44 protein-coding genes, 4 tRNA genes and 3 pseudogenes are annotated in these 54,119 nt (G+C 70.3%); 13 read left to right on the plus strand and 38 right to left on the minus strand.

Going from position 1 to position 54,119, the window contains the following annotated elements:
- The 6 genes and pseudogenes from M503_RS16115 to M503_RS17410 form a co-directional block, all read right to left on the minus strand.
- A pseudogene (locus M503_RS16115) lies at window positions 1–282 on the minus strand (DDE-type integrase/transposase/recombinase); the annotation flags it as partial.
- 66 nt (window positions 283–348) lie between these two features.
- Window positions 349–729 carry a hypothetical protein gene (locus tag M503_RS16120; RefSeq protein ID WP_197017208.1) on the minus strand — a complete coding sequence of 127 codons (381 nt, stop codon included), beginning with the start codon at window positions 727–729 and terminating at the stop codon, window positions 349–351.
- Window positions 730–738: 9 nt separating this feature from the next.
- On the minus strand, window positions 739–3,921 hold the full coding sequence (locus M503_RS0109395) for an efflux RND transporter permease subunit (RefSeq protein ID WP_028920706.1): 3,183 nt from the start codon (window positions 3,919–3,921) through the stop codon (window positions 739–741).
- Window positions 3,922–3,930: 9 nt separating this feature from the next.
- Window positions 3,931–4,899 (minus strand): efflux RND transporter periplasmic adaptor subunit, encoded by a 969-nt coding sequence (locus tag M503_RS0109400; protein WP_028920707.1) that lies wholly within the window; start codon window positions 4,897–4,899, stop codon window positions 3,931–3,933.
- The gene (locus M503_RS0109405) at window positions 4,896–6,173 is read right to left on the minus strand and encodes a TolC family protein (protein WP_028920708.1); all 1,278 of its coding nucleotides are present in this window, start codon (window positions 6,171–6,173) and stop codon (window positions 4,896–4,898) included. Before M503_RS0109405 ends, M503_RS0109400 begins: the two co-directional genes overlap by 4 nt.
- Before the next feature lie 57 nt (window positions 6,174–6,230).
- Window positions 6,231–6,590 carry a hypothetical protein gene (locus tag M503_RS17410; RefSeq protein WP_028920709.1) on the minus strand — a complete coding sequence of 120 codons (360 nt, stop codon included), beginning with the start codon at window positions 6,588–6,590 and terminating at the stop codon, window positions 6,231–6,233.
- A 440-nt stretch (window positions 6,591–7,030) separates the two neighbouring features.
- On the opposite strand from M503_RS17410, the gene M503_RS0109410 reads away from it, so the two are divergent.
- Window positions 7,031–7,429 carry a heavy metal-responsive transcriptional regulator gene (locus M503_RS0109410; RefSeq protein WP_028920710.1) on the plus strand — a complete coding sequence of 133 codons (399 nt, stop codon included), beginning with the start codon at window positions 7,031–7,033 and terminating at the stop codon, window positions 7,427–7,429.
- A 146-nt stretch (window positions 7,430–7,575) separates the two neighbouring features.
- Window positions 7,576–9,840, plus strand: a complete 2,265-nt coding sequence (locus M503_RS0109415; protein WP_037061020.1) for a heavy metal translocating P-type ATPase — start codon at window positions 7,576–7,578, stop codon at window positions 9,838–9,840.
- A gap of 140 nt (window positions 9,841–9,980) precedes the next feature.
- Here the strand turns inward: M503_RS0109415 and M503_RS0109420 are convergent.
- The 6 genes from M503_RS0109420 to M503_RS0109445 all read right to left on the minus strand — a co-directional run bounded on the left by M503_RS0109420 (window position 9,981) and on the right by M503_RS0109445 (window position 12,009).
- Window positions 9,981–10,056 (minus strand) — tRNA-Glu (locus M503_RS0109420).
- 36 nt (window positions 10,057–10,092) lie between these two features.
- Window positions 10,093–10,168 (minus strand) — tRNA-Ala (locus M503_RS0109425).
- 425 nt (window positions 10,169–10,593) lie between these two features.
- A tRNA-Glu gene (locus M503_RS0109430) sits at window positions 10,594–10,669 on the minus strand.
- 37 nt (window positions 10,670–10,706) lie between these two features.
- Window positions 10,707–10,782 (minus strand) — tRNA-Ala (locus M503_RS0109435).
- A gap of 66 nt (window positions 10,783–10,848) precedes the next feature.
- A complete protein-coding gene (locus M503_RS0109440; protein ID WP_028920407.1) occupies window positions 10,849–11,610 on the minus strand; it encodes a sulfurtransferase in 762 nt (253 codons plus the stop codon).
- Window positions 11,611–11,655: 45 nt separating this feature from the next.
- Window positions 11,656–12,009, minus strand: coding sequence for a DUF6164 family protein (locus M503_RS0109445; protein WP_028920406.1), 354 nt, complete (start codon window positions 12,007–12,009; stop codon window positions 11,656–11,658).
- A 74-nt stretch (window positions 12,010–12,083) separates the two neighbouring features.
- Here M503_RS0109445 and M503_RS0109450 point away from each other — a divergent pair, with 74 nt between their 5' ends.
- A complete protein-coding gene (locus tag M503_RS0109450) occupies window positions 12,084–12,524 on the plus strand; it encodes an FKBP-type peptidyl-prolyl cis-trans isomerase (protein ID WP_024867913.1) in 441 nt (146 codons plus the stop codon).
- 7 nt (window positions 12,525–12,531) lie between these two features.
- Complete coding sequence (locus tag M503_RS0109455; RefSeq protein WP_028920405.1) at window positions 12,532–13,776, plus strand: TIGR03862 family flavoprotein; 1,245 nt, start codon at window positions 12,532–12,534, stop codon at window positions 13,774–13,776.
- A 15-nt stretch (window positions 13,777–13,791) separates the two neighbouring features.
- Here M503_RS0109455 and M503_RS0109460 read toward each other — a convergent pair whose 3' ends face one another.
- The 4 genes from M503_RS0109460 to M503_RS0109475 all read right to left on the minus strand — a co-directional run bounded on the left by M503_RS0109460 (window position 13,792) and on the right by M503_RS0109475 (window position 21,272).
- The gene (locus M503_RS0109460; protein ID WP_028920404.1) at window positions 13,792–14,709 is read right to left on the minus strand and encodes a 5'-nucleotidase; all 918 of its coding nucleotides are present in this window, start codon (window positions 14,707–14,709) and stop codon (window positions 13,792–13,794) included.
- 54 nt (window positions 14,710–14,763) lie between these two features.
- Window positions 14,764–15,162, minus strand: a complete 399-nt coding sequence (locus M503_RS0109465; RefSeq protein WP_231472349.1) for a hypothetical protein — start codon at window positions 15,160–15,162, stop codon at window positions 14,764–14,766.
- A gap of 180 nt (window positions 15,163–15,342) precedes the next feature.
- Window positions 15,343–16,113, minus strand: a complete 771-nt coding sequence (locus M503_RS0109470; protein ID WP_024867916.1) for an NAD kinase — start codon at window positions 16,111–16,113, stop codon at window positions 15,343–15,345.
- A 152-nt stretch (window positions 16,114–16,265) separates the two neighbouring features.
- A complete protein-coding gene (locus M503_RS0109475) occupies window positions 16,266–21,272 on the minus strand; it encodes an NAD-glutamate dehydrogenase (RefSeq protein WP_028920402.1) in 5,007 nt (1,668 codons plus the stop codon).
- 127 nt (window positions 21,273–21,399) lie between these two features.
- On the opposite strand from M503_RS0109475, the gene M503_RS0109480 reads away from it, so the two are divergent.
- Genes M503_RS0109480 through M503_RS0109490 form a run of 3 tightly spaced genes read left to right on the plus strand, consistent with a single transcriptional unit; the run spans window position 21,400 to window position 26,414 of the window.
- Window positions 21,400–22,032, plus strand: a complete 633-nt coding sequence (locus M503_RS0109480; protein ID WP_028920401.1) for a TetR/AcrR family transcriptional regulator — start codon at window positions 21,400–21,402, stop codon at window positions 22,030–22,032.
- Window positions 22,033–22,052: 20 nt separating this feature from the next.
- Entirely contained in the window at window positions 22,053–23,255 is a 1,203-nt protein-coding gene (locus tag M503_RS16125) for an efflux RND transporter periplasmic adaptor subunit (RefSeq protein ID WP_024867919.1), read from the plus strand.
- A gap of 12 nt (window positions 23,256–23,267) precedes the next feature.
- Window positions 23,268–26,414, plus strand: a complete 3,147-nt coding sequence (locus M503_RS0109490) for a multidrug efflux RND transporter permease subunit (protein WP_028920400.1) — start codon at window positions 23,268–23,270, stop codon at window positions 26,412–26,414.
- Window positions 26,415–26,866: 452 nt separating this feature from the next.
- On the opposite strand, the gene M503_RS0109495 is transcribed toward M503_RS0109490, so the two are convergent.
- On the minus strand, window positions 26,867–27,478 hold the full coding sequence (locus M503_RS0109495) for a superoxide dismutase (RefSeq protein ID WP_024867921.1): 612 nt from the start codon (window positions 27,476–27,478) through the stop codon (window positions 26,867–26,869).
- Between the two features lie 243 nt (window positions 27,479–27,721).
- On the opposite strand from M503_RS0109495, the gene M503_RS0109500 reads away from it, so the two are divergent.
- Window positions 27,722–28,153, plus strand: coding sequence for a ribonuclease domain-containing protein (locus M503_RS0109500; protein WP_028920399.1), 432 nt, complete (start codon window positions 27,722–27,724; stop codon window positions 28,151–28,153).
- Window positions 28,150–28,593, plus strand: a complete 444-nt coding sequence (locus tag M503_RS0109505; protein ID WP_028920398.1) for a barstar family protein — start codon at window positions 28,150–28,152, stop codon at window positions 28,591–28,593. Before M503_RS0109500 ends, M503_RS0109505 begins: the two co-directional genes overlap by 4 nt.
- On the opposite strand, the gene M503_RS0109510 is transcribed toward M503_RS0109505, so the two are convergent.
- The gene (locus M503_RS0109510) at window positions 28,569–29,108 is read right to left on the minus strand and encodes an SRPBCC family protein (protein ID WP_037061024.1); all 540 of its coding nucleotides are present in this window, start codon (window positions 29,106–29,108) and stop codon (window positions 28,569–28,571) included. The genes M503_RS0109505 and M503_RS0109510 overlap by 25 nt on opposite strands.
- A 64-nt stretch (window positions 29,109–29,172) precedes the next feature.
- Window positions 29,173–31,059, minus strand: coding sequence for an ATP-binding cassette domain-containing protein (locus M503_RS0109515; protein WP_028920396.1), 1,887 nt, complete (start codon window positions 31,057–31,059; stop codon window positions 29,173–29,175).
- Between the two features lie 60 nt (window positions 31,060–31,119).
- Here M503_RS0109515 and dbpA point away from each other — a divergent pair, with 60 nt between their 5' ends.
- Window positions 31,120–32,496: an ATP-dependent RNA helicase DbpA gene (gene dbpA / locus M503_RS0109520; RefSeq protein WP_028920395.1), complete on the plus strand. Its 1,377-nt coding sequence runs from the start codon at window positions 31,120–31,122 to the stop codon at window positions 32,494–32,496.
- A 64-nt stretch (window positions 32,497–32,560) separates the two neighbouring features.
- Here dbpA and M503_RS0109525 read toward each other — a convergent pair whose 3' ends face one another.
- From M503_RS0109525 to ppsR, 7 genes are all read right to left on the minus strand, one after another.
- The gene (locus M503_RS0109525; RefSeq protein ID WP_028920394.1) at window positions 32,561–33,091 is read right to left on the minus strand and encodes an adenine phosphoribosyltransferase; all 531 of its coding nucleotides are present in this window, start codon (window positions 33,089–33,091) and stop codon (window positions 32,561–32,563) included.
- A 59-nt stretch (window positions 33,092–33,150) separates the two neighbouring features.
- A complete protein-coding gene (locus M503_RS0109530; protein ID WP_028920393.1) occupies window positions 33,151–34,704 on the minus strand; it encodes a protein adenylyltransferase SelO in 1,554 nt (517 codons plus the stop codon).
- A gap of 115 nt (window positions 34,705–34,819) precedes the next feature.
- The gene (locus M503_RS0109535; RefSeq protein ID WP_028920392.1) at window positions 34,820–35,506 is read right to left on the minus strand and encodes a glutathione S-transferase family protein; all 687 of its coding nucleotides are present in this window, start codon (window positions 35,504–35,506) and stop codon (window positions 34,820–34,822) included.
- 121 nt (window positions 35,507–35,627) lie between these two features.
- A complete protein-coding gene (locus tag M503_RS0109540) occupies window positions 35,628–35,837 on the minus strand; it encodes a cold-shock protein (RefSeq protein ID WP_024867930.1) in 210 nt (69 codons plus the stop codon).
- Between the two features lie 215 nt (window positions 35,838–36,052).
- Window positions 36,053–37,051, minus strand: coding sequence for an LLM class flavin-dependent oxidoreductase (locus M503_RS0109545; RefSeq protein ID WP_028920391.1), 999 nt, complete (start codon window positions 37,049–37,051; stop codon window positions 36,053–36,055).
- A gap of 13 nt (window positions 37,052–37,064) precedes the next feature.
- Entirely contained in the window at window positions 37,065–37,577 is a 513-nt protein-coding gene (locus M503_RS0109550) for a DUF1249 domain-containing protein (protein WP_024867932.1), read from the minus strand.
- 99 nt (window positions 37,578–37,676) lie between these two features.
- Window positions 37,677–38,498: a posphoenolpyruvate synthetase regulatory kinase/phosphorylase PpsR gene (gene ppsR / locus M503_RS0109555; protein WP_028920390.1), complete on the minus strand. Its 822-nt coding sequence runs from the start codon at window positions 38,496–38,498 to the stop codon at window positions 37,677–37,679.
- Between the two features lie 146 nt (window positions 38,499–38,644).
- On the opposite strand from ppsR, the gene ppsA reads away from it, so the two are divergent.
- Window positions 38,645–41,017, plus strand: a complete 2,373-nt coding sequence (ppsA, locus tag M503_RS0109560) for a phosphoenolpyruvate synthase (protein WP_028920389.1) — start codon at window positions 38,645–38,647, stop codon at window positions 41,015–41,017.
- Window positions 41,018–41,344: 327 nt separating this feature from the next.
- Here ppsA and orn read toward each other — a convergent pair whose 3' ends face one another.
- Window positions 41,345–41,905, minus strand: a complete 561-nt coding sequence (orn, locus tag M503_RS0109565) for an oligoribonuclease (protein WP_037061027.1) — start codon at window positions 41,903–41,905, stop codon at window positions 41,345–41,347.
- 124 nt (window positions 41,906–42,029) lie between these two features.
- Between orn and M503_RS0109570 the strand changes: the two genes are divergently transcribed.
- Window positions 42,030–42,494 carry a DUF2721 domain-containing protein gene (locus tag M503_RS0109570; protein WP_028920387.1) on the plus strand — a complete coding sequence of 155 codons (465 nt, stop codon included), beginning with the start codon at window positions 42,030–42,032 and terminating at the stop codon, window positions 42,492–42,494.
- Window positions 42,495–42,587: 93 nt separating this feature from the next.
- Here M503_RS0109570 and tadA read toward each other — a convergent pair whose 3' ends face one another.
- The 9 genes and pseudogenes from tadA to folD all read right to left on the minus strand — a co-directional run bounded on the left by tadA (window position 42,588) and on the right by folD (window position 50,261).
- Window positions 42,588–43,097, minus strand: a complete 510-nt coding sequence (gene tadA / locus M503_RS17755) for a tRNA adenosine(34) deaminase TadA (RefSeq protein WP_269319400.1) — start codon at window positions 43,095–43,097, stop codon at window positions 42,588–42,590.
- A gap of 78 nt (window positions 43,098–43,175) precedes the next feature.
- Window positions 43,176–43,613, minus strand: a pseudogene (locus tag M503_RS17760) (N-acetyltransferase family protein); the annotation flags it as partial.
- Window positions 43,613–44,740, minus strand: a complete 1,128-nt coding sequence (locus M503_RS0109580) for an aldo/keto reductase (protein ID WP_430536858.1) — start codon at window positions 44,738–44,740, stop codon at window positions 43,613–43,615. The gene M503_RS0109580 and the pseudogene M503_RS17760, both read right to left, overlap by 1 nt.
- A gap of 11 nt (window positions 44,741–44,751) precedes the next feature.
- Window positions 44,752–45,012, minus strand: a complete 261-nt coding sequence (locus tag M503_RS17765; RefSeq protein WP_028920384.1) for a hypothetical protein — start codon at window positions 45,010–45,012, stop codon at window positions 44,752–44,754.
- A gap of 119 nt (window positions 45,013–45,131) precedes the next feature.
- A pseudogene (locus M503_RS17775) lies at window positions 45,132–45,553 on the minus strand (SDR family NAD(P)-dependent oxidoreductase); the annotation flags it as partial.
- 209 nt (window positions 45,554–45,762) lie between these two features.
- Entirely contained in the window at window positions 45,763–45,927 is a 165-nt protein-coding gene (locus M503_RS17615; RefSeq protein WP_197017209.1) for a hypothetical protein, read from the minus strand.
- Between the two features lie 5 nt (window positions 45,928–45,932).
- The gene (gene guaA / locus M503_RS0109600) at window positions 45,933–47,501 is read right to left on the minus strand and encodes a glutamine-hydrolyzing GMP synthase (protein ID WP_024867944.1); all 1,569 of its coding nucleotides are present in this window, start codon (window positions 47,499–47,501) and stop codon (window positions 45,933–45,935) included.
- Window positions 47,502–47,647: 146 nt separating this feature from the next.
- Window positions 47,648–49,108, minus strand: coding sequence for an IMP dehydrogenase (gene guaB / locus M503_RS0109605; protein ID WP_028920383.1), 1,461 nt, complete (start codon window positions 49,106–49,108; stop codon window positions 47,648–47,650).
- Between the two features lie 289 nt (window positions 49,109–49,397).
- Window positions 49,398–50,261 carry a bifunctional methylenetetrahydrofolate dehydrogenase/methenyltetrahydrofolate cyclohydrolase FolD gene (folD, locus tag M503_RS0109610; protein WP_051414484.1) on the minus strand — a complete coding sequence of 288 codons (864 nt, stop codon included), beginning with the start codon at window positions 50,259–50,261 and terminating at the stop codon, window positions 49,398–49,400.
- A 71-nt stretch (window positions 50,262–50,332) separates the two neighbouring features.
- Here folD and M503_RS0109615 point away from each other — a divergent pair, with 71 nt between their 5' ends.
- Window positions 50,333–50,629: a DUF1244 domain-containing protein gene (locus M503_RS0109615; protein WP_028920381.1), complete on the plus strand. Its 297-nt coding sequence runs from the start codon at window positions 50,333–50,335 to the stop codon at window positions 50,627–50,629.
- Window positions 50,630–50,754: 125 nt separating this feature from the next.
- On the opposite strand, the gene M503_RS0109620 is transcribed toward M503_RS0109615, so the two are convergent.
- A complete protein-coding gene (locus M503_RS0109620) occupies window positions 50,755–52,602 on the minus strand; it encodes a monovalent cation:proton antiporter-2 (CPA2) family protein (RefSeq protein WP_028920380.1) in 1,848 nt (615 codons plus the stop codon).
- A gap of 73 nt (window positions 52,603–52,675) precedes the next feature.
- Complete coding sequence (gene moeB / locus M503_RS0109625; protein ID WP_028920379.1) at window positions 52,676–53,815, minus strand: molybdopterin-synthase adenylyltransferase MoeB; 1,140 nt, start codon at window positions 53,813–53,815, stop codon at window positions 52,676–52,678.
- Between the last annotated feature and the right edge of the window lie 304 nt (window positions 53,816–54,119).

The raw sequence follows: 54,119 nt of genomic DNA on the forward strand, positions 1-54,119 counted from the left end.
CACGCTGCCCACCGATGGTTCGATGCCGGCCTCAAGAAGGCGGTCGGTGTAGCGAATGGAAAGATATTGACTGCCCCTGTCGGAATGGTGGATCAGCGCCTTCTCCGTGGGCCGGCGCGCCCAGACCGCCTGCTCAAGCGCGTCGAGCACGAACTGGGTCTGCTGCGACGAACTGGCCCGCCAGCCGACGATCCGGCGGGCGAACACATCGATCACGAAGGCCACGTACACGAAGCCCTGCCAGGTCGGCACGTAGGTGAAATCGCTCACCCACAGGGCATTGCCCCCCCCTGCGTCAGACTAGTTGTCGCCCCGATAGACTTCCCATTGGGGGCGAGGATCAGAGCATTACCCGTTTGCCACCAGGTTCAGCAGTGCCGCGCCACCCATGGCCTCGAAGATGGGCGTGGCCGGATGCATGAGCCGCCATGCGATCTGCGCCGCCACGGCCAGCGCCGCGCACAGGATGAGCAGGCCCTTGACCACCGAGACGCGCGCCTTGGCCCGTGTGCTGGCGCCGACCACGGCGAGGCTGAGCGCATACGTCAGGGCATCGCCGAAGTTGTCCAGCCCGCCCGATAGCAACGACGACGAGCCGCTGTACCACGCCGCTCCGACCATCATCGCGAACGTCAGGAAGTTGATCGCCATGACCGTGGTCAGCACCCGGCGCTGCCGGGCCTGCAATACCCGAACCTCGACCGCCTTGCCGCAACACTGCTCGCCCATCGTCTCCTCCTAACCGCGGGACAGGGTAGCCGCGGACTCGGCATCGCGGTGCAGCCAGCGGTACAACGCAGGCAACACCAGCAGCGTCAGCAGGGTTGACGACACGATGCCGCCGATCACTACCGTGGCCAGTGGCCGCTGCACTTCCGAGCCCGCGCCTACATTCAGCGCCATCGGTACGAAGCCCAGCGAGGCCACCAGCGCCGTCATCAGCACCGGGCGCAGGCGGCCCAGCGCGCCGTCGAGGATGGCTTCGTCCAGTGGATCGCCCTGTTCGCGCAGCCTGCGGATGAAGCTGATCATCACCAGGCCATTGAGCACCGCCACGCCCGACAGCGCGATGAAGCCCACACCCGCCGAAATCGACAGCGGGATGCCGCGCAGCCACAGCGCCAGCACGCCGCCGGTCAGTGCCAGCGGCACGCCGCTGAATACGATGGCCGCGTCCTTCGCCGAACCGAACGCCATGAACAGCAGGCCGAAGATCAGCACCAGCGTCGCCGGCACCACGACCGACAGGCGTCGGCTGGCCGAGATCAACTGCTCGAAGGTGCCGCCGTAGTCGATCCAGTAGCCTTCCGGCAGCTTCACCTCGCGCGCGACGGCTTCCCGCACATCGGCCACGAAGCCGCCGAGGTCGCGCCCGCGCACGTTGGCGCTGACCACGACGCGGCGCTTGCCATTCTCGCGGTTGATCTGGTTCGGGCCCAGCCGCGACTCGATCTTCGCCACCTCGCGCAGCGGCACCGTGCGCGGCGCGCCGGTTCGCCAGGTCGCCGCGCCGGCGGCTTCGTCGGCCTCGCCGTCCTCGCCCAGGGCGATCGGCAGTTCGGCGAGCATGGCGACGTCCTCGCGCAGCGCCTCGGGCAGGCGCACGACGATGTCGAAGCGGCGGTCGCCGTCGAACAGCTGGCCCGCCTCGCGGCCGCCGATCGCGATCGCCACCGTGTCCTGCAGTTCGCCCGGGTTGAGGCCGTAGTTGGCCAGTGCGGTGCGGTCGGGTTCGACCGTGAGCAGCCGCAGGCCGGCGACCTGCTCGGCCTTGACGTCGGCGGCGCCCGCCACCTTCGTCATCGCCGCCTGCACCTGCGTGGCGGTGCGCACGAGTTGGTCGAGGTCGTCGCCGTAGATCTTCACCGCGACGTCGGCGCGTACGCCGGAGATCAGTTCGTTGGTGCGCATCTGGATCGGCTGGGTGACCTCGTAGTTGTTGCCCGGCACCTTGGCGATGACCGCGTTGATTTCCTCCAGCAGCCTGGCCTTGGGTTTGCCGGGATCGGGCCAGTCCTTGCGTTCCTTCAGCATCACGAAGGTGTCGGCGATCGACGGCGGCATGGGGTCGTTGGCGACTTCGGCCGTGCCGATCCGCGCGAACACGCGCTGCACTTCCGGCAACCGCTTGAGCGCGCTCTCCAGCGTGACTTGCATCCGCACCGACTGGCTCAGGCTGGTGCCGGGCACGCGCAGCGCCTGCACCACCACGTCGCCCTCGTCCAGGTTGGGCACGAACTCGCTGCCCAGCCGCGTCGCCAGCAGGCCGCACAGCACGGTCAGCAGCGCCGCCGCGGCGACCACCGGCACGCGCAGCCGCATCGCCGCGCGCAGCAGTGGCTCGTAGCCGCGCCTGGCCCACGTCACCACGCGGTTCTCCTTCTCGTCGACCTTGCCGCCGAGGAACACCGCGACGGCGGCCGGGACGAAGGTCAGCGAGAGCAGCATTGCGCCGCTCAGCGCCAGCACCACGGTGATCGCCATCGGGTGGAACATCTTTCCCTCGATCCCGCCCAGCGCGAAGATCGGCAGGTACACGGCGGTGATGATGCCCACGCCGAACAGGCTGGGCCGGATCACCTCGGCGGTGGCGCTGGCGGTCGCCTCGAAGCGTTCCTCGCGCGTGAGCGTGCGGCCGAGCGCATGCTGCAGTTCGCCGAAGCGGCGCAGGCAGTTCTCGATGATGATCACCGCGCCATCGACGATCAGGCCAAAGTCGAGCGCGCCCAGGCTCATCAGGTTGCCCGACACGCCGCCGCGCACCATCCCGGTGAGCGTGAACAGCATTGCCAGCGGGATCACCGCGGCAGTGATCAGCGCCGCGCGGAAGTTCCCCAGCAGCAGGAACAGCACCACGATCACCAGCAGCGCGCCTTCGACCAGGTTCTTCGCGACGGTGTGGATGGTGCGGTCGACCAGCGCGGTGCGGTCGTAGACCGGGGTGGCGACGACGCCTTCGGGCAGGCTAGCATTGGCCTCCTTCAGTTTCGCCAGCGCCGCCTGCGAGACTTGGCGGCTGTTGGCGCCGACCAGCATCACCACCGTGCCGACCACGGCCTCGTGACCGTCCTGCGTCGCCGCGCCGCTGCGCAGTTCCCGGCCTTCGCCCACCTGCGCCACGTCGCGCACCCGGATCGGCACGCCGCCGCGGCGGTCGAGCACGATCAGGCCGAGCTGCTGCGCATCGCTGACCTGGCCGGGCACGCGCACCAGCAACTGCTCGCCGTTGCGCTCGATGTAGCCGGCGCCGACGTTGCGGTTGTTGGCCTCCACCGCCGCGACCACGTCCTGCAGGGTGAAGCCCAGCGCACGCAGCTTCACCGGGTCGGGCGTGATGTGGATCTGCCGCTTGTAGCCGCCGATCGCGTTCACCTCGGTCACGCCGGGCACGTTGCGCAACTGCGGGCGGATCACCCAGTCGTGCAGCGTGCGCAGGTCGGTCGGCGTGTAGCGGCTGCCGTCGGCCTTGCGCGCGTCCGGCGCGGCATCGACCGTGTACATGAAGATCTCGCCCATGCCGGTGGCGATGGGACCCATCGCCGGCTCCAGCCCTTCGGGCAACTGCGCGCGTGCTTCCTGCAGGCGTTCGGCGACCTGCTGGCGGGCGAAGAAGATGTCGGTGCCGTCCTTGAACGCCACCGTCACCTGCGACAGGCCGTAGCGCGAGATCGAGCGCGTGTAGTCTAGGCCGGGCAGGCCGGCGAGCGCGGTCTCGATGGGAAAGGTCACCCGCTGCTCGGACTCCAGCGGCGAGTAGCCGGGCGTCACGGTGTTGACCTGCACCTGCACGTTGGTGATGTCGGGCGTGGCATCGATCGAAAGCCGGGTGAAGCTCCACGCGCCGATCCCGACCAGGGCCAGGGTCAGCAGCAGCATCATCCAGCGATGGCGGATGGAGAAGGCGATGATGTTCTCGAGCATGGCCGGGCCTCAGTGCTCGTGCTCGGCGGCGGACTTTCCGATGTCCGCCTTGACCAGGAAGCTTTGCTCGACCACCACCTGCTCGCCGGCGCGCAGGCCCGCCGTCACCTCGACGTGCCGCGCGTCGCGGCGGTCGAGCGTGACCGGGCGTTCCTCGTAGCGGTCGCCTGCGCGCACGTAGACCACGTCGCGGTTGCCTTCGTCGGTCTGCAGCGCACTCAGCGGCACGACCAGCGCGGCCTCGCTGTGGGCGACCGCGATCCGCGCGCGCACCGCCGAGCCCGGCCGCCACAGGCCGTCGTCGTTGGCGATGGTGGCGCGGGCGACCGTGCTCTGGCTGGCGGTCGCGGTGCTGGGCAGCACGCGTTCCAGGCGCGTCTGCGCGTTCGCGCCGTCGCTCAGCCGCGTCACCGTCACCGGCACGCCGGCGGTGATGTGCTGCGCGTCGAAGCCGAACACGTGCAGGTCCACCCACAGCGAGGACAGGTCGGCCACCTCGAACAGCGGCATGCCTTCGCCCGCGACCGCGCCCACTGCGGCGTTGCGCTCCAGCACCACGCCGGCGATCGGCGAGGTTACCGTGTAGTTGGTCAGGCTGAGGTTGCTTTCGATCACCGCGAGCGCCTGGCCCGCGACGACACGGTCGCCGACGTTGGCGGCAAGGCGGCGAATCGGCCCGGGGAAGCGCGCCGTCACTTTCGCGATGCGCCCTTCCACCGGCGTCAGCAGGCCCTGCACCTCGTGCTCGTCGGCGATGACGCCGGGACCGGCAGGCGCGACGCGGATGCCGGAGGCCTCCGCGATGGCGGCCTCGATCACGGTGCCGGCTTCCGCCTCGTCGCCGTGCCCAGTGTCGTGGCCGGATTCGGCGTGCCCGCCGGCGCTTTCTTCGTGGCTTGGCTCGGTTCCGGCGTTGCCGCCGCAGGCGGCCAGCGGGAGCGCCAGTACGAACAGGAAAATCAGATGACGGGCTTTCACGGGGAACTTCCTTGCGTGGAAGCGCCCGAACCGGCAATGAAAGACCGGCCGGTGAGCCGCTGGATTTCGATGAGGGCGCGTTGGGCGTCGAGCGCGGCGTCGAGTTGCTGCCGGTGTGCGGCGGTGTGCTCGGATTGCAGTTGAGCCCATTCGAGGTAGCTGATCGCGCCGCCACGGTAGGCGCGTTCGGCGGCGGACTCGGCCTTGGCGAGCCGGGGTAGGACGTCGTCGCGCAGGCGCTGGACTTCCAGTTGCGCCAGGCGGTAGCGGCCATGCGCTTCGACCAGCGTCGAATACAGCGAAATATCCCGGGCCTCGCGCTCGATCCCCAGCATGGCCAGCTCCGCCTCGGCCTCGCGGATCGCGGGCTTGGCACGGCGCGCTGCGCCCAGCGGCATCGACAGGCTGCCGACCAACGCGGTGTCGCCGCTGGCTTCGAGCCGGCGTACGCCGAGCTGCCAGTCGAGGTCCGGCTTCGATTCGGAGCGCGCCAGTTGCAATCGCGCTTCGCGGATGCGCTGCTCGCCGGCGAACCGGGCGAGTTCGGGTGTGGCGTCGAGCAGCGAGGCCAGGGCTTCAACGTCGTCGATGTCCGGCAACGCGGTCGGGTCGGTCTCCGCGACGTCGAACGTCGGCGAACGCTCGCCCCACAATGCCGCCAAGTGGTGGCGTGCGGCGCGTTCGTCCTGTTCGCCGCGTGCGCGTTCAAGTTCGGCGCGTGCGAGCGCTGCCTGTGCGGTCAGCAACACCGACTCGGGGGAAGCGCCGGCCTGCAGACGCTGGCGCGCGGCGGCGACGGTGCGTTGGCGCTGGGCGATATCGGTGTCGGCGATGGCGCGGCGTTGGCGCGCTGCCGCCACCGCGAGGTAGCGACGCGCGACTTCGGCCAGCAGGTCGAGGCGGGTCGTTTCGCGTTCGACCGCCAGTGCGTCGATCCGGCTCTGCGCCAGCGTGCGACGTGCATCGAGCTTGCCGCCGCGTTCGATGACCGATGCGAGCGTCAGGGTCAGCTCGGCGGCGTCGAGGCCACGGGTCTGGCCGTTGCCGAAGGCGTTCTCGACCTGCACGCCCGCGACCAGCGGCGGACGCAGGGCCGCCGCGTCGAGCCCGGCGGACAGTCCCTCGCGACGGACGCCGTACAGGCGCAGCTCGGGGTGGGTATCGGCGACGCGCGCGAAGGCGTCGTCCAGGGTCAATCTCTGCGGCGCCTGCGCCGATGCGGAACCGCACCAGGCAAGCGCCAGGGCGACGAACGCCGCCGGGCGCAACCACATGGGGAAATCTCCGAAGAACGAAAGACGGTCGAATGCCGGCAGCGCCGGCGCGAAGCGTCAGACGTAGATCGGAGGACGGGAACTCACCGGGTAGGCCGCCGGTTCGAGTCGACCACGCGGTTCGGGAAGCGCTTGCGGCGGCATCGGCACATAGGCGGCGAGGCGTGCCATTGTCGGCGCGACCAGCGGCGCGGGCGCACAGCATTCGCCGCAGGCCGCGTTGGCGCAGCAATCGCCGCCCGCGTCTTGGGTCGCGGAATCCGTGGAGACTTCCTGCTCGGCCGCGACGATCCTGCGGGAATCCTCGATGTCGCAAGCGACGATCGCCAGCGGGCGCGCCAGTAGGCTGACCACGAGCGCCAGTAACGCGAAAGCGCGCAGTAAGCGTGGCAGGGGATAGCGGCCGCGGGTGGACATGCGCCTAGGGTAGTCGCAGGAAAAGGGGTTACACAATTTCCCTATGCCTCGACCCCACGGTAGCTGGGCCGAGAATGTCCGGCATGGATCGCGAAGGTGTCTGATCATGTAGCCGAGTGGCGCCTGGAGATCTTGATATCGGAGGCCATGGCTCGCTCCCCTCTGGCACCGGCCCGGGCGGGCGGGCGCCCATGCTGCGTACGCGGCCCGTTAAGTGCGAATGAAGGGTGCGGCCGCCATCTGCGGCTGGTTGGGCACGCACCTCCCACCGGTGTCAGCGGCAGGAATTCAGGGTCGGGGCGCGACCCGCAAGAAATTAGTCGAATAAAAACAAATTGTTAAAGTAACTACTTCAAGTTGATGCAGTGGATGCTCAGACCCTTGACTCTTGACCAAGGTCCAGGGATCACAATGGGCACCCCATCCTCCCAGGGTGCGCCATGAACATCGGCCAGCTTGCCCGGCAGACCCAGGTCGCCATCGACACCATCCGCTATTACGAGCGCGAGCAGGTGCTCCCGCCTCCGCGTCGCTCTGCCAACGGCTACCGCGAGTACGGCCCCGACGACGTGCGCCGGCTGCACTTCATCCGCCGCGCCAAGGAGCTGGGCTTCGGTCTGGACGAGATCCGTGGCCTGCTCGCGCTCAGCGACAACCGCAGCGGCGACATGGCGGCGGTCCGCGCCACCGCGCGCGAGAAGCTGCAGCTGATCGAACAGCGCATCGAGGAACTGCAGCGGGTCCGCGACGCGCTGCAGGAACTGGTCGCGGCCTGCCCCGGGCACGGCGCGCTGAGCGAATGCCCGATCATGTCCGCCCTGGCCGGAGAGCGCGGATGAACGGCCACGACGCGTCACCCTCCCCTGCCCGCAGCGGCTGCTGCCACCACGGCGCTTCGAAGGCCCACGAAACCGTCACGCCGGCATCTGCGGCGACGCCGGCTGCCCCGCATGCAGGGCGCCGCGAGATCGACCCGGTCTGCGGCATGAGCGTGGACCCGGAGCGCACCCCGCACCACGCCGAGCACGGCGGTCGCACCTGGTACTTCTGCGCGGCGCGCTGCCGCGAACGCTTCCTGGCCGATCCGGCGCGCTACACCGGCGAAAAGCCGGCCCCTGCGCCGGAACCGGCGCCGGCGGGCACGCTCTACACCTGCCCGATGGATCCGGAGATCGTGCGCGAGGGCCCCGGCACCTGCCCCATCTGTGGCATGGCGCTGGAACCGATGATGCCCTCGCTCGACGAAGGCGAGAACCCGGAACGCACCGACTTCCGCCGCCGTTTCATCGTCTCGCTGCCGCTGACCGCGGCGACCATGCTGCTGGCGATGTGGGGCCACCAGTTGCTGCCCGGCGTCGGCGCCGCGACGCGAAGCTGGATCGAGCTGGTCCTGGCCACGCCGGTGGTGCTGTGGTGCGGCTGGCCGTTCCTGCAGCGCTGGGCCACCTCGCTGGCCACGCGCAACCCGAACATGTGGACGCTGATCGGCACCGGCGTGCTGGCCGCGTACGGCTACAGCATCGCCGCCACATTGTTCCCGGGCTGGTTCCCGGCCGCGTTCCACGAACACGGCCGCGCCGGCGTCTACTTCGAGGCCGCCGCGACCATCGTCACCCTCACCCTGCTCGGCCAGCTGCTGGAACTGGGCGCACGCTCGCGCACTTCCTCGGCGCTGCGCTCGCTGCTGCAACTCGCGCCGGCCACCGCGCGTCGCCTGCGCGACGACGGCGACGAGGAAGACGTTCCGGTCGACCAGGTGCAACCGGGCGACCGCCTGCGCGTGCGCCCGGGCGAGAAGGTGCCGGTCGACGCGGTGGTGCTGGAAGGCCGCTCGCATGTCGACGAATCCATGCTCAGCGGCGAACCGATGCCGGTGGCCAAGGCGCCGGGCGATGCCGTGGTCGCCGCCACCCTCAATGGCAACGGCGCGCTGGTTGTGCGCGCGACGCGCGTCGGCGCGGATACGGTGCTCGCGCGCATCGTGCAGCTGGTGGCGCAAGCACAGCGTTCGCGCGCGCCGATGCAGAAGCTGGCCGACCGCGTGGCGCGCTGGTTCGTGCTGGGCGTGGTCGTCGTGGCCGTGGCCAGCCTGCTGGCCTGGGGCCTGTTCGGACCTGACCCGGCCTGGAGCCGCGCCATCCTCAGCGCCGTCTCGGTGCTGATCATCGCCTGCCCCTGCGCGCTGGGCCTGGCCACGCCGATGTCGGTGATGGTCGCCACTGGGCGTGCGGCGCGGATGGGCGTGCTGTTCCGCGATGCCGAGGCGCTGGAGCGCCTGCAGCAGGTGGACACGGTAGTGGTCGACAAGACCGGCACGCTCACGGAAGGGCGCCCGGCGTTCCGCGAACTCGTCGCCCTCGAGCCGCATACCGGAGAGCGCGTGCTGCAGCTGGCCGCCAGCCTTGAGGCCGGCAGCGAGCATCCGCTGGCGCTCGCCATCGTCGCCGAGGCACGGCGCCGCGGCATCGCCCTGCTGCCGGTGCAGGAATTCGAGGCGGATACCGGCGCCGGCGTGCGCGGCCGCGTCGACGGCGCGGGTCTGCTGCTGGGCTCCGCCGCGCTGATGCGCGACGCGGGCGTGGACGTGCAGGCCCTGCTGGCCCGCGCCGAAATCCTGCGCGGCGAAGGCGCCAGCGTCGTGTTCCTGGCCATCGACGGCGCGCCGGCAGGCCTGCTCGCGGTCGCCGACACGATCAAGGACACCACCGCCGCGGCGATCGGGCGCCTCCATGCGGCCGGCCTGCGCGTCATCGTCGCCAGCGGCGACGGCGAGGCCACGGTGCGCTGGACCGCCGCGCGACTGGGCATCGACGAGGCGCATGGCGAGATGACTCCGGCCGCCAAGGTCGAACTGGTCTCGCGCCTGCAGCGCGAAGGCCGGCGCGTGGCGATGGCCGGCGACGGCATCAATGACGCGCCCGCGCTGGCTGCGGCGGACGTGGGCATCGCCATGGGCACCGGCACCGACGTGGCCATGTCAAGCGCGCAGGTGACCCTGGTCCGCGGCGACCTGCGCGGCATCGCCGACGCCATCGGCGTATCGCGCGCCTCCGTGCGCAACATGCGCCAGAACCTCGGCTTCGCCCTGCTCTACAACGCGCTCGGCGTGCCGGTCGCGGCGGGCGTGCTGTACCCGTTCACCGGCATGGTGATGTCGCCGATGCTGGCGGCGCTGGCGATGAGCCTCAGCTCGGTCTCGGTGGTCGGCAACGCGTTGCGCCTGCGTTTCGGCAGGACTTCGCAGGATTGAGGGCTTCCCGACCGGTCGCGTTGGCCACGCCGGGGGGCGTGGCCGCGCACCACATGCGCGTGCGATGCATGGGGTGGCTACGGATGCAGCACACGCAGAAACACCAGGGGCCGCCTTGCGGCAGCCCCTGGTGGTGCAGATGGCGTCCCCACGGGGATTCGAACCCCGGTCGCTACCGTGAAAGGGTAGTGTCCTAGGCCTCTAGACGATGGGGACTTGATCGGTCTCAACCCGCGTCGGGAGACGAGGAGTTGGTGGAGCCAGCCGGGATCGAACCGGCGACCTCTTGCATGCCATGCAAGCGCTCTCCCAGCTGAGCTATGGCCCCACGAAGCTGAGGAGCGAGATTGTATAGGAAGCCGGGGCCAGGAAAACAGGGGGTAAGCGCGATGTTTTCTTTTTTCACACCACCGCTCTATCCCCGGCGAAGAATCGCATCCGTCATCCAGTCCGGATGAATGGCAGCAACGGCAGCCCAGCAGGATGATGGCCGGATGGTCCGGATCAGGAACCGCGCAAGTCGCGGGCGTGGCATCGCCCCACGCGTGAAGCGTCGCCATTCGGCAGGCATCATGCGTGACACGAGTGCAGACACGGCAGGCATTCCATCGGGTGCCGGTCGCGGGACCGGGCAAGGCCCGACTCCGGCGCGCGCATCGCCCGCGAGACCGGTCGAAGCGGGCGATGCGCGCGCCGCTCCGCCAGGCGCAGAAACACCAAGGGCCGCCTTGCGGCAGCCCTTGGTGGTGTAGATGGCGTCCCCACGGGGATTCGAACCCCGGTCGCTACCGTGAAAGGGTAATGTCCTAGGCCTCTAGACGATGGGGACTTGGAACTGGCGCAACCCGCGTCGGATGACGAAGAGTTGGTGGAGCCAGCCGGGATCGAACCGGCGACCTCTTGCATGCCATGCAAGCGCTCTCCCAGCTGAGCTATGGCCCCACGAAGCTGAGGAGCGAAATTGTATTCAGGCTTTCCGCCCCGCGCAAGCCTTCCGTGGAAGATTTTTCAGGAAGCGGCCCCGGCGTCCGGCGCCTCGGCCAGCGGACGCAGGGCCGGGTCCAGCGCCACCCGCTCGTCGAACACGAAGCAGCGGCCCTCGTAGCCGAGCCCGCCGACCTGCTCGAAGTAGCCCAGGATCCCGCCATCCAGCTGCAGTACGTTGTCCATGCCGTCCTGGCGCATCCACAGCGCCGCCTTCTCGCAGCGGATGCCGCCGGTGCAGAAGCTGACCACGGTAGCGTCGCGCAGCGCCTCGCGGTGCGGCTCCAAGGCGGCGGGCAGCTCGGTGAAGCGGGAGATCGGCAGGGTCAGCGCGCCTGCGAAGGTGCCGTACTCCACTTCCTGGGCGTTGCGGGTGTCGAGCAGCACCACCGGCCTGCCCTGGTCGTCGCGGCCGCCCTGCCCCAGCCAGCGGGCCAGGGTTGGCGGGTCCACTGCCGGCGCGCGTTCGCCGGTGGCCAGCGGCGTGGCCTGCGGGCGGCGGAAGCTGATGATCTCCGGCTTCACCTTGACCCGCAGCCGGCCGAACGGGGCACGGCTGCTGTGGCTGTACTTGGCCTGCAGGCCTTCCACACCGGGCAGCCCGGCGAGCATCTCCATGAATCCGCGCAGGGGCGCTTCCTCGCCGGCGAGGAATAGATTGAGGCCCTCCGGGGCGACCAGGATCGAGCCCTTGAGGTCGGCTGCGGCGGCGGCCTCGCGCAGGGTGCGGGCCAGCTCCGCCGGATCGTCCACGGCGAAGAAGTGGTAAGCGGTAACGTTCAGCATCCGCCTATTGTAGGCGGCCGCCTCCACCGCCGGCCCCGGACCGGTTCAGCGCAGCAGCAGCCAGGGCAGCGCCAGCATCAGCGCGATGATGGCGATCATCGCCAGCAGGCGCGGCAGGACGTAGCCGGGGCGTTCGCACAGCAGGTCGAGGAAGCCGGGCTGGCCGTGTTCGCGCAGTTCCTCGCGGACCCGCTCGCGGCGCGCCTGCTGGTACTCGTCGAGCAGGCGCCGCGCCTCCGCATGGGCCGCCGCGTCGCGCAGCCACAGGCCGCCGGCGGAGATTCCCCAGGGACCGGGCCGGGTCTCGTACCAGTCCACGCCGTGCCGGGTCAGCAGGGCGCGGACCTCGTCGGCCTCGTCCTCGGGCACGTTGCGCAGGGGGAATAGAAGCTTCGCCATGCGCGCATGATACGGCGGGCGGCCCGGCCGCATCGGTTACCCTTGCCGCCCCGACTTCCCTGCCCTGTCCGCCAATGCGCCGCCTGACCGTCCTGCTGCTCTCGTCCCTCCTGTTCCTGGCCGGTTGCGCGGGCGAGCCGGGGATCCCGCCTGGCGGCAGCGTCGCCGGACTGCAGCGGATCGACGACCAGGTCGGCGACGGCGCGACCGCCACCAGCGGCAGCGACGTCACCGTGCACTACACCGGCTGGCTCTACGACGAAAACGCCCCGGACCAGCGCGGCCGCAAGTTCGACAGCTCCCGCGACCGCGGCGAACCGTTCACCTTCCTGCTCGGCGCCGGCCAGGTGATCCGCGGCTGGGACGACGGCGTGGCCGGCATGCGCGTCGGCGGCAAGCGCACCCTGCTCATCCCTTCCGATTACGGCTACGGCCGCCGCGGCGCCGGCCGGGTGATCCCGCCGAACGCCTCGCTGGTGTTCGAGGTCGAGCTGCTGGACGTCAAGCCGCACTGATCCGGCCATGTCGTCTCCCGCAAGCGAACTGCCTGGCCTGGCCGTCATCGGCGGCGGCCCCGCCGGCCTGATGGCCGCCGAAACCGCGCGTGCCGCCGGCATCGAAGTTGATCTGTTCGAGGCCAAGGGCTCGGTCGGTCGCAAGTTCCTGATCGCCGGCAAGGGCGGCCTCAACCTGACCCACGCCGAGCCCATGCCCGGCTTCGCCCGGCGCTATGGCGCGCGCGAAGTCGAAGTGACCGCATGGCTGCGCGACTTCGGTGCGGACGAACTGCGCGAATGGGCGCGCGGCCTCGGCGTGGACACCTACGTCGGCACCTCCGACCGCGTATTCCCGCTGGACCGCAAGGCCGCCCCGCTGTTGCGCGGGTGGGTGCGCCGGCTCAAGGACCAGGGCGTGCGCTTCCACGTGCAGCACCGCTGGCTGGGCTGGGATGACGACGGCGCGCTGCGCTTCGACACAGCGGAAGGCGAACGCGGCTTCCGCGCCGGCGTGACCGTGCTGGCCCTGGGTGGCGGCAGCTGGCCGCAGCTCGGTTCCGATGGCGCCTGGGTGCCGGCGCTGCAAGCGCAGGGCGTGGACGTGGCGCCACTGGTGCCGTCCAACTGCGGTTTCGACGTCGGCTGGAGCGAACATTTCGCCAGCCGCCACGCCGGCGCGCCGATCAAGCCGGTCATCGCCCGCTGGCACGATGCCGATGGCCACGAGCACGCGCTGCAGGGCGAATGCGTGGCTACCGCCACGGGCATCGAAGGCAGCCTGGTCTACGCGCTGTCGGTGCCGCTGCGCGAGGCCATCGCCCGCGAAGGCCCGGCCACGCTGTGGCTGGACCTGGTGCCCGGTCGCGACCTGGCACGCCTGCATCGCGAGCTGGCGAAGCCGCGCAACGGCCGCAGCCTCAGCGAACACCTGCGCCGCCAGGCCGGCGTGGACGGGGTCAAGGCGGCGCTGCTGCGCGAAGTCCTGGAGCCGGCGGCCCTCGCCGACGTGGCGCGCTTGGCAGCCACGCTCAAGCGCCTGCCGCTGCGCCTGCTGCGCCCGCGGCCGATGGACGAGGCGATCAGCACCGGCGGTGGCGTGCGCCTGGAAGCGCTGGATGCGGACCTGATGGCGAAGGCCCGCCCGGGTGTGTTCTGCGCCGGCGAGATGCTGGACTGGGAAGCGCCGACCGGCGGTTACCTGCTCACCGCCTGCTTCGCCAGCGGCCTGCGTGCCGGACGCGCCGCGGCGCGCTGGCTGCAGGCCGGCTGAGGCGCGGGCGACTGCTCAGTCCGGGTTGGCCACGCCGTGCGGCACGTGGCCGGCGGCGACGTGCAGGCGGGCGCTGTCGATGTTGTGCGTGGAGTCGTCGAAGAAGATGTCGGCCCCGAACGCGGCCAGGAACGGCCCCTTGTCGCGTCCACCCAGGAACAGCGCCTCGTCCAGGCGCACGCCCCATTCACGCAGCGTGCGGATCACCCGCTCGTGCGCCGGCGCCGAGCGCGCGGTGACCAGGGCGGTGCGGATCGGCGCGTCCTCGCCCGGCGGGAACGCCGCCTGCAGCTCGTGCAGCGCCGAGAGGAAGCCGCGGAACGGGCCGCCGGACAGCGGTTCGCGTGCGCGCTCGCGCTCGTGCGCGCCGAACGCCTCCACGCCCTGTTCGCGCGAGATGCGCTCGCTCTCGTCGCTGAAGATCACCGCGTCGCCGTCGAAGGCGATGCGCAGCTGGTCGCGTGGCGCGTCCACCGCGCGCGCCGGCAGGATGGTCGCCGCGGCAACCCCGTGCTGCAGCGAGCGGCGCACCGATTCGGGATTGGCCGAGAGGAACAGGTCGGTCTTGAACGGCGCCACGTAGGGCCAGGTCGGCTCGCCGGAGGTGAAGACCGCACGGACGATGTGCAGGCCGTGGTGCTGGATCGAATTGAAGATGCGCAGCCCGGTGTCGGCCGAGTTGCGCGACAGCAGGATCACCTCGACCCGCGGCACGTCCGGCGGCAGCCGCCGGTTCAACGCGAGCAGCTTGCGCACCACCGGGAAGGCGACGCCCGGGTCGAGGACCTGGTCCTCGAGCTGGCGCTGGTACTCGGCATAGGCTTCCAGTCCCTCGCGCTCGAACAGCGCGTGGCTTTCCTCCAGGTCGAACAGCGCCCGCGAGGTGACCGCGATGGTGAGCAGGCGTGGGGCGTTGTCGTCGGGTCGGGCCATGCGCTGATTATCGTGCATGCGCGGCGACGGTGCTCGCCTGTCGACCGGCTCCCGTTACTGCGTCACCGCCACCCGCACCGGCGCGCCGCGCTGGCTGTCGCGCGTGACCGCGCGCACCTCCAGGACCAGGCGCATCGGGCGCTGCTGCTGCGGCGGCAAGTCCTCCCAGGTGAACTGGTGCTCGGCCTTGCGTCCGCTGACCGGCGAGGCCACCACGCCCTCGGGGATCAATCCCTCCGGAGCCTGGCCGTCCACCACGCGGTACTCGAAACCGATCTCGTCCAGGTCGTAGCCGGTACCGCGCGGCCACTTGATCTGCACCGACAGGAAGCCCAGCGCATCGCAGCTGGCGCCGCCACCGGCGCCGCGGATGACGCTGGTGGCCTCGATCTCCGGCGGCGGGATGGATGGATTGTCCATCAGCGACGGATGGACCACCGGAAACGGCGTCATGTTGCTGGTGAACAAGCACGCCGCGAAAGCCTGCGCCGGCAAGACGCAGAGCAGGAACAACAAGCGCAACTTCACGGGACCCCTCCCCTTCCGTTGTCTCGACCCCAGGTTGTACGCCGGCCGGGAAACCCAGGTTTCAGCCGGCCCCGGACGCGGCAAAACCGCTTCCGGGCGCGCACTTCATACCACGAACTGCTCGCTGAGGATACGTTCTTCGAGGTTGTGTTCCGGATCGAACAACAGCGTCACAGTCCGGTCGGTCGATTCGCGGATCACCACTTCGACCACGTCGCGCGTCTCGTGCGAATCGGCGGTGACGCTGACCGGGCGCTTGTATGGATCCAGCACCTCGAAGCGGACTTCGGTGTCGGCCTTGAGGATCGCGCCGCGCCAGCGCCGCGGGCGGAACGCGGCGATCGGGGTGAGCGCGATGGTGTGCGAACCCAGCGGAAGGATCGGGCCGTGCGCGGAGAAGTTGTACGCGGTGCTGCCCGCGGGCGTGGCGACCATGACGCCGTCGCAGATCAGCTCGTCCAGACGGGCCTGGCCGTTGAGATGGATGCGGATGTGCGCCGCCTGCCGGGTCTGCCGCAGCAGCGAGACCTCGTTGTAGGCCAGCGAACCGACGCTGCTGCCGGATTCGGTCTGGGCCAGCATTTCCAGCGGGCGCAGCTTGGCCGGCTCGGCCTGGGCGAGGCGCTCGAGCAGGTCGTCCGGGTGGAAGTGGTTCATCAGGAAGCCCACGGTGCCGAGCTTCATCCCGTACACCGGCTTGCCCAGTCCGCCATGGCGGTGGAGGGTCTGCAGCATGAAGCCGTCGCCGCCCAGCGAGCAGATCACGTCGGCCTCTTCCGGCGCATGCTGGCCATGGCGCGCGACCATCGTCGCCAGCGCCTCCTGGGCGTTGGGCGCGGTGCTGGCCAGGAAGGCGATGCGGGGGCTGACGCTCATCGGGGTCTCCATGCGCGGTACTGCATCCGGCACGCGAGCATAACCCCAGCGGGCCCCGCGCTGCCCGGGGGCGGCGGGGCCGGTCATCGCCGCGGTGGCGGCGATGGCGGGCATGACACGGGGCGCCGGTGCTCCGGCGCCCCGCCAAGGGCTCAGCCGCGCGCGGCCAGCTGGCCCAGCTTCTGCACGGCCACCGACAGGGTCGGATAGTCGAGCGTCTTCTGCGCCGACAGCTCCGACAGCATGCCCAGGGTGAAGCGCAGGGCCGCATCGTCGCGCTCCAGCCAGTGGCGGACCTTGGCGTCGGCATCCGCGCCCGGCAGCGCGATCGCCTGGCCGGCGAGCGCGCGGTGGTGCGCGGCCAGCTCGTCGCGCATCACGCCGCGGGCGACCGCGTGCCAGCGGCCATCCACCGCCAGCGCGTCGATCTGCTCGAACAGCCACGGCAGGCCCAGCGCGTCGCCCAGGCGGAAGTGCACGCGCGAGACGTCCACCGGCTTGAGCTTGCGCGAGCGGGCCAGCTCGATGATGTCGAACGCCGGCTCCAGGTACGGCAGCTCGGACAGCTGCTGGGCCAGCTTCGGCGGCATGCCCTTGTCGCGCCACTCGCGCAGCGAGGCCTCGTAGGCCGGGCGCTGCGAGTCGGGCAGCACGCCGGACGCCTCGCGGATGTCGTTGAACGGGTCGTGGTAGCGCTCCACCGCCTCGGTGATGCTCGGCATCGGGCCGGGCCGGTTGAGCAGCCAGCGCACGAACGAGCGCTGCAGGCTCCAGATCACCTGCAGGGCGTCGATCTGCGAGGCCTCCGGCAGCTTGCCGTCCAGCGCGTCGATCTGGGTCCACAGGTCGCGCGCGCCCAGCACTTCGCGGCTGATGGTGTAGGCCTTGGCCACCTCGGCCGGGCTGCGGCCGGTGTCCTCCTGCATGCGCAGCAGGAAGGTCGCGCCCATCCGGTTGATGGTCTGGTTGGTCACCGCGGTGGCGATGATCTCGCGCTTCAGGCGGTGCTTCTCCATCTGCGGCGCGTACTTCCTCTGCAGCGGCACCGGGAAGTAGCGCTGCAGTTCCTTGGACAGGTACGGGTCCTCGGGGATGTCCGAGTCCAGCAGCTGCTGGAACGCGACCAGCTTGGAGTACGACAGCAGCACCGCCAGCTCCGGACGGGTCAGGCCCTGGCCGCGCGCCTTGCGCGCCGACAGCTCCGCGTCCGAAGGCAGGAACTCGATCTGGCGGTCGAGCAGGCCCTGCGCCTCGAGGGTGCGGATGAAGTGCTGCTTGGAGCCCAGGCGCTTGACGCTCATCCGCTCCATCAGGCTCAGCGCCTGGTTCTGGCGGTAGTTGTCGAACAGCACCAGGCGGGCGACCTCGTCGGTCATCGAGGCCAGCAGCTTGTTGCGCGCCGGCACGGTCAGCTTCTTCTGCGCGACGACCTCGTTGAGCAGGATCTTGATGTTCACCTCGTGGTCGGAGGTGTCGACGCCGGCGGAGTTGTCGATGAAGTCGGTGTTGAGCAGCACGCCGGCCTGCGCGGCCTCGATGCGGCCGAGCTGGGTCATGCCCAGGTTGCCGCCCTCGCCCACGATCCGGCAGCGCAGCTGGCCGCCGTTGACGCGCAGCGCGTTGTTGGCGCGGTCGCCGACATCGGAGTTCTGCTCGCTGGAGGCCTTGACGTAGGTGCCGATGCCGCCGTTCCACAGCAGGTCGACCGGCGCCTTGAGGATGGCGCTCATCAGCTCGTTCGGGGACAGCGACTTGACGCCCTCCTCCAGGCCCAGCGCGGCGCGGACCTGCGGGGTGATCTCGATCGCCTTGGCGCTGCGCGGATAGATGCCGCCGCCCTTGCTGATGAGCTTGGTGTCGTAGTCGGCCCAGCTGGAACGCGGCAGCTTGAACAGGCGCTCGCGCTCGGCGAAGGAGGTCGCCGCATCCGGATCCGGGTCCAGGAAGATGTGGCGGTGGTCGAACGCGGCGACCAGGCGGATGTGCTTCGACAGCAGCATGCCGTTGCCGAATACGTCGCCGGACATGTCGCCGATGCCGACGCAGGTGAAGTCCTCGCTCTGGCAGTCGCGGCCCAGGGCGCGGAAGTGGCGCTTGACCGACTCCCACGCGCCGCGGGCGGTAATGCCCATGCCCTTGTGGTCGTAGCCGACCGAACCACCGGAGGCGAACGCATCACCCAGCCAGAATCCGTGGGCGATCGCCAGGCCGTTGGCGATGTCGGAGAAGGTCGCGGTGCCCTTGTCGGCGGCGACCACCAGGTACGGGTCGTCCTGGTCGTGGCGGACCACGTCGCGCGGCGGCACGATCCTGCCGCCGACGATGTTGTCGGTGATGTCCAGCAGGCCCTGGATGAACAGCTTGTAGCAGGCGACGCCCTCGGCCAGCACCGCGTCGCGGTCGCCGGAGGCCGGCGGCTGCTTGACGAAGAAGCCGCCCTTCGCGCCGACCGGCACGATCACGGTGTTCTTCACCATCTGCGCCTTGACCAGGCCCAGCACCTCGGTGCGGAAGTCCTCGCGGCGGTCGGACCAGCGCAGGCCGCCGCGGGCCACCGGGCCGAAGCGCAGGTGCACGCCTTCCACGCGCGGGCCGTAGACGAAGATCTCGCGGTACGGGCGCGGCTTGGGCAGGTCCGGGACCTGCGCCGAATCGAACTTGAAGCTGATCGTCGGCGGCGGGTTGCCGTCTGCGCCGGTCTGGAAGTAGCTGGTGCGCAGGGTGGCGTCGATCGCGCCGATGAAGCCGCGCAGGATGCGGTCGTCGTCGAGGCTGGAGACGCGGTCGAGCAGCTTCAGCAGCGCGCCGCGGGTGGCTGCTTCCTGGGTGGCGCGGTCGCCGCTGCGGGCGTCGACCACTTCCTGCAGGACCTTGACCACCGACTCGTCGCCGCCGGCGAGCACGCGCAGCTGGTCCGCCAGGCGCTGCTGCCCGGCGAGGATCTGGGCGCGGGTCTCGCGGCCGGTGGCCGGGTGGAAACGGGCTTCGAACAGCTCGACCAGCAGGCGCGCCAGCAGCGGGTAGCGGCCGAGGGTTTCCTCGACGTAGTTCTGCGAGAACGGCACGCCGGTCTGCAGCAGGTACTTCCAGTAGCCGCGCAGCAGAGCGACCTGGCGCCACTCCAGGCTGGCCGAGAGGACCAGGCGGTTGAGGCCGTCGTTCTCGGCGCGGCCGGACCAGATCGCGGCGAACGCCTCTTCGAACGCGTGCGCCAGCGCGGCGACGTCGGCGCCGCCGGCCGGACGCTCGACCTCGAAGTCCTGGATGTACAGCGGTTGCTCGCCGCCTTCGGGCAGGTTGGCCTGCAGGCGGTAGGGGTGCTCGGAGATGACCTTCAGGCCCATGTTCTCCATGAGCGGCAGCACGTCCGACAGCGGGATGTCGTCGTGCTGGCGGTACAGCTTCAGGCGCAGGCTGGGCACGCCGTCGCGGGTGACGGTGTGCAGGCTCAGGCGCAGGTCGTCCGGGCCGGCCAGCGCGGCCAGCTGCTCGACGTCGTGCGCGGCGCGCTCGGGCGAGATGTCCTCGATGTAGCCGGCCGGCAGGGCGCGGCCGTAGACGTCGGCCAGGCGCAGGCCCTCGGCCTCGCCGTGGCGGCCGATCAGCAGCTCGCGCAGGTCGTCGCGCCAGTTGCGCAGCAGGTGCGCCAGGCGCTGCTCCAGCTCGCTGGTGTCCAGCTCGGCGGCGGCGCCGCCGCGCGGACGCACGATCAGGTGCAGCTGGGCCAGCGGCGACTCGCCCAGGACCACGCTGGAGTCGACCTGCTCGCCGTGCAGCGCGTCCTTCAGCAGCGCCTCGATGCGCAGGCGCACGTCGGTGTTGAAGCGCTCGCGCGGGATGTAGACCAGCGCCGAGAAGAAGCGGCCGTAGCGGTCGCGGCGCAGGAACAGGCGGCTGCGCACCCGCTCCTGCAGGCCGAGCACGCCGGTCGCGGTGCGGTACAGCTCGTCCTCGGTGGACTGGAACAGCTCCTCGCGCGGCAGCGTCTCGAGGATGTGGCGCAGCGCCTTGCCGCTGTGGCTGGCCGGCGACAGGCCGCTGCGGCGCATGACGTGTTCGTAGCGCTCGCGCACCAGCGGGATCTCCCACGGGCGGCGATTGTAGGCGCTGGAGGTGTACAGGCCGAGGAAGCGCTGCTCGCCGGTGATGTTGCCGTTGGCGTCGAACTCGAGGACGCCGATGTAGTCCATGTAGCCCTTGCGGTGGATCCGCGAGCGGGCGCTGGTCTTGGTCAGGATCAGCGCCTCGGTGACGCCGGACTGGTTCAGGCCGTGCGCGGCCAGGCCCTTGACCGGACGCGGCGTGCCGTTGTCCTTGCCGCGCATCAGGCCCAGGCCGGTGCCCTCGACCGGCGCCAGTACCGCTTCGCCACCCTTCTTGACCACCTTGTATTCGCGGTAGCCGAACAGGATGAAGTGGTCGGCAGCGGCCCAGCGGAGGAACTCCTGCGCCTCGCGGCGGCCGGTGTCGTCCACCGGCATGCGGCGGGTGGCCAGGTCATCGGCCAGTACCTGCATGCGGTCGCGCATCACGCCCCAGTCGGCGACCACGGCGCGGACCTCGGCCAGCACGTCGGCGATCTGCTGCTCGATGCGGCGCATCGCTTCGGCCGGCTGGCGGTCGATCTCCAGCAGCATCAGCGACTCGGGCTTGCCCTCCCCCACCGCCAGGAGCTTGCCGGAGGCGTCGCGGCTGATCCGCACCAGCGGATGGCCGAGTACATGCACGCCCACGCCCATCTCGGCCAAGGCCATGCTCACCGAGTCGACCAGGAACGGCATGTCGTCGTTGACGATCTGCAGCACGGTGTACGGCGACTCCCAGCCGTTGTCCTTCAGCGAAGGATTGAACACGCGCACGTTGGCGGTGCCCGGACGACGGCGGCGGGCGAACTCCAGCATGTCCAGGCCCATCGCGGCCCAGACCTGCGCCGGGTGCTGCGGATACTCGTCCTCTTCAAGGCGGCGGTAGAACTCGCCCAGGAACTCCTGCAGCTCGGCCTGCGCCGTGGCCGGCACCTGCTTGCGCGCCGCGGCGAACACCGGTTCCAGGGAGAAGCGGCCAGCTGCCGGAGCAGCGGCGGGAGTGCTGGCCTGCTTCCTGGGGCGGGCCGGCGCCTTCTGCGTGGTCCGTTTGGCACCGGAGGAGGACGATTTCATGGAATTGCAGCTCCGCGAAAGTTTGAATACGCGAATTGTATGCCGTCCTCTGCGAAGAGCCTTGCTGCACCACGGAAGAAATTGGTTCTTCCTTAATAATGAACTGGACGGTATAGTCCAGTCCTCCATGGATTCCACCACCCTCCCCGCTCCGCGCCAGGCCCCTGACGCCCGCCACCGGCGGGTGCACGACGCCGTGCGCGACCTGGTCCGCGAACAGGGCGTGCAGATCAGCATGGACGCGGTCGCCGCGCGCGCCGGCTGCTCCAAGCAGACGCTCTACGCGCGCTACGGATCCAAGCAGGCGCTGCTGCTGCAGGTGCTCGCCGACGACAGCCGCATGGACAGCCGCCTGGCCGGGCAGCCGGATGCGGCGAACCTGCGCCCGGCGCTGGTCGAGTTCGCCCGCGACCACCTCGCCCGGCTGTCCAGCCCCGGCACGATCGGCGTGGCCCGCCTGGTCACCAGCCAGGCCGTGCAGTTCCCCGACGAGGTCCGCTCGCTCTACACCATCTGGATCCAGGCCCTGCAGGACCGGGTCGCCGCCTGGCTGCAGCAGGCCATGCGCCGCGGGCTGTTGCGGCATGACGATCCGCACTGCGCGGCCGAGCTGCTGCTTGGCATGATCACCGGCCTGGATTTCGACCGGCAGCGCTTCCTCGTCCCGCACCGCGATACCGGGGCGTCGCAGGCCCACTGGGCCGAATTCGCCGTCGACAGTTTCCTGCGCGCCTTCGCGCCTCCCGTTTCCCGCAACTGAACATTCCCCCCGGAGTTCCCATGCGCCTCCACCGCCCCCTCCTCCTGGCCTGCAGCCTGCTCGCCCTGACCGCCTGCGGCGGCAAGGAACAGGCCGGCGCGCCGCCTCCGCCGGAAGTCGGCGTGATCGAGGCGAAGCCGCAGACCGTGCCGCTGACCCGCGACCTGGTCGGCCGCCTGTCGCCGTACCGCAGCGCCGACGTGCGCGCCCGCGTGGCCGGCGTGCTGCAGCGCCGGGTCTACCAGGAAGGCAGCGACGTGCGCGAAGGCCAGGTCCTGTTCGAGATCGACCCGGCCCCGCTGCAGGCCAAGCTGGGCGTGGCCCGCGGCCAGCTGGCCCAGGCCGAGGCCAGCTACGCCAACGCCCGCTCCAGCGCCGAGCGCGCGCGCCAGCTGGCACCGCAGAAGTTCGTCTCGCAGAACGACCTGGACAACGCCATCTCCGCCGAGCGCACCGCCGCCGCGGCGGTCGAGAGCGCGCGCGCCGCCGTGCGCACCGCCGAGATCGACCTGGGCTACGCCAAGGTGACCGCGCCGATTTCCGGCCGCGCCGGCAAGCAGCAGGTCACCGAGGGCGCCCTGGTCGGCCAGGGCGAGGCGACCCTGCTGACCACGGTCGACCAGCTCGACCCGCTGTACGCGAACTTCTCGATCAACTCCAACGAGCTGGCGCAGCTGCGCGCGGCGGCAAACGTGTCGCTGGCCGGCACCGGCAACACCCCGGTGCAGGTGGTGCTGGCCAATGGCGAGGTCTACCCGGAAGCCGGCACGCTCGACTTCTCCGACACCAGCGTCGACCCGGCCACCGGCGCGGTCACCATGCGCGCCGTGGTGCCGAACCAGGGCCTGACCCTGTTCCCCGGCAGCTTCGTCACCCTCAAGGCCAAGCTGGGCGAACTGCGCGACGTGTACCTGGTGCCGCAGGAAGCGGTGCTGCGCGACGCCAACGGCCCGTACGTGCGGGTGATCGGCGGCGACGGCAACGTCCAGCGCAAGAACGTCACCACCGGTGGCGTGCAGGACGGCCAGTGGATCGTCAGCACCGGCCTGGCCGCCGGCGACAAGGTGATCGTGTCCGGCGTGCAGAAGGTCAAGGAAGGCGCCCCGGCCACGGCGACGCCGTGGCAGCCCGGCGCCGACGGCCAGGCCGCGGGCGCCGCCCCGGCGCAGCCGCAGGCCCAGCAGCCGGCCGACGAGGCCGCCAAGTCCGAGCCGGCCGAGTAAGGATCGCCCCCGATGCCCAAGTTCTTCATCAACCACCCGGTCTTCGCCTGGGTCGTTGCGATCCTGATCTCGCTCTCCGGCGTGATCGCGATCCTCGGCCTGGGCGTTGAGTCCTATCCCAACATCGCCCCGCCGCAGGTCACCGTCAGCGCCACCTACCCCGGCGCCAGCGCGGCCACGGTGGAACGCGCGGTCACCCAGGTGATCGAACAGCAGCTGACCGGCATCGACCACCTGCTGTACTTCAGCTCCTCGTCCAGCGCCACCGGCCGCGCCAGCATCACCCTGACCTTCGAGACCGGCACCGACCCGGACATCGCCCAGGTGCAGGTGCAGAACAAGGTCGCCCTGGCGACCCCACGCCTGCCCAGCGAGGTGACCCAGCAGGGCGTGGTCGTGGCCAAGGCCAACGCCGGCTTCCTGATGGTGGTCGGCCTGGTCTCGGACAACCCGGCGGTCGACCGCAACCAGCTCAACGACATCAACGGCTCGCGCGTGATCGACCAGATCTCGCGCATCCCCGGCGTGGGCAGCGTCCAGCAGTTCGGCGCCGAGTACGCGATGAACATCTGGCTGGACCCGGGCAAGCTGCAGGGCTTCGGCCTGTCGGCGACCCAGGTGCTGGCCGCGGTGCGCGGCCAGAACGTGCAGTTCGCCGCCGGTTCGGTCGGCGCCGACCCGGCGCCGGAAGGCCAGGTGTTCACCGCCACGGTCTCGGCCGAAGGCCGCTTCACCAGCCCCGAGCAGTTCGAGCAGATCATCCTGCGCGCCAACTCCGACGGCACCACGGTGCGCCTGCGCGACGTGGCGCGGGTGAGCTTCGGCCCGGGCGCCTACGGCTTCGACACCAAGTACAACGGCAAGCCGGTCGGCGCCTTCGCCGTGCAGCTGCTGCCGGGCGCCAACGCGCTGAACGTGGCCGAGGCCGTCCGCGCCAAGATGGACGAGCTGCAGGCGACCTTCCCGCAGGGCGTGACCTGGATCTCGCCGTACGACTCCACCACCTTCGTCAAGATCTCGATCAAGGAGGTCATCAAGACCCTGCTCGAGGCGGTGGTGCTGGTGTTCCTGGTGATGCTGGTGTTCCTGCAGAACATCCGCGCCACCATCATCCCGACCCTGGTCATCCCGGTGGCCCTGCTCGGCACCTTCCTGGGCCTGTCGATCATCGGCTTCACCATCAACCAGCTGACCCTGTTCGCGATGGTGCTGTCGATCGGCATCGTGGTCGACGACGCGATCGTGGTGATCGAGAACGTCGAGCGCATCATGACCGAGGAGGGCCTGTCGCCCTACGACGCCACGATCAAGGCCATGGGCCAGATCACCGGCGCGGTGGTCGCGATCACCGTGGTCCTGGCGGCGGTGTTCATCCCCTCGGCGCTGCAGGGCGGCGCGGCCGGCGAGATCTACAAGCAGTTCGCGCTGACCATCGCCATCGCCATGGCCTTCTCCGCGTTCCTGGCGCTGGGCTTCACCCCGGCGCTGTGCGCGACCTTCCTCAAGCCCAGCCACCACGCCAACTCGAACTGGGTGTTCCGCACCTTCAACAAGTACTACGACCGGATCAGCCACACCTATGTCGGCCATATCGGCAGCGCGGTCAGGCACGCGCCGCGCTGGATGATCCTGTTCGCGGTGCTGGCGATCCTGTGCGGCTTCCTGTTCTCGCGCATGCCCGGCAGCTTCCTGCCCGAGGAAGACCAGGGCTACGCGCTGGCCATCGTGCAGCTGCCGCCGGGCGCCAGCCTGCAGCGCACCCAGACGGTGTTCGACGACATCCGCGGCCGCCTGAGCCAGCTGGAAGGCTTCGAGAGCATGATGCAGGTGTCCGGCTTCAGCTTCATCGGCCAGGGCGAGAACGTCGGCATGGCGTTCATCAAGCTCAAGCCGTGGGAGGAGCGCAAGCTCACCGCGCCGGAGTTCATCCAGCAGGCCAACGGCGCGCTGTTCGGGGTGAAGGAGGCCACGATCTTCGTGGTCAACCTGCCGACCGTGCAGGGCCTGGGCCAGTTCGGCGGCTTCGACATGTGGCTGCAGGACCGGACCGGCCAGGGCCAGGCGGCGCTGACCGCCGCCCGCAACCAGCTGCTCGGTGCCGCGGCGCAGAACCCGGCGCTGGTCGGCGTGCGCCCGAACGGTCTGGAGGACGCGCCGCAGCTGCAGCTGGCCGTGGACCGCGTGCAGGCGCAGTCGATGGGCCTGGACGTGGGCGACATCTACAACGCCATCAGCCTGATGCTGGCGCCGGTGTACGCCAATGACTTCTTCTACGAAGGCCGCATCAAGCGCGTGAACCTGCGCGCCGACGCCCCGTTCCGCACCGGCGCCGAGTCGCTGGGCAACTTCTACACGCCCAGCCCGGTCAGCGGCGAGATGATCCCGCTCAACAGCGTGGTCAGCACCGACTGGATCACCAGCCCGCCGTCGCTGAACCGCTACCAGGGCTACGCCGCGGTCAACATCGTCGGTTCGCCGGCCCCGGGCCACAGCTCGGGCGAGGCGATGGCGATCATGGAAGGCATCGTCGAGAACGACCTGCCGGCCGGCTTCGGCTACGACTGGTCGGGCATGTCCTACCAGGAGATCCTGGCCGGCAACACCGCCACCCTGCTGCTGGTGCTGTCGATCGTGGTCGTGTTCCTGTGCCTGGCGGCGCTGTACGAGAGCTGGTCGATCCCGGTGGCGGTGCTGCTGGTGGTACCGCTGGGCATGCTCGGCGCGGTGCTGTTCACCATGATGCGCGGCCTGCCGAACGACATCTTCTTCAAGATCGGCCTGATCACCATCATTGGTCTCGCGGCGAAGAACGCGATCCTGATCGTGGAATTCGCGGTGGAGCAGCGTGCGGCCGGCAAGACCCTGCGCGACGCCACCGTCGAGGCGGCCCGCCTGCGCTTCCGCCCGATCCTGATGACCTCGTTCGCGTTCATCATGGGCGTGGTGCCGATGGCGCTGTCCTCCGGCGCCGGCGCCAACGCGCGCCACGCGATCGGCACCGGCGTGATCGGCGGCATGCTGTTCGCGACCTTCCTGGGCCTGCTGATGATCCCGGTGTTCTTCATCGTGGTCCGCCGCATGCTCGGCGACCGGCTCGACGAGCCGTCGCGCGAATGGCGCGAGAAGCAGGCCCGCGAGGGTGGGCAGGCGATGCGCTGATCGCCCTTCCTCTCTGGCAAGCCCCAAAGCCCCGGCCACAGGCCGGGGCTTCTTATTGCCGTTGCCGTTTGCTTTTGTCCTGGTCGTTGCCCTGTCGTTGCCGTTGCCTTTGCTGTCGCCTTGCTGTTCCCACTCCCGTTGGAGCGAACCGAGCATCGCAGTGGCGATGGGGGCGAAGAGGCCCACTGTGTGAGCGAAGCGAGTTGTGGGCCGTCCCCCGCCGTCGCTTGCGATGCTCGGGGAAAGACGAGAACAACAGCAACAGCAATGGCAACCGCAACAGCGCTTCGCTCCCCCTTCCGGAGAGATTGGGAGAACAGCGGGATCTTCGGCGGCGCTGGGACGCCGGCCCTCTCCCCTGCCCCTCTCCCGGGGGGGAGAGGGGGTGCCTTCCCAAAAGCGAACGCCCCGGCGGGCCGGGGCGTTCGGGCGTCGCGGGGAGCCGGGAAGGCTTACCTGGTCGCGGCCTGGTAGCGGCGCTCGACCTCGTTCCAGTCGACCACGTTGAAGAACGCGCCGATGTATTCCGGACGGCGGTTCTGGTACTTCAGGTAGTAGGCGTGTTCCCACACGTCCAGGCCCAGGATCGGGGTGTTGCCCTCGCTCAGCGGGCTGTCCTGGTTGGCGCTGCTCTCGACCACGACCTTCCTGTCAGGGGTGACGCTCAGCCAGGCCCAGCCGCTGCCGAAACGGGTCAGCGCGGCCTTGGTGAAGGCTTCCTTGAACTTCTCGAAGCCGCCCAGGTCGCGGTCGATGGCCTCGGCCACGCCGCCCTTCGGCTCGCCGCCGCCGTTGGGCGACATCACCGTCCAGAACAGGCTGTGGTTGGCATGGCCGCCGCCGTTGTTGCGCACCGGGCCCTGCAGGTTCTCCGGCAGGGTCTTCAGCTTCGCCACCAGCTCCTCGACCGGAAGGTCGGCGTACTCGGTGCCTTCCAGCGCGGCATTGACGTTGTTGATGTAGGTCTGGTGGTGCTTGGTGTGGTGGATCTTCATCGTCTCCGTATCGATGTGCGGTTCCAGCGCATCGTAGGCGTACGGAAGCTCGGGGAGGGTGTAGGCCACGTTTGGTCTCCTTGTGAACGTTTGCCCGGGATGCCGGGCGCAGCCCCGACAGTGTAGGGATGCCGGCGCGCCTGACCAAGCCGTTGACGGCAATGCTGCATCCCGGCGGTTGGAGGGAAGGCACAGACTGGACGTTCCGGGGTTGCACCGGCGTGAACCGCCGCCCCGCCCCGGAGGGCCGTGTTCAACTGCGCCGGCGCGCGCTCGCGCATACTCCCGCGTATTCCGTCGCGAGCCGCACGCATGCGTTTCCAGCGTACCTACCGCCTCCTCGCCGCCGTGCTCGTGCTCGGCGTACTGGCCTGGCTGCTGCGGCCGGACGCGCAGGTGGTGCCGGCGCAGTCGCCGCTTCCCGGCGCCGGCCACGTCGCCGCCCCGGCCGCGGCCTTGCCCGCGTTCCTGCCGCCGGAAGCGGCGCCGGTGATCCGCACCATCCAGCAGGGCGGGCGCTTCCCCTACCGCCAGGACGGCAGCGTGTTCGGCAACCGCGAAGGGCGGCTGCCCGCCCGCGAACGCGGCTGGTACCGCGAATACACCGTGCCGACGCCCGGACTGGACCACCGCGGCGCGCGCCGGATCGTCACCGGCGGCGATCCGCCGGGCGAGTGGTACTACACCGCCGACCATTACCAGAGCTTCCGCGCCTTCGAGCCGGGAGCCGGAGCAACGCAATGAGCGATTCGGGATTCGACATCGGCCTGGACGACGCCACCCAGGCCGGCGTGTTCGAGGTGGACGCCGCCGACCTGTCGGCGCTGGCCGCCGCCGCGCGCGATGCCGGCCTGCTGGTGCGGCGCATCGAGCTGGACGGCTGCCAGGACAAGCAGTCGCTGCTGATGCGCCTGGGCGCGGTGCTGGACCTGCCGCCGGGCTGGGGCCGCAACTGGGACGCGCTGATGGACGCGCTGCGCGACCTGGAATGGCTGCCGGCGCCGGGCTATGTGCTGCTGTTCGAAGGCGCCGGGCAGCTGCACGGGCGGCTGCCGCACGAACTGGAGACGCTGGTCGGCATCTTGCAGGAAGCCTCGGCCTGGTGGGCCGGCTCCGACGTGCCGTTCTGGGCGTTCGTGGCGATGCGCACGTCAGCGCCTCAGGGCGCCGGCGCCGAGAGGTAATCGGCCAGCTTCCCCAACTGCAGCCCGATCACCCGGTCGACGGCCGGGGCGATGTCCTCCACGCCCTCGGGCGTATAGCCTCCGGCGCGGTAGCTCACGCTGATCCGCGTGCCCTGCCCGGCGGGCAGGACCTGCCATTCCATCACCCCGTGCAGGCCCATGCCCTGCAGCGGGCCGAGCGCGCCGACCATGCGCAGCCTGTGGCCCGGATCGATGAAGGCGACCTGCAGGTGCATCGCCTCGCGGCCGTCAGGGCTACGTTCGCAGAAGCAGCCGCCGGCACGCGGCTCGATCGACAGCGTGGACTGGGGGCCCCACCAGCTGTGGTCCTTCGACCACCAGCCGTCGACGCCGTCGACCAGGCCCTGCCAGGCGACTTCCGGCGCCACCGCGACAGTGCGCGTGTGCTCGACGGTGAAACCGGCCGGGCCGGCGTCCTTGACCTCGGCGGCAGCCGGCGCCGTCCATGCCAGCAATGCGGCCAGCAGTGCGCTGGCCCTGATCCGGTTCTTCATTCCCACCCCTCAACTGGATGCCAGGGCGTGGTGTACGCCGCCCGGCAGGTCGCCGGCAAGTGGCTCAGCCGTCCAGTTCGGCCCAGCGGGCGTAGGCATGATCCAGTTCGGCCTGGGCCTCGGCCATGCGCCGGGTGTGGGCGGCGACCTGTCCGGGGTCCTGCTGGTAGAAACCCGGCTCGGACATCGCCGCGGCCAGCGCCGCCAGTTCCGCTTCCAGCGCCTCGATCCGCGCCGGCAGCTGTTCCAGCTCGCGCGCATCCTTGTAGCTGAGCTTGCGCCTGCCGGCGGCGGGCGCGGGCGCCGGCGTGACTGCGGGCGCGGCCGTTGCCGGCGCGGCGGCCGGCTTCGGGGCAGGCGTTTCCCTCGGTGCGGGCCGCTGCCGCAGCCAGTCGGAGTAGCCGCCGACGTACTCGCCGACCCTGCCCTCGCCTTCCATCACCAGGGTCGAGGTGACCACGTTGTCGAGGAAGTCGCGGTCGTGGCTGACCAGCAGCAGCGTGCCGGGGTAGTCGGCCAGCAGCTCCTCGAGCAGCTCCAGCGTCTCCACGTCCAGGTCGTTGGTCGGTTCGTCCATCACCAGCAGGTTGGACGGCTGCGCGAACAGGCGCGCCAGCAGCAGGCGGTTGCGCTCGCCGCCGGACAGGCGGGTGATCGGCGCGCGCGCGCGCTCGGGCGTGAACAGGAAGTCCTGCAGGTAGGTCAGCACGTGCTTGCGGCTGCCGTTGAGCTCGACGAAGTCCTGGCCGCCGGCCACGTTCTCCATCGCGTTCCAGTCCTCGCGCAGCGCGGCGCGGTACTGGTCGAAATACGCCACCTGCAGGTTGGTGCCCAGCTTCACCTCGCCCGCCTGCGGCTGCAGCTCGCCCAGCAGCAGCTTCAGCAGCGTGGTCTTGCCACTGCCGTTGGGCCCGACCAGGCCGATGCGGTCGCCGCGCAGCACGGTGGTGGAGAAGTCGCGGACCATGACCCGGTCGCCGTAGGCGAAGTACACGCTCTTGGCCTCGATGACCTTCTTGCCGGAGGACTCGCCCTGCGCCGCTTCCAGGCGCACGTTGCCGGACAGCTCGCGGCGCTGCATGCGCTCCACGCGCATCGCCTTGAGCCGGCGTACGCGGCCTTCGTCGCGGGTGCGGCGGGCCTTGATGCCCTGGCGGATCCAGGCTTCCTCCTGCGCCAGCAGCTTGTCGAAGCGCGCGTTCTCCTGCGCCTCGGCGTGCAGGCGCTCCTCGCGGCGGCGCTCGTAGTTGGCCCAGTCGCCGGGCCAGCTGCTGACCTGGCCGCGGTCGATCTCGACGATGCGGGTGGCCAGGGCGCGCAGGAAGCGGCGGTCGTGGGTGACGAACACCACGCTGCCCTTCCATTCGCGCAGGAACGACTCCAGCCAGTCGATCGCCTCGATGTCGAGGTGGTTGGTCGGTTCGTCCAGCAGCAGCACGTCCGGGTCGGAGACCAGCGAGCGGGCCAGCAGCACGCGCCGCTTCATGCCGCCGGACAGGCGCGCGAACACCGCCTCGCCGTCCAGTTCCAGGCGGCTGAGCACCGACTCGACGCGGCGGTCCAGCGCCCAGCCGTCGGCGGCGTCGATCTTCGCCTGCACCCGGCCTACGGCCGCGGCGTCGTACTCGGCGGCGTGGCTGAGGTGGTGGAACTCGGCCAGCCAGCGGCCCAGCTCGCCCAGGCCGTCGGCGACGACGTCGAACACCGTGCCGTCGGTGCCACCGGGCACCTCCTGCTCCAGTCGCGCCACGCGCACGCCGGCCTGCACCCGCACCTGGCCGTCGTCCGGCACCAGTTCGCCGGCGATGAGCTTGAGCAGGGTCGACTTGCCCGCGCCGTTGCGCCCGATCAGGGCGATGCGTTCGCCCGGTTCTATGGCGAGGTTGGCGTGGTCCAGCAGCAGCGGGCCGCCGACGCTGTAGTCGACGTCCTGGAGGGTGATCAAAGGCATCCGCGCATTGTACGCGGCGGGCCGCGGCCACCGGGTGCACGCGACCTGCGACAATGGCGCATGACCGACTTCGCCTCGCTGCCCCTCTCCCCCGCCCTGCGCCCCGGCCTGGAAGCGCTGGGCTACGCCACCGCCACGCCGGTCCAGGCCGCGTCGCTGCCGCCGATCCTCGAAGGCCGCGACCTGATCGCGCAGGCGCCCACCGGCAGCGGCAAGACCGCCGCGTTCGGGCTGGGGCTGCTGCAGCGGCTGGATCCGGCCGAATCGCGCTGCCAGGCGCTGGTGCTGTGCCCGACCCGCGAGCTGGCCGACCAGGTCGGCCGGCAGCTGCGCAAGCTGGCCACCGGCATCCCCAACCTCAAGCTGAGCATCCTCACCGGCGGCACCGCGCTGGAGCCGCAGGTCGCCTCGCTGCAGGCGCACGACCCGCAGGTGGTGGTCGGTACGCCCGGCCGCGTGCAGGAGCTGGCGCGCAAGCGCGTCCTGCACCTGGGCGTGGTGCGCACGCTGGTGCTGGACGAGGCCGACCGGATGCTCGACATGGGCTTCGAGGAGGCGGTGCGCGAGATCGCCAACCGCTGCCACGGCCAGCGCCAGAGCCTGCTGTTCTCGGCGACCTTCCCCGAGGAGATCCGCGAGTTCGCGCGCCAGCTGCTGCGCGATCCGGCCGAGGTGGCGGTGGACGGCGGCGAGTCGGCGCCGGATATCGAACAGCGCTTCTACGAGGTCGATCCGCAGTTCCGGCAGAAGGCGGTGGCCGGACTGCTGCTGCGCCACCGGCCGGAATCGGCAGTGGTGTTCTGCAACACGCGCAAGGAAGTGGACGAGGTGGCCGGCTCGCTGCGCCAGTTCGGCTTCTCCGCCCTCGCCCTGCACGGCGACATGGAACAGCGCGACCGCGACGAGGTGCTGCTGCAGCTGGCCAACCGCAGTTGCAACGTGCTGGTCGCCAGCGACGTGGCCGCGCGCGGCCTCGACGTGGAAGACCTGGCGGCGGTGGTCAATTACGAGCTGCCGACCGACGTGGACGCCTACCGCCACCGCATCGGCCGCACCGGCCGTGCCGGGCGCCGTGGCCTGGCCCTGAGCCTGGTGGCGCCGCGCGAGAACGCGCGCGCGGAGATGATCGCCGCCACGCAGGCGCTGCCGCCTTCGCGCGAGAACGCGCCGCTGGCCACCGGCCGGCCGTCGCAACCGGCGCAGGCGCCGATGACCACGCTGCGCATCGACGGTGGCAAGACCGACAAGCTGCGCCCCGGTGACATCCTCGGCGCGCTGACCGGCGAGGCCGGCCTGCCGGGTTCGGCGATCGGCAAGATCGTGATCGGCGCGACGCGCTCCTACGTGGCCATCGCCAATGCGCAGGCCGGGCGTGCGCTGCAGCGGCTCGAGGCGGGGAAGATCAAGGGGCGGAAGTTCAGGGTGCGGAAGCTGTAACGGGGGCGGGGACACCGGCCCTCTCCCCCGGCCCCTCTCCCGGGGGGAGAGGGGTGTTCGCTGGTCAGTGGCGCAGCAGGGCCAGCAGCGGCACTTCTGCCGGCCAGCGGGCACGGCCGCCGAGGCCTTCAAGTTCCATCAGCACGGCGCCGCCGACCAGTTCCACGCCCAGGCGCTGCAATAGACGCGCGGCGGCAGCCAGGGTGCCGCCCGTGGCGAGGACGTCGTCGACCAGCAGCACGCGTTCGCCGGCGCGCACCGCATTGGCCTGCACCTGCAGGCGGTCGCTGCCGTATTCCAGCGCGTAGGACTCCTCGAACAGCTCGCCGGGCAGCTTGCCCGGCTTGCGCAGCGGCACGAAGCCGGCGTCCAGCTCGCGCGCCAACGCGGCGCCGAGAATGAAGCCGCGCGACTCCACCCCGGCCACCGCCTGGATCCCCGCTTCCCGCCATGGCGCGGCCAGGTCGGCCAGCATCGCGGCGAAGCCGGCACGGTCGGCAAGCAGCGGCATCATGTCGCGGAACAGGATGCCCGGCGAAGGGAAGTCGGGGACCTCGCGGATCAGCGAGGCCCAGGCAGGCGTGGTGTCGTCCATGGCGGGCCGAATACCGGTTGCGATGCTGGCGATGCTAGCGCCGTCGCGCCTGTCGTGTCTCAGGAGCTGCACGACAGCATCGAACATCCGGCGCGATGCCGCGCCCATTCCGGCCGGCGGCTGGCGTAGTGCCCGCGGCCCGGCTGGTCCTCGTAGGGACGGCGCATGACCTCGAGCAGGTCGGTGATCCCCTTGGGATCGCCCTGTTCGGCCCGGTCGATCGCTTCCTGCGCCAGCCAGTTGCGCAGCACGTAGCGCGGATTGGCCAGGCGCATGCGCTCGTGGCGCTGCGCCGGCTCAAGCGGATCGGCGGCCAGCCGTGCGGCGTAGCGCTGCAGCCAGTCGCGCAGGCCCGCCTCCACCCTCGTCCGCGCGGCCGGGTCGTAGAACGCACCCTCGAACACGGCGATATCCGATGCGGCCGGATCCAGCGCCATCAGTTCGCGGAACGACAGGTTCATGTCCATCTGCCCGTCGTGCAGCAGCAGGAGCAGCTCGGCATACAGGCGCATGTCCTCGTCGCCGCATGCGGCCAGGCCCAGCTTGCGCGCGACCATGTCGCGTTCGGCCGCGGCCCAGGCGGCGTTGAAGCGGTCCAGTCCAGCTTCCAGCGGCGCGACGCTGTCGAACAGCGGCGCCAGCGCCTGCGCGAGACGGGCCAGGTTCCAGTACGCGACCTGCGGCTGCCAGCCGAAGCGGTAGCGGCCGCCGGCCGCGTCGGTGGTGTTCGGGGTCCAGTCCGGGTCGAAGTCCTCGATCCAGCCATACGGGCCGTAGTCGATGGTCAGGCCCAGGATCGACATGTTGTCGGTGTTGAGCACGCCATGGACGAAACCCACCCGCATCCATTCGGCGACCAGCCGGGCGGTGCGCTCGCAGACCCGCGCGAACCACTCCGCGTCGCCTGCAGCGCCTTGCCCGGCCAGGTCCGGGAAGTGGTGGCGCTGCACATGGTCGGCCAGCGTGCGCAGCAGCGCGGTGTCGCCGCGCGACGCAGGCAGCTGCCAGCTGCCGAAGCGCAGGAAGCTCGGCGCCATCCGGCACACCACCGCGCCCGGCTCGGGCTGCGGATGGCCGTCGTAGAACATGTCGCGCACCACGTCCTCGCCGGTGGCGACCAGCGACAGCGCCCGCGTGGTCGGCACGCCGAGGTGGTGCATCGCCTCGCTGCACAGGAACTCGCGGATCGAGGAGCGCAGCACCGCGCGGCCGTCGGCGAAGCGCGAGTAAGGCGTGCGCCCCGCCCCCTTGAGCTGGAGTTCCCAGCGCCGCCCGTCCGGTCCCAGCGCCTCGCCGAGCGAGATCGCGCGGCCGTCGCCCAGCTGCCCGGCCCAGCTGCCGAACTGGTGGCCGCCGTAGTTGGCCGCCCACGGCTGCATGCCGGGCAGCAGCGCATTGCCACCGAACACCTGGGCGAATGCCGGATCCGCGACGTCCGACTCGTCGAGGCCCACCAGCGCTGCTGCTTCGCGCGACCAGGCCAGCAGGCGCGGCGCCGCCACCGGCGTGGGATCGACCCGCGACCAGGCGGCCGTCACCTCGCGCAGCCGCGGCCCCGGTTCCGGATCGCCGGGCAGTTCGCGCAGGAAGCTGTTGTCGAACTCGAGGTGCATGGGGGTCCAGACGCGCGTGCGCGCGGTGTCGATGCGGCGAGGATGACGCCACGGGAGGATGCGCGCCGTGAACCGGATCGCGTGGATCCCGTGCGCGCAGCGGACTACGGCGCGCCTACCCCGCCGCCAGCTCGAACGGGCCGCCCTTCTGCAGCGCCCGCTGGTAGGCCGGCCGCGCATGGATCCGGCGCAGGAAGCCGGCCAGCTGCGGATACGCATCCAGTCCGGCGCGCACCGCCGCCGCTTCGATCGGGAAGCTCATCTGGATGTCCGCCGCGGTGAAACGCTCGCCGCCGAACCACCCGCCGTTGCGGCGCAGCGAATCCTCCATCCAGCCCAGGTGCAGCTTCACCTGCGGGCCGACGAAGCCCGACATCGCGCCATCGACGATGCGCCTGGCGATGGGCCTGGCGAAGAACGGCATCGGCGCGGAGCGTATCTTCGCGAACACCAGGCCCAGCAGCATCGGTGGCATGGCCGAACCTTCGGCGTAGTGCATCCAGTAGCGGTACTGCAGGCGTTCGGGCGAATCCACCGGCGTCGGCGTGGGCGAGAACGCGTGGGTGGTGTCGTAGCGCTCGACCAGGTATTCGAGGATCGCGCCGGATTCGGCCAGGGTGTGGCCGTCGTCCACCATCACCGGCGACTTGCCCAGCGGATGCACCGCGCGCAGCTCCGGCGGCGCCAGCAGGGTCTTCGGGTCGCGCGCGTAGCGCACCAGCTGGTACGGCAGGCCGAGTTCTTCCAGCAGCCACAGCACGCGCTGCGAGCGGGAGTTCTCGAGGTGGTGGACGGTGATCACGGGCCGGCCTCCGCGGGTTGGGGGGAGCCCCATCCTCGCATCCGGGCCCGGAAACGGAAAACGCCGGAGGCTTGCGCCCCCGGCGTTCCGTGGTGACCTGCCTTGCGGCGGGTCGGCGCGATTACAGCGCCTGCACCTGGTCGGCCTGCAGGCCCTTCTGGCCCTGCACGACGACGAAGGAGACCTTCTGGCCTTCCTGCAGCGACTTGAAGCCGGTGCCCTGGATCGAGCGGAAGTGCACGAACAGGTCGGCGCCGCTCTCCGGGGTGATGAAGCCGAAGCCCTTGGCGTCGTTGAACCACTTGACGGTGCCGGTCTGACGATCGGACATGATTGCTAACTCCTCAACTTAAGTAATGTAAAAGACACCGGTCCCGGGATTTCCGGTCCGTACTGGGTTGCAGGCGTTAGGCAAAGCGGATCGATGTAGACCGACCTTTGGGATCGGTTGTCACCAGGCCACGATTAACGGTGACCCATGCAAACACAGTGGGCGCACGATACCCGGATTCCCTCTGAATAGCGAGCCCGTCCCGAACGGCCCGTTCAGCCGCCCCGGTTCCAGGCCCCGGCGGCGATCCGGTAGGACTCCAGCCGCGCCCCGTGGTCGTGGATATTGGCCACCACCATCAGCTCGTCCGGCCGGTGCCGGGCGACGAAGGATTCCAGGCCTTCGGCGACGGTTTCCGGGCTGCCGACCACGCTGCAGGCCAGCGCCCGCTCAACGCCCGCCTTCTCCTCCGGCGACCAGTAGGCCTCGATGTCGTCGATCGGTGGCGGCACCAGGCCCGGGCGGCCGCGGCGCAGGTTCACGAAGGCCTGCTGCGCGGTGGTGAACAGCCGCCGCGCCTCGGCGTCGGTGGCCGCGGCGATCACGTTCACCGCCAGGATGGCGTACGGCTGGCGCAACCGCGCCGACGGGCGGAAATCGCGGTGGTAGAGCATCAGCGCCTGGTCCATCGCGTCCGGGGCGAAGTGCGAGGCGAAGGCGAACGGCAGGCCCAGCGTGGCGGCCAGCTGCGCGCCGAACAGGCTGGAGCCGAGGATCCATACGGGCACGTCCTGTCCCTCCCCCGGCACCGCACGCACCACCTGCCCCGGCCGCGCCGGTTCGAAATAGCGCAGCAGTTCCTGCACGTCCTGCGGGAAGCTGTCGGCGGCGTCGTAATAGCGGCGCAGCGCCCGTGCGGTGGCCTGGTCGGTGCCCGGCGCGCGGCCCAGGCCCAGGTCGATCCGGCCGGGGAACAGCGCAGCCAGGGTGCCGAACTGCTCGGCCACCTGCAGCGGCGAATGGTTGGGCAGCATGATCCCGCCAGCACCCACGCGGATGCGCGAGGTCGCCGCGGCGACCTGGCCGATCAGCACCGCGGTGGCGGCGCTGGCGATGCCGGGCATGCCGTGGTGCTCGGCCAGCCAGAAGCGGGTGTAGCCCAGCGCCTCGACGTGGCGGGCCAGGTCCAGGCTGTTGCGCAGGGCCGTGCCCACGTCGGAGCCTTCGCAGACTGGCGCGAGATCGAGGACGGAAAGCGGAACGCGCGGTGTCATGGACGTCCGGGGATTACTGGCGGGCCGGCTCGCGCTGGGGCGCCGGCGGCGGGGCAGCGACCGCACCGGCCGGCAGCAGCGTGGCCACGCCGTGGCCGCGCTCGGCGAGGTATTCCAGCCACTTGCCGAGGAAGGTGTTCATGCGCAGGCGGTGACCGACCAGCTCGGCCGGCGGCGGGTAAAGGCCCATCACGTCCTGCCAGCGGCGGCCCACGTAGCAGTGGGTGGTCTCGACCTGACGCGCGTCGGTGTAGACGCGCAGGTAGGCCGAGGGGTCCGGTTCGCCGGTCAGCGGATCGCGCAGGTCGTAGGTCAGGCGCAGCTCGAGCGTATAGGGATGGCGCTCGAGCACGTCCAGGCGCACGTCCAGACCGTCGCCGACGCTGGACAGCCAGCTGCCCTCGCCCAGCCGCGCGGGTGCGAACAGGCGCTGCATGCGCGCGTGGTTTTCCGCATACAGGCCCATCAGCCAGCCGAAGCGGCTGAGCCGTGGGATCCGCATGCCGGTGGGGGTGACCTGCTGCATGCGACCGATGCTACACGCTGCAGTGTGTACGCGGCAGGATTGACCGTCGCGCCCGCCGGGCCTACCTTGGAGGAACCCTGCCGGAGCGCCGGCAGCGGTTCAGAACATCTCGCGCTGCAGGCCCAGGGTGGTCAGCACCTTGCTCGAGATCTCCTCGATCGACGTATGCGTCGTACTGAGCGTGGGGATCCGCTCCATCTGGAACATGGTCTCGGCCGCCTGCACCTCGCGCTTGCAGGTCTCCAGCTTCGCGTAGTTCGAGTTCGGCCGCCGCTCCTGGCGGATCTGCGCCAGCCGCTCCGGATCGATGGTCAGGCCGAACAGCTTGCGGCGGTACGGCTTCAGCCGCGCCGGCAGGCGGTCGCTCTCGAGGTCGCCGTCGGTGAGCGGATAGTTCGCCGCGCGGATGCCGTAGTGCAGCGCCAGGTACACGCAGGTCGGGGTCTTGCCCGCGCGCGACACGCCGACCAGGATCACATCGGCCTCGTCGTAGCTGACCGCGATGCCGTCGTCGTGGGTCAGCGCGTAGTTCATCGCGTTGATGCGGCGATGGTAGGTGTCGAAGTCGACGATGCCGTGGGCGTGGCCCACGCGTGGCTGCCGCGGCTCGTTGAGCTCGCGCTCCAGCGGTTCGATGAAGGGTTCGAACACGTCCAGCATCAGCGCCCCGCTTTCGGCGAGGATCGCGCTCAGCTGCGGGTCCACGCAGGTGTTCACCACGATCGGACGGGTGCTGTGCTCGAGGCCGGCGGCGACGATGCGGTCGCGCGCCTCGCGCGCCTTGTCCGGCTCGTCGACGAACGAGATCCGGTCGGTCAGGAAGCGGAAGCCGCTGAACTGCGTCAGCAGGCTGTGGCCGATGGTCTCGGCGGTGATACCGGTACCATCGGACACGTAGAACACTGGGCGGATGCTGGTCATGTAAGCGCTTTCCCGGGACGAACACGAAACCGCCGGCATTTTCAAGATTTGTATGCCGCGATGCTGGGGTGCATCATAACGGTTCCACATATCTCGGGACGGCGGCCATTGCCCGGCCGGGCGGTGGCTCCAATGGAGCATCGCACTTGAACCAGAACATCCTGTGGTTGCACGAACTGCGCTTGGCCGATCTGGCACGCGTTGGCGGCAAGAATTCTTCCCTCGGTGAGATGATCGGCCACCTGGCCGGTCTCGGCGTGTCCGTTCCCGGCGGTTTCGCCACCACCGCGGAGGCCTTCAAGGCCTTCATCGCCCACAACAACCTGCACCAGCGCATCTACGACCGCCTGGCCACGCTGGACGTCGAGGACGTGCCGGCGCTGACCGCCGCCGGCGGCGAGATCCGCAGCTGGGTGATCGAGGCGCCGCTGCAGCCCGAGCTGGATGCCGACATCCGCACCGCCTACGCGCAGCTGTGCGCCGAGAACGGCGGCAGCGACATCGCCGTGGCGGTGCGCTCCTCCGCCACCGCCGAGGACCTGCCGGACGCCTCGTTCGCCGGCCAGCAGGAGACCTTCCTCAACGTGACCGGGGCCGACGACGTCGTGCACAAGGTCAAGGAAGTGTTCGCCTCGCTGTACAACGACCGCGCCATCGCCTACCGCGTGCACCACGGCTTCAAGCACGAGGACGTGTTCCTGTCCGCCGGCGTGCAGCTGATGGTGCGTTCGGACGTGGGTGCCTCCGGCGTGCTGTTCACCCTGGACACCGAGTCCGGCTTCCGCGACGTGGTCTTCGTGACCTCCAGTTACGGCCTGGGCGAAATGGTCGTGCAGGGCGCGGTGAACCCGGACGAGTTCTACGTCTACAAGCCCACGCTCAAGGCCGGCAAGCCGGCGATCCTGCGCCGCACCCTCGGCAGCAAGGCGATCCGCATGGTCTATTCGGACCAGCCCGGCGAGCGCGTGCGCACCGAGGACACCCCGGCCGATCTGCGCCGCCAGTTCTCCATCTCCGACGCCGACGTGCAGGAGCTGGCCAAGCAGGCGCTGGTCATCGAGCAGCACTACGGCCGCCCGATGGACATCGAGTGGGCGAAGGACGGCGTCACCGGCAAGCTGTTCATCGTCCAGGCGCGCCCGGAGACGGTGAAGTCCCGCGGCCAGGCCACCCAGATCGAGCGCTTCGCGCTGGAGAAGCGCGGCCAGGTCATCGCCGAAGGCCGCGCCATCGGCCAGAAGATCGGCAGCGGCGTGGCCCGCGTGGTCCGTTCGCTGGACGACATGAACCGCGTGCAGCCCGGCGACGTGCTGGTCGCCGACATGACCGACCCGGACTGGGAGCCGGTGATGAAGCGCGCCAGCGCCATCGTCACCAACCGCGGCGGGCGTACCTGCCACGCGGCGATCATCGCCCGCGAGCTGGGCGTGCCGGCGGTGGTCGGCACCCATGACGCGCTGGACCGCATCGCCGACGGCCAGGAAGTGACCGTCAGCTGCGCCGAAGGCGACACCGGCTACATCTACGACGGCGCCCTGCCCTTCGAGCGCACCACCACCGACCTGGGCAACATGCCGCCGGCGCCGCTGAAGATCATGATGAACGTCGCCAACCCGGAGCGCGCGTTCGACTTCGGCCAGCTGCCCAACGCCGGCATCGGCCTGGCGCGCCTGGAGATGATCATCGCCTCGCACATCGGCGTGCATCCGAAGGCGCTGCTCGAGTACGACCGCCAGGACGCCGACACGAAGAAGAAGATCGACGCCAAGATCGCCGGCTACGGCGACCCGGTCAGCTTCTACGTCGACCGCCTGGCCGAGGGCATCGCCACCCTCACCGCTTCGGTCGCGCCGAACCCGGTGATCGTGCGCCTGTCGGACTTCAAGTCCAACGAGTACGCCAACCTGATCGGCGGCCACCGCTACGAGCCGGAGGAAGAGAACCCGATGATCGGCTTCCGCGGCGCCAGCCGCTATGTCGATCCGTCGTTCGCCGACGCCTTCGCCCTGGAGTGCAAGGCGGTGCTGCGCGTGCGCAACGAGATGGGCCTGGAGAACCTCTGGGTCATGATCCCGTTCGTGCGCACCCTGGAGGAAGGCCGCAAGGTGGTCGAGGTGCTCGCCGCCAACGGCCTGCGCCAGGGCGAGAACGGCCTGAAGATCATCATGATGTGCGAGGTCCCGTCCAACGCGCTGCTGGCGGACGAGTTCCTGGAGATCTTCGACGGCTTCTCGATCGGCTCCAACGACCTGACCCAGCTGACCCTGGGCCTGGACCGCGACTCCTCGATCGTCGCCCACCTGTTCGACGAGCGGAACCCGGCGGTCAAGAAGCTGCTGTCGATGGCGATCAAGGCTGCCCGCGCCAAGGGCAAGTACGTCGGCATCTGCGGCCAGGGCCCGTCCGACCATCCGGACCTGGCCGAGTGGCTGATGCAGGAAGGCATCGAGTCGGTGTCGCTGAACCCCGACACCGTGGTCGACACCTGGCTGCGCCTGGCCAAGCTCAAGGCCAGCTGAGTCCAGGTCGACGCCGGACCCACGAAGGCCCGCCGCAAGGCGGGCCTTTCGTTTGGTTGGGTGGCGCGGCGATGCCGGCAGAGGCTCCCGGCTTCGGACGGAGCCGCGGCAGCGCGGGGGTATGGCCCTTTCAGGGCGTAGCTTCGCTCCTCCTCCCCCCTCCCTCCGGGAGAGGGGCTGGGGGTGAGGGTCGGGTGGCCTGCGGCGTCGGAATACCTACCCTATCCCCGCGCCCCAGCCCGCGTCCGCGGGGCGCAGGCGTTCGACGGCACCCGCGCCAGTGGCGCGCGAACTGCCGTCTCACCCCGGCGGGAAGAGGCCGTCAGGTCAGTCCAGCGCCAGCCGTGCCATGTGGCGGCGGTAGTGGCGCAGTTCCTCGATCGAGTCGTGCACGTCGCTCAGGGCGGTATGCGAGGCCTGCTTGCTGACGCCGGCCAGGACGTCCGGCGCCCAGCGCCGGGCCAGTTCCTTGAGGGTGCTGACGTCGAGGTTGCGGTAGTGGAAGTACTGCTCCAGGCGCGGCATCAGGCGATGCAGGAAGCGGCGGTCCTGGCAGATGGAGTTGCCGCACATCGGCGAGGCCTTGGCCGGCACCCACTGGTTGAGGAAGGCGACGGTGCGCGCCTCGGCCTGGGCGATGGTCACGTCGCTGTCGAGTACGCGCTGCCACAGGCCGGACTTGCGGTGCTGGTTGCGGTTCCACTCGTCCATCGCTTCCAGGGTGGCCAGCGGGTGGCCGATGGCCAGCTCGGGGCCTTCGGCCAGGACCTGCAGCTGCGAGTCGGTGACCACGGTGGCGATCTCCAGGATGGAGTCGTTGTCCGTATCCAGCCCGGTCATCTCCAGGTCGATCCAGATCAGGCGGTCCTGCCCTTGGGCGATGGCCATGCGCGTTCCCTTTGTGGCGCCCCGCGCGGGGTGCGGTTTCCAGTGCAAGCGTGTCCCTGCGCCGGCGCTTCGCGGGCCCTGCGCGGGCTGGCATGATAGCGCAGTCATCCGCACGCGCCGCCCGATGGAAACCTCCGCCGACATCCATGCCGTGCTCGCCGCGATGCTGGCGCCGGCGTTCTTCCTCACCGCCACCGCCTCGCTGCTGCTGTCGGCCAACAACCGGCTGGCGCGGATCATCGACCGGACGCGCACGCTGCTGCGCGAGCTCACCGCGATCGAGGACCCGAAGGAGCGCGAGCTCTACGAGAAGCGCATCGCCCTGCAGCGGCGGCGCAGCCTGACCATCCTGCGCGCGGGCCAGCTGCTGTACGGGGCGATCAGTTGCTTCGTCGGTACCAGCCTGGCGGTCTCGATCGACACGTTCACCGGCCACCAGCTGGCCACGGCGCCGATCTGGCTGGCCTCGATCGGGGTGCTGTCGATGTTCGCCGCCAGCCTGCTGCTGGCCCGCGAGTCGACCCTCGCGGTCACCGCGATCAACGAGGAAATGGACCACCGTCCGTCGCGCCCGACATCGGCGGCGTAGCCGGGCCACGCCCCCTTCGGAAGAGCACCTCCGGCTTCATGGAGGGCGGCGAAACCGCATGCTCCCCGGATACGGCCTTCGGCCCTGTCCGGGCTACAGCGGCGGCTTGCCGCGCTTGGCGCGGAAGTAGTTGGTCAACCTGAGCCCGGCCTCCTCGCCCAGTACCCCGCCCTGCACCGCCACGCGATGGTTGTGGCGGGGATCGGCTGGCAGGTCGAAGACGCTGCCGCAGGCGCCGGTCTTGGGGTCGCCCGCCCCGAAGACCACGCGTGCGACGCGGGCATGGATCATGGCCATGGCGCACATCGCGCACGGCTCGAGGGTGACGTACAGGGTGCAGCCCACCAGGCGGTGGTTGCCCAGGCGGGCGCCGGCCTGGCGCATGGCCATGATCTCGGCATGCGCACTGGGATCATGGTCGCTGATGTTGCGGTTCCAGCCTTCGCCGATGACCTCGCCTTCGGGCGAGACCAGCACCGCACCCACCGGGATCTCGTCGTCTTCCTTCTCGGCGCGCTCGGCCAGGTCCAGGGCGTGGCGCATGAAGCGCTCGTCCGCGGCCGGATCGGCGACCACCGGGTTCGACGGTTCGCGCGCGTCCAGCAGCTTCCAGAACACGCGGGTGGCGCCGAGGCCGCCGAGCGGCTTGTAGGCGTATTCCGGGATGTCGCCGGCAACGTGGTAGCCCAGGCGCCGGTAGAACCCGGCGGCACCCTCGACCAGCGAGGCGTCCAGGGTGAGCAGGCGACGGCCATGCTCGCGCGCCAGCCCTTCCAGCGCGGTCACCAGCTGCGCGCCGATGCCCGAGCCGCGCAGCGAACAGGTGGTCATCACCTTGGTCAGTTCGGCGCGGTGCGGCTGGCTGGGTGCGGTGACCAGCGCCAGCGAACCGGTGCCGACCAGCCTGTCGCCCTGCCAGGCGCAGAGGATGAAGCGCTCGCCGTGCGCGGCCGCCTGGAGGCAGTCGTCCCAGAACGCGCGGGCCTCGTCCAGGCCGAGCGGATGCATGAAACCCACCGAGCCGTTGCCGGCCACGGTCTCGACCAACAGGCGGGCCAGCGCGTCGCGGTCGCCCGCTTCGGCCGGGGCGATGCGGAGGGGAGAAACTTCGACGTTCATTACCAGCGCTGGTGGACGTGCGGCCTGATGTCCTGCTCGTAGATCCGCGCCACCGCCTCCATCGTCTCCGCAGGCAGTGCGGGCAGTTCCGCCGCGGCGATGTTGGCCAGGGCCTGCTGCGGGTTGCGCGCGCCGGGGATCACCACCGTCACCGCCTCGTCCATCAGGATCCAGCGCAGCGCGAGCTGGGCCAGCGTCGCGCCTTCGGGCACCAGCGGGCGCAGCTTCTCCACCGCGGCCAGGCCGACCTCGTAGGGCACGCCGGCGAAGGTCTCGCCGACGTCGAAGGCTTCGCCGTGGCGGTTGAACTGGCGGTGGTCGTCGGCCTCGAAGCGGGTATCGGGACGGAACTTGCCGCTGAGAAGCCCGCTGGCCAGCGGCACGCGCACGATCACCGCCACGTCGTGCCTCTGCGCCTCGCGGAAGAACAGCTCCGCCGGGCGGTGCCGGAACATGTTGTAGATGATCTGGACGCTGACGACACCCGGGTATTCGATGGCCTTGAGGCCTTCCTCGACGCGCTCGACGCTGACGCCGTAGTGGGCGATCTTGCCGCGCTCGACCAGCCGCTCCATCCGCTCGAACACTTCCGGGTGGTAGTAGGCGTCGGTGGGCGGGCAGTGCAGCTGGACCAGGTCCAGGCAGTCGACGTCGAGGTTGGCCAGGCTGCGGTCGATCCAGGCCTCCAGGTTTTCCGCGCTGTAGCCTTCCACGGTCTGCCGCGGCNGGCNCCGGCCGGCCTTGGTGGCCACGAACGGACGCGGCCCGCNGCGCTCGCGCAGGACGCGCGCGATCAGACGCTCGGAGTGGCCGTCGCCGTAGACGTCGGCGGTGTCGATGAAGTCCAGGCCGGCGTCGAGCGCCGCATGCAGCGCGGCCACCGATTCGTTGTCGTCGACCTTGCCCCATGCCGCGCCGATGGCCCAGGCGCCAAAGCCGATCTCGCCTGTCTGGCGGCCGGTACGGCCGAACGGTCTTGAACGCACGGGACTGCTCCTGCTGGCTGGAAGGCGTGGCGGCGGCGAGGGCCGCAGGTGCGTAGTATCGCCCAGCCTCCCGGGGGACGCAGCCTTGCCGCGGCCCAGCCTGTGCGGGGTGGCGGACCGGCTGCAGGGGCAAGTCGCCACTGTTCGCAGGATCAGCCGTCGGTGGAGCGCGTCAGCGCCTCCTGTTCCGCCATCCCCGCAGCAAGCCCGGCGAGCCTGGCCCGGACCAGTTCCAGGGCGTCGCTGCCCAGCAGCAGGTGGGTCGGCGGCGAGTCGCTCTCGATCACCTCTAGCATGGCCCAGGCGGCCTTCGCGGGATCGCCGGGCGGCTTGCCGCTTCTCTGCAGGCGCGCCTCGCGGACCGGATTGAACAGCGTGTCGTAGTCCCGGATCGAGCGCGGGGAACGCACCATCGAGCGGCCGGCCCAATCGGTACGGAACGATCCGGGCGCCACGGCGGTGACCGCGATGCCCAGCGAGCCACCTCCTTGGCCAGTGCGTCCGAAATGCCTTCCAAGGCGAACTTGCTGCCGCAGTAGTAGGCAATGCCGGGCATGGTGATGAAGCCGCCCATCGAGGTGATGTTGACGATGTGGCCGCGCCTCCGCCGCCGCATCCCGGCAGCACCGCCTTGATCATCGCCACCGGGCCGAAGACGTTGACCTCGAACTGCCGGCGCATGTCCTCCAGCGGCGATTCCTCCAGCACGCCCTCGTGGCCGTAGCCGGCGTTGTTCACCAGCACGTCGACCGGGCCGACGTTCTCCTCGACTTCGGCCACCAGCCCGTCGATCGCATCGAAGTCGGTCACGTCCAGCAGGCGGCCGTGGGCGAGCACCGGATCGAGCGCCTCGAAAGCCTCGAGGGCGGCGTCACTGCGGACGGTACCGACGACGCGGTGTCCGCGCGCCAGCGCCTCGCGTGCCAGCGCCTGTGCCGCGCAAGCGACTGCCATGCGCGGCCGAGCCCCAATACGCGGCACGCGCGACTGCGCATGCCATGGGGGACGAGTCTATCGGATCGTCGGGTGGTCGGCCGGGACATCCGCCCTTGGGCCGGGCGAGGCGGAACCGGCCGGCGCGATCGCCCGCCGGGGGCGCCACATGGCCCTGCCTGCGCAGCCCCAGGCCAGCCACCACCATCAACCGGCGGTGGCGGTCGCGATCAGCTTCGCGGCTCGGGCGGCTGCCCGTCGCGCGTCGCGCTACGGGCGGCCCTGGCCTGCTTGTCCTTGTCGTGGTGCCACTTGATGGCGAAGAACATGCCCACGCCAAGGACACCGAGCTTGAACACGATGAAGACGATCGGGAACCAGTCGACCGAAGCCATGGCGATCACTCCCACTCGATCGTCGCCGGCGGCTTGCCAGAGATGTCGTAGACCACGCGGGAGACGCCGCGCAGCTCGTTGATGATGCGGTTGGAGACCTTGCCGAGGAAGTCGTACGGCAGGTGCGCCCAGTGCGCGGTCATGAAGTCGATGGTCTCCACCGCGCGCAGGGCGATCACCCATTCGTAGGCGCGCGCGTCGCCGACCACGCCCACCGACTTGACCGGCAGGAACACGGCGAAGGCCTGCGAGGTCTTGTCGTACAGGCCGGCCTTGCGCAGCTCGTCGATGAAGATCGCGTCGGCACGGGCCAGCAGCTCGGCGTACTCGGGCTTGACCTCGCCGAGGATGCGCACGCCCAGGCCCGGCCCCGGGAACGGATGGCGGTAGACCATCTCGCGCGGCAGGCCCAGCTCGACGCCGAGGCGGCGCACTTCGTCCTTGAACAGCTCGCGCAGCGGCTCGACCAGGCCCAGCTTCATGTGCTCGGGCAGGCCGCCGACGTTGTGGTGGCTCTTGATGACGTGGGCCTTGCCGGTCTTGCTGCCGGCCGACTCGATCACGTCCGGATAGATGGTGCCCTGCGCCAGCCACTTCGCGTTCTTCAGCTTGCCGGACTCTTCCTCGAAGATCTCGACGAACAGGTTGCCGATGATCTTGCGCTTGGCCTCCGGGTCGGCCACGCCCTCCAGCGCCTTGAAGTAGCGGTCGGCGGCATCGACACGGATCACCTTGACGCCCAGGTGCTCGGCGAAGGTCGCCATCACCTGGTCACCTTCCTGCCAGCGCAGCAGGCCGGTGTCGACGAACACGCAGGTCAGCTGGTCGCCGATGGCCTTGTGCAGCAGCGCCGCGACCACCGACGAATCCACGCCGCCGGACAGGCCCAGGATCACCTCGTCCGAACCGACCTGCTCGCGCACGCGGCGGATCTGGTCCTCGATGATGTGCTCGGCGGTCCACAGGGTCTGGCAGCCGCAGATATCGACCACGAAGCGGCGCAGCAGCGCCGTACCCTGCTTGGTGTGGGTCACTTCGGGGTGGAACTGCACGCCGTACCAGCGGCGGCGGTCGTCGGCGAAGGCGGCGACCGGGATGCGGTCGGTCTTCGCGGTGATGGTGAAGCCCGGCGGCGCGACCGAGACGTGGTCGCCATGGCTCATCCACACGTCCAGCCGCGGCGGCGAACCCGGATGGTCCTTCAGGCCCTCGAACAGGCGGTCGGCCGCCACCAGCGATACTTCCGCGTGGCCGAACTCGCGCTGGTCGGCCGCCTCGGTGGCGCCGCCCAGCTGCACGGCCATGGTCTGCATGCCGTAGCAGATGCCCAGGATCGGCAGGCCGGAATCGAACACCTGCTGCGGCGCGCGCGGCGAGCCGGCTTCGGTGGTCGACTCCGGGCCACCCGACAGGATGATGCCCTTCGGCGCGAACGCGGCGATCTCGGCCGGGTCGTGGTCCCAGGCCCAGATCTCGCAGTAGACGCCGAGTTCGCGGATGCGGCGGGCGATCAGCTGGGTGTACTGCGCGCCGAAGTCGAGGATGAGGATCTTGTCGCTGTGGATGTCGGTCATCGGCGGCCGGCGCTCGGCGGTCCTGTCTGGTTGCGTGGTGGTGGCCATCCGTGGCGAGGTGGATGCGGGCCCGGAGGGCCCTGCCCGTCCAGTCCCTGGCCGGGCGTTCGCGGACGCGCGAGGCAGTGCCTCGCGAACGCGTCCGCTCACCCCATCCGGTAGTTCGGCGGTTCCTTGGTGATCTGCACGTCGTGGACGTGGCTCTCGCGCTGGCCGGCGCCGGTGATCACCACGAACTTCGGCTTGGTGCGCATCTCCTCGATGGTCGCGCAGCCGACGTAGCCCATGGTGGCGCGCAGGCCGCCGATGAGCTGATGGATCACGCCCGACAGCGGGCCGCGCACCGGGACGCGGCCTTCGATGCCTTCCGGCACCAGCTTGTCGGCGTCGGAAGCGTCCTGGAAATAGCGGTCCTTGGAGCCCTTCTCCATCGCGCCCAGCGAACCCATGCCGCGGTAGCTCTTGTAGCTGCGGCCCTGGAACAGCTCGATCTCGCCCGGGGATTCCTCGGTGCCGGCGAACAGGCCGCCGATCATCACCGTGGAGGCACCGGCGGCGATCGCCTTGCCGATGTCGCCCGAGTAGCGGATGCCGCCATCGGCGATCAGCGGGATGCGGTCCTGCAGCGCCTCGGCGACCATGTCGATCGCGGTGATCTGCGGCACGCCGACGCCGGCGACGACGCGGGTGGTGCAGATCGAACCGGGGCCCACGCCGACCTTCACCGCGTCGGCGCCGGCGTCGTACAGCGCCAGCGCGGCTTCGCCGGTGACGATGTTGCCGCCGATCACCTGCACGTGCGGGAAGTTCTTCTTGACCCAGGCGACGCGGTCGACGACCGCCTGCGAATGGCCGTGCGCGGTGTCGACGACGATCACGTCGACGCCGGCGGCGACCAGGGCCTCGACGCGCTGCTCGGTGTCGCCGGCCACACCGACCGCGGCGCCGACCAGCAGGCGCGCGGAAGAATCCTTCGACGCGTTCGGGTTGTCGGTCTTCTTCTGGATGTCCTTGACCGTGATCATGCCGCGCAGCGCGTAGTCGTCGTTGACGACCAGCACCTTCTCGATGCGGTGCTTGTGCAGCAGCTTGAGGACTTCCTCGTCCTGCGCGCCTTCCTTCACCGTGACCAGCTTGTCCTTCTTGGTCATGATGTGGCGGACCGGATCGTCCAGCTCCGTTTCGAAGCGCATGTCGCGGCGGGTGACGATGCCGGCCAGCTGCCCGGCCTCGTCGACCACCGGCACGCCGGAGATGTTGCGGGCGCGGGTCAGCGCCAGCACTTCGCGGATGGTGGTGTCCGGACGCACGGTGATCGGGTCGCGGATCACGCCCGACTCGAACTTCTTGACCTTGGCCACTTCCGCGGCCTGCTGCTCGACGGTCAGGTTCTTGTGCAGGATGCCGATGCCGCCGAGCTGGGCCATGGCCACGGCCAGGCGGGCTTCGGTGACCGTGTCCATCGCCGCCGAGACGATCGGCAGGTTGATGCGCAGGTCGCGGGTGAGACGCGTGCCGAGATCGACATCCTTCGGCAGCACGGTGGAGTGGGCGGGGACGAGGGAGACGTCGTCGTAGGTCAGCGCTTCGGCCTGGATGCGTAGCATCGGCATACCCGGGTGTGGGGAAGCGCGCCATTATACCCCTGAACGGGATGTCGACGCCTGCCCGGGAATGGAACCTCGCGTTCCGGGCGGCCTGAAGCCCCTCCCCTCCGGGGGAGGGGTTGGGGAGAGGGCCGGTATGCCAGCGTGGTTGGGCACCCTGCCCTCACCCACTGCCCCCGCTCCGCCTCAGGCCCGCGTCCATGGGACGCCGGCGTTCGGCGGCAGGCGCGCCAGTGCCGCGCAAACAAGCCGCGTCACCCCGGCGGAGCGGGGTTCATACGGCAGCGCCTCAGCCCCGCTCCTGGGCCTCGACCGCCTCGAGCGTGTTCTGCATCAGCGTGGCCACGGTCATCGGGCCGACGCCGCCGGGGACCGGGGTGATCCAGCTGGCACGTTCGGCCGCGGCCTCGTAGCCCACGTCTCCGACCAGGCGGCCGTCCTCCAGGCGGTTGATGCCCACGTCGATCACCACCGCGCCGGGCTTGACCCACTCGCCCGGGACGATGCCCGGGCGGCCCACCGCCACCACCAGGATGTCGGCGTTGCGGACCGACTGTTCCAGCACCTCGGCCGGGGTGAACTTGTGGCAGCTGGTCACCGTGCAGCCGGCGATCAGCAGTTCCAGGCCCATCGGCCGGCCGACGTGGTTGCTGACGCCGACCACCGTGGCGTTGCGGCCGCGGACCGGGCGGTCGGTATGGGCCAGCAGGGTCATGATCCCGCGCGGGGTGCACGGGCGCAGGCCGAACTGGCGCAGGGCCAGGTGGCCGACGTTGGACGGGTGGAAGCCGTCCACGTCCTTGCGCGGGTCGATCCGCTCGATCAGGCCGCTGGCGTCGGCGATGCCCGGCAGCGGCAGCTGCACCAGGATGCCGTGGATCTTCGGGTCGGCGTTGAGCTGGTCGATCAGCTCGAGGATCTTCGCCTCGGAGGTGCCGGCCGGCAGGTCGTAGTCGAAGGCCTCGATGCCGACCTTCTCCGCGGCGCGGCGCTTGTTGCGCACGTACACCGCCGAGGCCGGATCGTCGCCCACCAGGACCACGGCCAGCCCCGGACGGGGGCGGCCGGCGGCGATCCGGGCGTCCACCCGCACCTTGAGTTCGTCGAGCAGGGCGTCGGCGACGCGGCGGCCATCGAGGATGCGGGCAGTCATGGGGATGCTTGCGGCTGGTGGGGCGGAATCGGCACATTGTCCCCGATTCGGCAACGGCGAGGTAGGCAGCGATGGTCGATACCGTGCAACTGGAAGCGGCCGCGTTCCGGCGCCTGCTGCGCCATCTCAACCAGGAACGGCCCGACGTGCAGAACATCGACCTGATGATCCTGGCCGGGTTCTGCCGCAACTGCCTGGCCGACTGGTACCGCGAGGCCGCGCTCGAGGCCGGGCTGGAACTGGACAAGGAACAGGCTCGCGAAGCCGTCTACGGCATGCCGTTCGCCGAGTGGAAGGCCCGCCACCAGCGCGAGGCCACGCCGGAGCAGCTGGCCGCGTTCGAGGCCACGCGCCGGCGCCACGACTGAACCCTGCCGGGGGAAATGGGCGCCGCTCGGCGCTCCTGGCCGGGTCAGCCTAGGTCCCCTGGAAACCCCGGAGCACACGCCAGCCATATGCCCTGCCCCGCCCGGCTCGCGGAGCGCTGCGACGCTCAGCCCGCGGCGTCGCCCTCCGCCGGAGGAGAGGCTTCCCCGCCCGTCGTATCCAGCCGCTTCGACGAGCGCCGCGGCGTGGTGAACGGCGTCGGCGTGGCCGGCGGTGTGTTGCCGATGATCAGCGGGCGCCCGGCGCGCACGTCGCCGGCGGCGACCTCCAGGGCGAAGCGCTCGGCATCCAGCCGCCGCACCTCTTCGGTCACCGCCGCCGCTTCGGCTGGCGATACGTCCAGCGCCTCCAGCGCGGCCTGGCCGAAGCGCACGGCCGACTCGAAGGTCTCGCGGATCTGGTAGTCCACGCCCAGCGCCACCAGTTCCAGCGCGTGCTCGCGGTCGAAGGAGCGCACCAGCACCTTGGCCTGCGGGAACAGCCGGCCGCACATCCCGGCGATCTGGGTGGCGGCGGCGCGATCGTCGATGCACACCGCGATCAGCCGCGCATTACCCGCGCCGGAGGCCCGCATCACGTCCGCCCGGCGGCCGTCGCCGTAGTAGACCTTGAAGCCGAACTCGCCGGCCGAGGTGATCATCTCGATGTCGGTGTCGATGATGGTCACGTCCACGTCGCGCGCCAGCAGCGCCTGGCTCATCACCTGGCCGAAGCGGCCGAAGCCGACGATCAGCACGCTGCCGGTCAGGCCCTCGGCCACCTCGACGCCGTCCAGCGACGGCGGCCGGTCGCAATGGGTGGAACGCCGCACCAGCAGCACCACCAGCGGGGTCAGCGCCATGGACAGCACCACGATCGCGGTCAGGTTCGCGTTGGCCGTGCCGCTGATGACGCCGGCCGCCTGGGCCGCCGAGAACAGCACGAAGGCGAACTCGCCGCCCTGCGCCATCAGCACGGCGCGGTCCAGCGCCTCCAGGTGCGGACTGCGGGTGATCCGCGCCACCACGTAGATGCATGCGGCCTTCCCCGCCATCATCGCCAGCACGCCGGACAGGATCAGCGGCCAGTTCGCCGCGACCACGGCCAGGTCCAGGGCCATGCCCACGCCGAGGAAGAACAGGCCCAGCAGCAGCCCGCGGAATGGCTCGATGTCCGCCTCCAGCTGGTGGCGGAAGGTCGAGCCGGACAGCAGCACGCCGGCGAGGAAGGCACCCATCGCCATCGACAGGCCGCCCAGGTCCATCAGCAGCGCCGCGCCGAGCACCACCAGCAGTGCGGCCGCGGTCATCACCTCGCGCGCCTTGGCCGCGGCCAGCAGCCGGAACAGCGGGTTGAGCAGCCACACGCCAGCGACCACCAGCCCCGCCAGCGCCGCGATCGCGGTGAGGATGCCCAGGCCGCGCCCGCCGCCGTCCATCTGCGGCAGCGGCGACATGAACGCCACCAGCGCCAGCAGCGGCACGATCAGCAGGTCCTCGAACAGCAGGATCGAGACGATCTTCTGCCCGCGCGGCAGCGCGATGTCGCCGCGCTCGGAGAGCAGCTGCATCACCACCGCGGTGGAGGTCAGCACGAAACCCGACGCGCCGATGAAGGCACTGCGCGGATCCAGCCCGCCAAGCATCGCCACCCCGGTGAGCACCAGGGTGCACAGCCCGATCTGCAACGTGCCCAGCCCGAAGATCTGCCGGCGCAGGCTCCACAGGTGCTGGGGGCGCATTTCCAGGCCGACCACGAACAGGAACATCACCACGCCCAGTTCGGCGACGTGCAGGATCGCCTGCGGGTCGTTGAACCAGGTGAAGCCGAATGGACCGATCAGCAGGCCCGCGCACAGGTACCCCAGCACCGAACCAAGGCCGAGGCGGCGGAAGATCGGGACCATGACGACCGCCGCGCCCAGCAGGGCGACGACGTGGAGCAGCTCGCTCCCGGTGGGGCCTTCTGCAGCCATGCACTCCTCCTGCATGCCGGCCCGGGGCCGGCGATGTCACTGGGTCACTGGGTGGCGCCGCGCTGGCGGCGCCTCAGATAGCGGTGCCGCAGAACCGAGCGTAGTCGATGTAACCGGGGAATGGCCGGCCGGGCGCGCAGACCGGGCAGTCCGGATCCGGCGCCAGCTTCACCTCGCGGAAGCGCATGGCCAGCGCGTCGAACTGCAGCAGGCGTCCGGCCAACGGCTCGCCCAGCCCCAGCAGCAGCTTGATCGCCTCGGTCGCCTGCAGCAGGCCAACGATGCCGGGCAGCACCCCGAATACCCCCGCCTCGGCGCAGTTCGGCGCGAACTCCGGCGGCGGCGGTTCCGGGAACAGGCAGCGGTAGCACGGGCACTGCCCGCGTGCGCGCCCGGCATCGAACACGCTGGCCTGGCCGACGAAGCGCTGCACCGCCCCGTACACCAGCGGCTTGCCCAGCTTCACGCAGGCGTCGTTGAGCAGGTAGCGCAGCGGGAAGTTGTCGGAGCCGTCGAGGACCACGTCCACGCCCTCGAGCAGCGCCTCGACATTGGCCGAGGACACGCGCTCGCTGACCGCTTCGATCTCCACCCGCGGGTTCAGCGCCGACAGCCGCTGCCGCGCCGACTCGACCTTGCGCACGCCGATGGTGTCTTCGACATGCAGGATCTGCCGCTGCAGGTTGCTGCGGTCGACCACGTCGTCGTCCACCAGGCGCAGATGCCCTACCCCGGCGGCAGCCAGGTAGAACGCCGCCGGCGAACCCAGTCCGCCCGCACCGACCACCAGCACGCGTGAGCCCTCCAGCCGGCGCTGTCCTTCCACGCCCACTTCCGGCAGGCGCAGGTGGCGCGAATAACGCTCGAGGAAATCTGCCTCGTCCGGTTCCAGCTGCGGCCGCACCAGCGGCAGGCCATCGGCGGCCCAGCGCGTGGTACCGCCTTCGACCGAGGCGACGTTGCGGTAGCCGGCCGCGTGCAGCGCCTCGGCAGCCGCCAGCGAACGCTTGCCGGCCTGGCAGATCAGCAGCACCTCCGCATCCGTATCCGGCAGGTGCCGGCCAGGATCGGCCTCCAGCTCGGCACGCGCGATCGCCAGCGCGCCCTCGGCCTGCCCGGAAGCACGCTCGTGCGGCTCGCGGATATCGATCAGCAGCGCACCCTGGCGCTGGCGCTCCCGCGCCTGTTGCGGCGTTGTGAGGGGGATGGACATGGACCGGATTATGGGTGGCGGCTTCCGGCGGGGAAACCCGCCGTCGCGAGTCGCAGTGTTTTGGGTACGGTCCTGCCGCACGTATTCCCCGGATGCGCTTCGCTTATCCGGGCTACGCCATGAGCCCCGCTGCCACCGGACGCCCGCGTTCCATGGGCGCGGAGCGGGGTTGGGCAGAGGTGTTCCGACGCCGCTGGGCGCCCGACCCTCACCCCCTGCCCCTCTCCCGGTGGGAGAGGGGAGAGAACGAAGCCACAACCCCAACGCGCCGAAAGACGCGGTAGCGCGGGGGTATGGCGCAAGC

The sequence above is a fragment of the Pseudoxanthomonas suwonensis J47 genome (assembly GCF_000513955.1).
In the GTDB taxonomy this organism is placed as follows: Bacteria; Pseudomonadota; Gammaproteobacteria; order Xanthomonadales; family Xanthomonadaceae; genus Pseudoxanthomonas; species Pseudoxanthomonas suwonensis_C.

Bases quoted from the DNA above. Each gene is read 5' to 3' on its own strand.
- M503_RS16120 (WP_197017208.1), bottom strand. From the start codon at position 729: ATGGGCGAGCAGTGTTGCGGCAAGGCGGTCGAGGTTCGGGTATTGCAG.
- M503_RS0109395 (WP_028920706.1), bottom strand. From the start codon at position 3,921: ATGCTCGAGAACATCATCGCCTTCTCCATCCGCCATCGCTGGATGATG.
- M503_RS0109405 (WP_028920708.1), bottom strand. From the start codon at position 6,173: ATGTGGTTGCGCCCGGCGGCGTTCGTCGCCCTGGCGCTTGCCTGGTGC.
- M503_RS17410 (WP_028920709.1), bottom strand. From the start codon at position 6,590: ATGTCCACCCGCGGCCGCTATCCCCTGCCACGCTTACTGCGCGCTTTC.
- M503_RS0109410 (WP_028920710.1), top strand. From the start codon at position 7,031: ATGAACATCGGCCAGCTTGCCCGGCAGACCCAGGTCGCCATCGACACC.
- M503_RS0109415 (WP_037061020.1), top strand. From the start codon at position 7,576: ATGAGCGTGGACCCGGAGCGCACCCCGCACCACGCCGAGCACGGCGGT.
- M503_RS0109440 (WP_028920407.1), bottom strand. From the start codon at position 11,610: ATGCTGAACGTTACCGCTTACCACTTCTTCGCCGTGGACGATCCGGCG.
- M503_RS0109445 (WP_028920406.1), bottom strand. From the start codon at position 12,009: ATGGCGAAGCTTCTATTCCCCCTGCGCAACGTGCCCGAGGACGAGGCC.
- M503_RS0109450 (WP_024867913.1), top strand. From the start codon at position 12,084: ATGCGCCGCCTGACCGTCCTGCTGCTCTCGTCCCTCCTGTTCCTGGCC.
- M503_RS0109455 (WP_028920405.1), top strand. From the start codon at position 12,532: ATGTCGTCTCCCGCAAGCGAACTGCCTGGCCTGGCCGTCATCGGCGGC.
- M503_RS0109460 (WP_028920404.1), bottom strand. From the start codon at position 14,709: ATGGCCCGACCCGACGACAACGCCCCACGCCTGCTCACCATCGCGGTC.
- M503_RS0109465 (WP_231472349.1), bottom strand. From the start codon at position 15,162: ATGACGCCGTTTCCGGTGGTCCATCCGTCGCTGATGGACAATCCATCC.
- M503_RS0109470 (WP_024867916.1), bottom strand. From the start codon at position 16,113: ATGAGCGTCAGCCCCCGCATCGCCTTCCTGGCCAGCACCGCGCCCAAC.
- M503_RS0109475 (WP_028920402.1), bottom strand. From the start codon at position 21,272: ATGAAATCGTCCTCCTCCGGTGCCAAACGGACCACGCAGAAGGCGCCG.
- M503_RS0109480 (WP_028920401.1), top strand. From the start codon at position 21,400: ATGGATTCCACCACCCTCCCCGCTCCGCGCCAGGCCCCTGACGCCCGC.
- M503_RS16125 (WP_024867919.1), top strand. From the start codon at position 22,053: ATGCGCCTCCACCGCCCCCTCCTCCTGGCCTGCAGCCTGCTCGCCCTG.
- M503_RS0109490 (WP_028920400.1), top strand. From the start codon at position 23,268: ATGCCCAAGTTCTTCATCAACCACCCGGTCTTCGCCTGGGTCGTTGCG.
- M503_RS0109500 (WP_028920399.1), top strand. From the start codon at position 27,722: ATGCGTTTCCAGCGTACCTACCGCCTCCTCGCCGCCGTGCTCGTGCTC.
- M503_RS0109505 (WP_028920398.1), top strand. From the start codon at position 28,150: ATGAGCGATTCGGGATTCGACATCGGCCTGGACGACGCCACCCAGGCC.
- M503_RS0109510 (WP_037061024.1), bottom strand. From the start codon at position 29,108: ATGAAGAACCGGATCAGGGCCAGCGCACTGCTGGCCGCATTGCTGGCA.
- M503_RS0109515 (WP_028920396.1), bottom strand. From the start codon at position 31,059: ATGCCTTTGATCACCCTCCAGGACGTCGACTACAGCGTCGGCGGCCCG.
- dbpA (WP_028920395.1), top strand. From the start codon at position 31,120: ATGACCGACTTCGCCTCGCTGCCCCTCTCCCCCGCCCTGCGCCCCGGC.
- M503_RS0109525 (WP_028920394.1), bottom strand. From the start codon at position 33,091: ATGGACGACACCACGCCTGCCTGGGCCTCGCTGATCCGCGAGGTCCCC.
- M503_RS0109530 (WP_028920393.1), bottom strand. From the start codon at position 34,704: ATGCACCTCGAGTTCGACAACAGCTTCCTGCGCGAACTGCCCGGCGAT.
- M503_RS0109540 (WP_024867930.1), bottom strand. From the start codon at position 35,837: ATGTCCGATCGTCAGACCGGCACCGTCAAGTGGTTCAACGACGCCAAG.
- M503_RS0109545 (WP_028920391.1), bottom strand. From the start codon at position 37,051: ATGACACCGCGCGTTCCGCTTTCCGTCCTCGATCTCGCGCCAGTCTGC.
- M503_RS0109550 (WP_024867932.1), bottom strand. From the start codon at position 37,577: ATGCAGCAGGTCACCCCCACCGGCATGCGGATCCCACGGCTCAGCCGC.
- ppsR (WP_028920390.1), bottom strand. From the start codon at position 38,498: ATGACCAGCATCCGCCCAGTGTTCTACGTGTCCGATGGTACCGGTATC.
- orn (WP_037061027.1), bottom strand. From the start codon at position 41,905: ATGGCCATCGCCCAAGGGCAGGACCGCCTGATCTGGATCGACCTGGAG.
- M503_RS0109570 (WP_028920387.1), top strand. From the start codon at position 42,030: ATGGAAACCTCCGCCGACATCCATGCCGTGCTCGCCGCGATGCTGGCG.
- M503_RS17765 (WP_028920384.1), bottom strand. From the start codon at position 45,012: ATGGTGCGTTCCCCGCGCTCGATCCGGGACTACGACACGCTGTTCAAT.
- M503_RS17615 (WP_197017209.1), bottom strand. From the start codon at position 45,927: ATGGCTTCGGTCGACTGGTTCCCGATCGTCTTCATCGTGTTCAAGCTC.
- guaA (WP_024867944.1), bottom strand. From the start codon at position 47,501: ATGACCGACATCCACAGCGACAAGATCCTCATCCTCGACTTCGGCGCG.
- guaB (WP_028920383.1), bottom strand. From the start codon at position 49,108: ATGCTACGCATCCAGGCCGAAGCGCTGACCTACGACGACGTCTCCCTC.
- folD (WP_051414484.1), bottom strand. From the start codon at position 50,261: ATGACTGCCCGCATCCTCGATGGCCGCCGCGTCGCCGACGCCCTGCTC.
- M503_RS0109615 (WP_028920381.1), top strand. From the start codon at position 50,333: ATGGTCGATACCGTGCAACTGGAAGCGGCCGCGTTCCGGCGCCTGCTG.
- M503_RS0109620 (WP_028920380.1), bottom strand. From the start codon at position 52,602: ATGGCTGCAGAAGGCCCCACCGGGAGCGAGCTGCTCCACGTCGTCGCC.
- moeB (WP_028920379.1), bottom strand. From the start codon at position 53,815: ATGTCCATCCCCCTCACAACGCCGCAACAGGCGCGGGAGCGCCAGCGC.